Origin of the sequence: Fulvimarina manganoxydans, from assembly GCF_900176465.1 — a bacterium.
Taxonomy (GTDB): domain Bacteria; phylum Pseudomonadota; class Alphaproteobacteria; order Rhizobiales; family Rhizobiaceae; genus Fulvimarina; species Fulvimarina manganoxydans.
The window spans coordinates 1-54,709 of sequence record NZ_FWXR01000027.1 but is presented as its reverse complement, the minus strand read 5'-3'; the positions used below and the strand labels follow the sequence as shown (position 1 = coordinate 54,709).

At 62.4% G+C, this 54,709-nt stretch carries 60 protein-coding genes, 1 tRNA gene and 1 pseudogene (1 of these 62 cut by a window edge); 48 read left to right on the top strand and 14 right to left on the bottom strand.

The window, feature by feature from the left end:
• A protein-coding gene (hemE, locus tag B9A15_RS20315) for a uroporphyrinogen decarboxylase (protein ID WP_084412474.1) crosses the window boundary here: on the bottom strand, positions 1 to 883 show its 5' portion. 140 nt of this gene lie to the left of the window's left edge; the window shows 883 of its 1,023 coding nt (coding positions 1-883); it begins with the start codon at positions 881 to 883; the stop codon falls past the left edge of the window.
• Positions 884 to 1,493: 610 nt separating this feature from the next.
• On the opposite strand from hemE, the gene B9A15_RS20310 reads away from it, so the two are divergent.
• From B9A15_RS20310 to B9A15_RS20285, 5 genes are all read left to right on the top strand, one after another.
• Positions 1,494 to 2,093, top strand: a complete 600-nt coding sequence (locus B9A15_RS20310; protein ID WP_084412472.1) for a Maf-like protein — start codon at positions 1,494 to 1,496, stop codon at positions 2,091 to 2,093.
• Positions 2,086 to 3,075, top strand: a complete 990-nt coding sequence (locus tag B9A15_RS20305; protein ID WP_084412470.1) for a shikimate dehydrogenase — start codon at positions 2,086 to 2,088, stop codon at positions 3,073 to 3,075. The genes B9A15_RS20310 and B9A15_RS20305 overlap by 8 nt, the downstream gene beginning before the upstream one ends.
• Complete coding sequence (locus tag B9A15_RS20300) at positions 3,072 to 3,506, top strand: hypothetical protein (RefSeq protein ID WP_084412468.1); 435 nt, start codon at positions 3,072 to 3,074, stop codon at positions 3,504 to 3,506. Before B9A15_RS20305 ends, B9A15_RS20300 begins: the two co-directional genes overlap by 4 nt.
• Positions 3,503 to 4,105, top strand: a complete 603-nt coding sequence (gene coaE, locus B9A15_RS20295; protein ID WP_084412466.1) for a dephospho-CoA kinase — start codon at positions 3,503 to 3,505, stop codon at positions 4,103 to 4,105. The genes B9A15_RS20300 and coaE overlap by 4 nt, the downstream gene beginning before the upstream one ends.
• An 890-nt stretch (positions 4,106 to 4,995) precedes the next feature.
• Positions 4,996 to 5,071 (top strand) — tRNA-Glu (locus B9A15_RS20285).
• A gap of 43 nt (positions 5,072 to 5,114) precedes the next feature.
• On the opposite strand, the gene B9A15_RS20280 is transcribed toward B9A15_RS20285, so the two are convergent.
• The 9 genes and pseudogenes from B9A15_RS20280 to B9A15_RS20235 all read right to left on the bottom strand — a co-directional run bounded on the left by B9A15_RS20280 (position 5,115) and on the right by B9A15_RS20235 (position 11,180).
• Positions 5,115 to 6,185 (bottom strand): tyrosine-type recombinase/integrase, encoded by a 1,071-nt coding sequence (locus tag B9A15_RS20280; RefSeq protein WP_084412462.1) that lies wholly within the window; start codon positions 6,183 to 6,185, stop codon positions 5,115 to 5,117.
• 11 nt (positions 6,186 to 6,196) lie between these two features.
• On the bottom strand, positions 6,197 to 6,460 hold the full coding sequence (locus B9A15_RS20275; protein ID WP_084412482.1) for a helix-turn-helix transcriptional regulator: 264 nt from the start codon (positions 6,458 to 6,460) through the stop codon (positions 6,197 to 6,199).
• A gap of 465 nt (positions 6,461 to 6,925) precedes the next feature.
• Positions 6,926 to 7,189 (bottom strand): annotated as a pseudogene (locus B9A15_RS23500) (DUF2312 domain-containing protein); the annotation flags it as partial.
• Positions 7,189 to 8,067 (bottom strand): ParB N-terminal domain-containing protein, encoded by an 879-nt coding sequence (locus B9A15_RS20260; RefSeq protein WP_084412456.1) that lies wholly within the window; start codon positions 8,065 to 8,067, stop codon positions 7,189 to 7,191. The pseudogene B9A15_RS23500 and the gene B9A15_RS20260, both read right to left, overlap by 1 nt.
• Positions 8,067 to 8,750, bottom strand: coding sequence for a hypothetical protein (locus B9A15_RS20255; protein ID WP_084412454.1), 684 nt, complete (start codon positions 8,748 to 8,750; stop codon positions 8,067 to 8,069). The genes B9A15_RS20260 and B9A15_RS20255 overlap by 1 nt, the downstream gene beginning before the upstream one ends.
• A complete protein-coding gene (locus tag B9A15_RS20250) occupies positions 8,747 to 9,154 on the bottom strand; it encodes a hypothetical protein (RefSeq protein WP_084412452.1) in 408 nt (135 codons plus the stop codon). Before B9A15_RS20250 ends, B9A15_RS20255 begins: the two co-directional genes overlap by 4 nt.
• Entirely contained in the window at positions 9,151 to 9,501 is a 351-nt protein-coding gene (locus B9A15_RS20245; protein WP_084412451.1) for a hypothetical protein, read from the bottom strand. Before B9A15_RS20245 ends, B9A15_RS20250 begins: the two co-directional genes overlap by 4 nt.
• A gap of 26 nt (positions 9,502 to 9,527) precedes the next feature.
• Positions 9,528 to 9,740, bottom strand: coding sequence for a hypothetical protein (locus B9A15_RS20240; RefSeq protein ID WP_084412449.1), 213 nt, complete (start codon positions 9,738 to 9,740; stop codon positions 9,528 to 9,530).
• Between the two features lie 720 nt (positions 9,741 to 10,460).
• Positions 10,461 to 11,180 (bottom strand): LexA family transcriptional regulator, encoded by a 720-nt coding sequence (locus B9A15_RS20235; protein ID WP_170923380.1) that lies wholly within the window; start codon positions 11,178 to 11,180, stop codon positions 10,461 to 10,463.
• Between the two features lie 2 nt (positions 11,181 to 11,182).
• Between B9A15_RS20235 and B9A15_RS23905 the strand changes: the two genes are divergently transcribed.
• Entirely contained in the window at positions 11,183 to 11,485 is a 303-nt protein-coding gene (locus B9A15_RS23905) for a helix-turn-helix domain-containing protein (protein ID WP_084412480.1), read from the top strand.
• A gap of 277 nt (positions 11,486 to 11,762) precedes the next feature.
• On the opposite strand, the gene B9A15_RS20225 is transcribed toward B9A15_RS23905, so the two are convergent.
• Entirely contained in the window at positions 11,763 to 12,071 is a 309-nt protein-coding gene (locus B9A15_RS20225) for a hypothetical protein (protein ID WP_084412445.1), read from the bottom strand.
• Between the two features lie 71 nt (positions 12,072 to 12,142).
• On the opposite strand from B9A15_RS20225, the gene B9A15_RS20220 reads away from it, so the two are divergent.
• The 5 genes from B9A15_RS20220 (at position 12,143) to B9A15_RS20205 (ending at position 16,017) form a co-directional block, all read left to right on the top strand.
• Positions 12,143 to 12,574 carry a phage regulatory CII family protein gene (locus B9A15_RS20220; RefSeq protein WP_084412443.1) on the top strand — a complete coding sequence of 144 codons (432 nt, stop codon included), beginning with the start codon at positions 12,143 to 12,145 and terminating at the stop codon, positions 12,572 to 12,574.
• Positions 12,571 to 12,723, top strand: coding sequence for a hypothetical protein (locus tag B9A15_RS23070; protein WP_170923379.1), 153 nt, complete (start codon positions 12,571 to 12,573; stop codon positions 12,721 to 12,723). Before B9A15_RS20220 ends, B9A15_RS23070 begins: the two co-directional genes overlap by 4 nt.
• Before the next feature lie 140 nt (positions 12,724 to 12,863).
• Entirely contained in the window at positions 12,864 to 13,184 is a 321-nt protein-coding gene (locus tag B9A15_RS20215) for a hypothetical protein (protein WP_084412441.1), read from the top strand.
• Positions 13,181 to 14,458, top strand: a complete 1,278-nt coding sequence (locus B9A15_RS20210; RefSeq protein WP_084412439.1) for a DUF7146 domain-containing protein — start codon at positions 13,181 to 13,183, stop codon at positions 14,456 to 14,458. The genes B9A15_RS20215 and B9A15_RS20210 overlap by 4 nt, the downstream gene beginning before the upstream one ends.
• The gene (locus B9A15_RS20205; RefSeq protein ID WP_084412437.1) at positions 14,446 to 16,017 is read left to right on the top strand and encodes a DNA primase family protein; all 1,572 of its coding nucleotides are present in this window, start codon (positions 14,446 to 14,448) and stop codon (positions 16,015 to 16,017) included. Before B9A15_RS20210 ends, B9A15_RS20205 begins: the two co-directional genes overlap by 13 nt.
• Before the next feature lie 8 nt (positions 16,018 to 16,025).
• Here B9A15_RS20205 and B9A15_RS20200 read toward each other — a convergent pair whose 3' ends face one another.
• A complete protein-coding gene (locus B9A15_RS20200) occupies positions 16,026 to 16,841 on the bottom strand; it encodes a WYL domain-containing protein (protein WP_084412435.1) in 816 nt (271 codons plus the stop codon).
• A gap of 345 nt (positions 16,842 to 17,186) precedes the next feature.
• Between B9A15_RS20200 and B9A15_RS20195 the strand changes: the two genes are divergently transcribed.
• From B9A15_RS20195 to B9A15_RS20020, 35 genes are all read left to right on the top strand, one after another.
• Positions 17,187 to 17,579 carry a hypothetical protein gene (locus B9A15_RS20195; RefSeq protein WP_084412432.1) on the top strand — a complete coding sequence of 131 codons (393 nt, stop codon included), beginning with the start codon at positions 17,187 to 17,189 and terminating at the stop codon, positions 17,577 to 17,579.
• The gene (locus tag B9A15_RS20190; protein ID WP_084412430.1) at positions 17,576 to 18,331 is read left to right on the top strand and encodes a BRO-N domain-containing protein; all 756 of its coding nucleotides are present in this window, start codon (positions 17,576 to 17,578) and stop codon (positions 18,329 to 18,331) included. The genes B9A15_RS20195 and B9A15_RS20190 overlap by 4 nt, the downstream gene beginning before the upstream one ends.
• A gap of 580 nt (positions 18,332 to 18,911) precedes the next feature.
• Complete coding sequence (locus B9A15_RS20180; RefSeq protein WP_139798513.1) at positions 18,912 to 19,805, top strand: hypothetical protein; 894 nt, start codon at positions 18,912 to 18,914, stop codon at positions 19,803 to 19,805.
• Positions 19,806 to 19,899: 94 nt separating this feature from the next.
• Positions 19,900 to 20,481 (top strand): hypothetical protein, encoded by a 582-nt coding sequence (locus B9A15_RS20175; RefSeq protein WP_084412423.1) that lies wholly within the window; start codon positions 19,900 to 19,902, stop codon positions 20,479 to 20,481.
• Between the two features lie 179 nt (positions 20,482 to 20,660).
• Complete coding sequence (locus B9A15_RS20170; protein WP_084412422.1) at positions 20,661 to 21,311, top strand: hypothetical protein; 651 nt, start codon at positions 20,661 to 20,663, stop codon at positions 21,309 to 21,311.
• A gap of 9 nt (positions 21,312 to 21,320) precedes the next feature.
• Positions 21,321 to 23,414 carry a phage terminase large subunit family protein gene (locus tag B9A15_RS20165; protein WP_084412420.1) on the top strand — a complete coding sequence of 698 codons (2,094 nt, stop codon included), beginning with the start codon at positions 21,321 to 21,323 and terminating at the stop codon, positions 23,412 to 23,414.
• Positions 23,415 to 23,439: 25 nt separating this feature from the next.
• Positions 23,440 to 25,086: a phage portal protein gene (locus B9A15_RS20160; protein ID WP_170923378.1), complete on the top strand. Its 1,647-nt coding sequence runs from the start codon at positions 23,440 to 23,442 to the stop codon at positions 25,084 to 25,086.
• A complete protein-coding gene (locus tag B9A15_RS20155) occupies positions 25,083 to 26,414 on the top strand; it encodes a S49 family peptidase (protein WP_084412416.1) in 1,332 nt (443 codons plus the stop codon). Before B9A15_RS20160 ends, B9A15_RS20155 begins: the two co-directional genes overlap by 4 nt.
• Positions 26,415 to 26,429: 15 nt before the next feature.
• Entirely contained in the window at positions 26,430 to 26,804 is a 375-nt protein-coding gene (locus tag B9A15_RS20150; RefSeq protein WP_084412414.1) for a head decoration protein, read from the top strand.
• 24 nt (positions 26,805 to 26,828) lie between these two features.
• The gene (locus tag B9A15_RS20145) at positions 26,829 to 27,857 is read left to right on the top strand and encodes a major capsid protein (RefSeq protein WP_084412412.1); all 1,029 of its coding nucleotides are present in this window, start codon (positions 26,829 to 26,831) and stop codon (positions 27,855 to 27,857) included.
• A gap of 2 nt (positions 27,858 to 27,859) precedes the next feature.
• Positions 27,860 to 28,090 (top strand): hypothetical protein, encoded by a 231-nt coding sequence (locus B9A15_RS20140; protein WP_084412410.1) that lies wholly within the window; start codon positions 27,860 to 27,862, stop codon positions 28,088 to 28,090.
• 4 nt (positions 28,091 to 28,094) lie between these two features.
• On the top strand, positions 28,095 to 28,349 hold the full coding sequence (locus tag B9A15_RS20135) for a gpW family head-tail joining protein (RefSeq protein WP_084412408.1): 255 nt from the start codon (positions 28,095 to 28,097) through the stop codon (positions 28,347 to 28,349).
• A gap of 8 nt (positions 28,350 to 28,357) precedes the next feature.
• Complete coding sequence (locus B9A15_RS20130; protein ID WP_084412406.1) at positions 28,358 to 28,750, top strand: hypothetical protein; 393 nt, start codon at positions 28,358 to 28,360, stop codon at positions 28,748 to 28,750.
• Positions 28,747 to 29,577, top strand: a complete 831-nt coding sequence (locus tag B9A15_RS20125) for a hypothetical protein (RefSeq protein WP_084412404.1) — start codon at positions 28,747 to 28,749, stop codon at positions 29,575 to 29,577. The genes B9A15_RS20130 and B9A15_RS20125 overlap by 4 nt, the downstream gene beginning before the upstream one ends.
• Positions 29,574 to 30,131, top strand: coding sequence for a hypothetical protein (locus tag B9A15_RS20120; RefSeq protein WP_084412402.1), 558 nt, complete (start codon positions 29,574 to 29,576; stop codon positions 30,129 to 30,131). The genes B9A15_RS20125 and B9A15_RS20120 overlap by 4 nt, the downstream gene beginning before the upstream one ends.
• Before the next feature lie 18 nt (positions 30,132 to 30,149).
• Positions 30,150 to 30,518, top strand: a complete 369-nt coding sequence (locus B9A15_RS20115; protein ID WP_084412400.1) for a hypothetical protein — start codon at positions 30,150 to 30,152, stop codon at positions 30,516 to 30,518.
• The gene (locus B9A15_RS20110; protein ID WP_084412398.1) at positions 30,518 to 30,916 is read left to right on the top strand and encodes a GPW/gp25 family protein; all 399 of its coding nucleotides are present in this window, start codon (positions 30,518 to 30,520) and stop codon (positions 30,914 to 30,916) included. The genes B9A15_RS20115 and B9A15_RS20110 overlap by 1 nt, the downstream gene beginning before the upstream one ends.
• Positions 30,913 to 31,836, top strand: a complete 924-nt coding sequence (locus tag B9A15_RS20105; protein WP_084412396.1) for a baseplate J/gp47 family protein — start codon at positions 30,913 to 30,915, stop codon at positions 31,834 to 31,836. The genes B9A15_RS20110 and B9A15_RS20105 overlap by 4 nt, the downstream gene beginning before the upstream one ends.
• Entirely contained in the window at positions 31,833 to 32,495 is a 663-nt protein-coding gene (locus tag B9A15_RS20100; RefSeq protein WP_084412394.1) for a phage tail protein I, read from the top strand. Before B9A15_RS20105 ends, B9A15_RS20100 begins: the two co-directional genes overlap by 4 nt.
• Positions 32,496 to 32,504: 9 nt before the next feature.
• Complete coding sequence (locus B9A15_RS20095) at positions 32,505 to 34,811, top strand: hypothetical protein (RefSeq protein WP_084412392.1); 2,307 nt, start codon at positions 32,505 to 32,507, stop codon at positions 34,809 to 34,811.
• Positions 34,812 to 34,819: 8 nt separating this feature from the next.
• The gene (locus B9A15_RS20090; RefSeq protein ID WP_084412390.1) at positions 34,820 to 35,008 is read left to right on the top strand and encodes a hypothetical protein; all 189 of its coding nucleotides are present in this window, start codon (positions 34,820 to 34,822) and stop codon (positions 35,006 to 35,008) included.
• On the top strand, positions 34,971 to 36,446 hold the full coding sequence (locus B9A15_RS20085) for a discoidin domain-containing protein (protein WP_084412388.1): 1,476 nt from the start codon (positions 34,971 to 34,973) through the stop codon (positions 36,444 to 36,446). Before B9A15_RS20090 ends, B9A15_RS20085 begins: the two co-directional genes overlap by 38 nt.
• Before the next feature lie 2 nt (positions 36,447 to 36,448).
• Entirely contained in the window at positions 36,449 to 36,721 is a 273-nt protein-coding gene (locus tag B9A15_RS20080) for a hypothetical protein (protein ID WP_084412386.1), read from the top strand.
• Positions 36,718 to 36,954: a hypothetical protein gene (locus B9A15_RS20075; RefSeq protein WP_084412384.1), complete on the top strand. Its 237-nt coding sequence runs from the start codon at positions 36,718 to 36,720 to the stop codon at positions 36,952 to 36,954. Before B9A15_RS20080 ends, B9A15_RS20075 begins: the two co-directional genes overlap by 4 nt.
• 136 nt (positions 36,955 to 37,090) lie before the next feature.
• Positions 37,091 to 38,320, top strand: a complete 1,230-nt coding sequence (locus B9A15_RS20070) for a phage tail sheath protein (RefSeq protein ID WP_084412382.1) — start codon at positions 37,091 to 37,093, stop codon at positions 38,318 to 38,320.
• A gap of 57 nt (positions 38,321 to 38,377) precedes the next feature.
• A complete protein-coding gene (locus tag B9A15_RS20065) occupies positions 38,378 to 38,896 on the top strand; it encodes a phage major tail tube protein (protein WP_084412380.1) in 519 nt (172 codons plus the stop codon).
• A gap of 6 nt (positions 38,897 to 38,902) precedes the next feature.
• The gene (locus B9A15_RS20060) at positions 38,903 to 39,367 is read left to right on the top strand and encodes a hypothetical protein (protein ID WP_084412378.1); all 465 of its coding nucleotides are present in this window, start codon (positions 38,903 to 38,905) and stop codon (positions 39,365 to 39,367) included.
• A 6-nt stretch (positions 39,368 to 39,373) separates the two neighbouring features.
• A complete protein-coding gene (locus tag B9A15_RS20055; protein ID WP_084412376.1) occupies positions 39,374 to 41,761 on the top strand; it encodes a phage tail tape measure protein in 2,388 nt (795 codons plus the stop codon).
• Positions 41,761 to 42,204 (top strand): phage tail protein, encoded by a 444-nt coding sequence (locus tag B9A15_RS20050; RefSeq protein ID WP_084412374.1) that lies wholly within the window; start codon positions 41,761 to 41,763, stop codon positions 42,202 to 42,204. The genes B9A15_RS20055 and B9A15_RS20050 overlap by 1 nt, the downstream gene beginning before the upstream one ends.
• Before the next feature lie 5 nt (positions 42,205 to 42,209).
• Positions 42,210 to 42,440: a tail protein X gene (locus tag B9A15_RS20045; RefSeq protein WP_084412372.1), complete on the top strand. Its 231-nt coding sequence runs from the start codon at positions 42,210 to 42,212 to the stop codon at positions 42,438 to 42,440.
• 3 nt (positions 42,441 to 42,443) lie between these two features.
• Positions 42,444 to 43,463 (top strand): phage late control D family protein, encoded by a 1,020-nt coding sequence (locus B9A15_RS20040; protein ID WP_084412370.1) that lies wholly within the window; start codon positions 42,444 to 42,446, stop codon positions 43,461 to 43,463.
• Positions 43,464 to 43,548: 85 nt separating this feature from the next.
• On the top strand, positions 43,549 to 44,256 hold the full coding sequence (locus tag B9A15_RS20035) for an NlpC/P60 family protein (RefSeq protein ID WP_084412368.1): 708 nt from the start codon (positions 43,549 to 43,551) through the stop codon (positions 44,254 to 44,256).
• A 5-nt stretch (positions 44,257 to 44,261) separates the two neighbouring features.
• On the top strand, positions 44,262 to 44,630 hold the full coding sequence (locus tag B9A15_RS20030; RefSeq protein WP_084412366.1) for a pilus assembly FimT family protein: 369 nt from the start codon (positions 44,262 to 44,264) through the stop codon (positions 44,628 to 44,630).
• The gene (locus tag B9A15_RS20025; RefSeq protein ID WP_084412364.1) at positions 44,627 to 45,067 is read left to right on the top strand and encodes a hypothetical protein; all 441 of its coding nucleotides are present in this window, start codon (positions 44,627 to 44,629) and stop codon (positions 45,065 to 45,067) included. The genes B9A15_RS20030 and B9A15_RS20025 overlap by 4 nt, the downstream gene beginning before the upstream one ends.
• Positions 45,048 to 45,371: a hypothetical protein gene (locus tag B9A15_RS20020; RefSeq protein WP_084412362.1), complete on the top strand. Its 324-nt coding sequence runs from the start codon at positions 45,048 to 45,050 to the stop codon at positions 45,369 to 45,371. Before B9A15_RS20025 ends, B9A15_RS20020 begins: the two co-directional genes overlap by 20 nt.
• A 141-nt stretch (positions 45,372 to 45,512) precedes the next feature.
• Here the strand turns inward: B9A15_RS20020 and B9A15_RS20015 are convergent, their stop codons facing one another.
• Positions 45,513 to 48,320 carry a DUF4214 domain-containing protein gene (locus tag B9A15_RS20015; RefSeq protein ID WP_084412360.1) on the bottom strand — a complete coding sequence of 936 codons (2,808 nt, stop codon included), beginning with the start codon at positions 48,318 to 48,320 and terminating at the stop codon, positions 45,513 to 45,515.
• Between the two features lie 274 nt (positions 48,321 to 48,594).
• Here B9A15_RS20015 and B9A15_RS23280 point away from each other — a divergent pair, with 274 nt between their 5' ends.
• Positions 48,595 to 49,233, top strand: coding sequence for a helix-turn-helix domain-containing protein (locus B9A15_RS23280; RefSeq protein WP_210190554.1), 639 nt, complete (start codon positions 48,595 to 48,597; stop codon positions 49,231 to 49,233).
• A gap of 249 nt (positions 49,234 to 49,482) precedes the next feature.
• Positions 49,483 to 52,410, top strand: a complete 2,928-nt coding sequence (locus B9A15_RS20005; protein ID WP_170923377.1) for an Ig-like domain-containing protein — start codon at positions 49,483 to 49,485, stop codon at positions 52,408 to 52,410.
• Positions 52,411 to 53,567: 1,157 nt separating this feature from the next.
• Here the strand turns inward: B9A15_RS20005 and B9A15_RS20000 are convergent.
• A complete protein-coding gene (locus B9A15_RS20000; RefSeq protein ID WP_084412356.1) occupies positions 53,568 to 54,347 on the bottom strand; it encodes a 3-hydroxybutyrate dehydrogenase in 780 nt (259 codons plus the stop codon).
• Positions 54,348 to 54,709 lie beyond the last annotated feature (362 nt).

The window sequence follows — 54,709 nt, the reverse complement described above, 5'->3', positions numbered from 1 at the left end:
TCCCGCCCGCAATCAGCCTCAAGGGATCGAGATTGCCCTGAACGGCGCCTTGCGCTTGAAGCTCTTTGGCGAAGGAGAGCGGCACCTGCCAGTCGAGGCCGACCGCATTGACGCCGGTCTTTTCCCGATAGGTCTTCAGCAGCGGACCGGCGCCCTTGGCAAAGCCGATGATCTTGGCGTCGGGAATGGCGGCGCGAACCCGGTCGACGATGCGCTTGACCGGGCCGATCGCATAGGCCTCGAAGCTCGCCTCGTCGAGGACGCCGGCCCAGGAATCGAAAATCTGGACGCAATCGGCGCCTGCCTGCAACTGACGGATCAGATAATCCGCGCTCATCTCGGCGAGGATCGCCAGAAGCCTCTCCATGGCCTCCGGATGCCGATAGCCGAAGAGCCGAGCCGGCGCCTGATCCGGCGTTCCGTGACCGGCGATCATATAGGTGGCGACCGTCCAGGGCGCCCCGCAGAACCCGATCAGCGTCGTCTCGTCGGGCAGAGCGTCCCGCAGGCGACCGACAGTGGCGATGACCGGGGCAAGATGGGTCTCGGCCCGGTTCGGCTCCAGGCGGTCAATCTCGTCCACCCGAATAGGGGTCAGTTGCGGTCCCTCGCCTTTGACGAAGGTAAGACCCCGATCCAGCGCGTCGGGAATGACGAGAATGTCGGAGAAGAGGATCGCCGCGTCGAAGCCGAAGCGGCGAATGGGTTGGAGAGTGACCTCGGTTGCCAGATCGGGATTGTAGCAGAGATCGAGAAAACCACCGGCCTGTTCGCGCGTCGCGCGATATTCAGGGAGATAGCGCCCGGCCTGGCGCATCAGCCAGGTCGGCGGCGGGAAGACGGTCTCGCCATTCAGCACCCGGACGAGCTTGCGATCGGCCATGCGTGGTCTCTCCCAACAAAGAATCCCTTATTGAAAGGAATCTTGATTCTTCTTCGAGTCGGTGGATTGCCGGAATCCCCAAACGCTATTGCGTCCTCGGGTCCGCCAAAGCTCTCCCCAGCCTCGTAGCGGCCAATTTCGAACCTGTCGAGAAAAGCGGGAAGATTTGCAGCGAATCGCCTTGGGCCTCAGCGTCAAGTCGGCCCTCTCGGCCGATGCTTTAAGGCGGCCGATCTTGTGGACAGCGGAGGACAATCGATCGTTTCCCACAAATTCCCGCATCGCTCCCGCACAGGGCCGCCATCGTCCGACTCTGTGGATGGAAAGACGGTTATCCCGGCACAGTCCCGCTTCGCCTCGATCTTGTTCCGCCCCATCCCGAACTTTGAACAGGGCGCGAAGAATCGTGGGAGTTGCAAGCGCCCGCTCTTGCTTTCGTCTGGCGAATCGAGTCCGCTCGTCATCTAAGGTGGTCTTCACACCCGACCCGCGTTAAGAGCCATATCGGACCGGCGATCCGCCTTGCTGGGGAGGAAAAGGGCTGCTGCTCTCGATCCCTTCCCCTCGCGGTGCGCCGGCAGGGCAAACCAGGACGGACGGGCCGCACGCAATGTCCAAAGGGATCGTACTCGCTTCCGCGAGTGTTCACCGCCGAGAGCTTCTGAAGAATGCCGGCATCGACTTCACCTGCGAGCCGAGCGAGCTCGACGAGCGGGCGATCGAGGCGCCTTTGAAGGATTCCGGTGTCTCGCCCGACGAGATCGCGCAGATCCTCGCCGAGGCCAAGGCGGTGGATGTCTCGGAGCGCCATCCGAATGAGATCGTCATCGGCGCTGACCAGACCTTGTCGCTGGGCGACGAGACCTTTCATAAGCCGGCCAATATGGAGGAGGCGCGCCGTCGTCTCCTGGCACTCTCCGGCAAGACCCATCATTTGAATAGCGCCGTCGTCCTCGTCGAGCGCGGTGAGGTGACGTGGCGCCATACCTCCGTCGCCGCCTTGACCATGCGCCCGCTCGATCCGGGTTTTATCGGCCGTCATCTCGCTCATGTCGGCTCGAAGGCGCTGACCAGCGTCGGCGCCTATCAGATCGAGAAGGAGGGCATTCAGTTGATGGAGGCGATCGATGGCGACTATTTCACCATTATCGGTCTGCCGCTTTTGCCGCTTCTGAAGGAGCTGCGCCGGCGAGGCGAGATCGATGGCTGATCAGAAGACGATCGCCGAGCGCGACGCCGAATGGGAGCCCAAACCCTATGTCAGCGGCGAGGCGCGGCCGCGCGGGGAAGGGTCGGTCTTCGACCCCAACGCAAAACGGGCGAGCGAAACGGGGCCAAGAGCCTTCGTCACCGGCTGGCCGGTCTGGCATTCGCGCTCGCCGCTCATCCACGGCAATTGGCTGAAGACCTATGGCCTTGCCGGCTCCTATAACCGGGTGGGTGTGCCGCCGGAAGAGATCGATGATTTTCTGAGAGGCCTGAAAGCCACAGGCTATGTGGGCGGCAATGTCACGATCCCCCATAAGGAGCGGGCTTTCGCCCTCGTTGACCAGCGCGACGCCGCGGCCGCGGCGATCGGTGCCGTCAACACGCTCTGGTTTGAAGGTGAGAGGCTGGTCGGCGGCAATACGGATGCTTTCGGTTTTGCCAAGAATCTCGATGAGCACTTGTCCGGTTGGGCCGATGCGGAGCATGCGGTCGTTCTCGGCGCAGGGGGCGCGGCACGCGCGGTGATCTTCGCGCTCATCGATCGCGGCGTCGCCCATGTCTCGGTGGTCAATCGGACGCTCTCCCGGGCCGAGGCCCTGGCGGAGATGTTCGGATCGGCCGTCTCTGCCCATTCGGAGGCGGAGCGCGAGGCGCTCCTGTCCAATGCCGATCTTCTGGTGAACACCGCGCCCGTTCCCGAACGGGACCCGGACGAGGACAAGGTACCGCCGATGTTTCACGTGAAACCATCGGTTAACCTGTCGATGATGCGCAGCGATTCGCTCGTCACCGATATCGTCTATTCGCCCTTGATGACACCGACCCTCAATGGCGCCGAGGCCGCTGGGCTTCGCTTCTGCGACGGGCTTGGCATGCTGCTGCACCAAGCGGTTCCGGGCTTCGAACGCTGGTTCGGCCAGCGGCCGGAGGTGACCGAGACGCTTCGGGCGCTCATCCTCAAAGATCTGGGACTGGCCGAATGAGTGCGATCAGCCCGGGTGAGGCGCAAAGGCCGGGTCGCCCGCCGCTTCTCGGCGGGATCGAAGCCCTGTTCTCCGCTTATGCCAAGGCGCTGGATGACGAGGACTCAGCCGCGCTTGCCGCCTGTTTCGCAACCCCCATCACCATCTGGCATGACGGGCGCGCCAGCGCCTATGCCAATCGCGACAGTCTCACCAGCCATCTCGGAACGCTGATCCGCGCCAATGAGAAGGCGCGGATCGAACGTTCTTGCTGGACAGCCTATGATTGGATCATCTCCGGCCACACCGCTTTCGTCGCCATTGGCTGGCGCCAGGAACGCGGCGGCCGCGTCATCGTCGAATCGGTCTGCCGCTACGCTCTTCGCTTCGATGAAGGGCCGGGCCGTTGGGCAATCACCTTCGTGATCAACGAGGACCTGCGCGAGCAATGATCCGTTTGGGTCTCACGGGATCGATCGGCATGGGCAAGTCGACGACGGCTGAAATGTTCGTCGCTGAAGGCATTCCCATCCATTCCGCCGATGCCGCCGTCCATCGCCTTTATGCGGGCCGGGCCGCACCCTTGATCGAGGACGCCTTTCCCGGCGTCGTGGAAAACGGTGTCGTCGACCGGGCGCGTCTGAGCGAGCGCGTGCTTGGCGACAAGACAGCGCTGAAGCGACTTGAGGCGATCATCCATCCTCTCGTGCGGGAGGAGGAGGAGCGCTTCGTCGCCGAGGCCGAAGCCGGCGGTTCATGGCTCGTCGTTCTGGATATTCCGCTTCTTTATGAGACAGGTGCAGAGGCGCGCTGCGACAAGGTACTAGTCGTCACGGCGGCGCCCGACATTCAGCAGGCGCGTGTGCTTGCTCGCCCTGGGATGACGGCTGAGAAGTTCGAAGCCATTTTGAGAAGCCAGGTGCCGGATGCCGAAAAGCGGCGCCGCGCCGATTTTCTGGTCGAGACGGGCAGCGGGATCGAGCCGGCGCGAATGCGGGTGCGCCAGATCATCGCCGAGCTGCAGGATGGGTCTTCAGTCTTAAGCGTCTGAATGTCTGGGGGAATGGGCTGATCACGGCACCCAAACCGACTGCGCTCACGGTCTCAGGCTCCCTGACTTTGCGTAAGGCTTGAGCCTGACGATTTTTTTGGCACTCGCGCCCTTGTCATGCCGCAATCAGACGCCCATACTTCTTGCATGTTCAACGAAGCGAAAGGAGGTGATCCGATGTCGAGTGATTGTCTAAAGCCGGTTGGGTCTTCGAATCGGACGGTCAACGAGGAGCAGCCTTCTCGCTTCGCCTGACGATTTACGGCCGGGCATCGCCCTCGAGCTAAAGGCGCGCATGAAGCGCGACGAACCGCTCGAAGATGGTCGATGGCCCACTGGCTTGAGGATCACGGGGCCGCCTCCGAAAGGAGGCGGCCTTTCGTGTTTTTAGGGTGGGGTCTTGGATGAAACGGGTCTCAATCGGTCCCTTCCCTTCCGCCGGCTTCATGTTGCCGAGCCGATCGTCCGATGGGCAAAGGACTGGGCCACGCGGCAGAATCCGCAAAGATTCGCCGACAGCCGGAGCCGAAACCGCGCTCGAGCCCAAGCCAAACCGCTTTGGCGAGGCACTCCCATGGTCTTTCAATCAGACCGCCGGACGAATGGATTGACCCCTTGCGTCAATCCACCTCCGGCGGGGGCTCAGACCCCGCTCGGGCTGCCAGCGGACATTCGAAAGCGATGCTTTCATATATCCGCTGGTATCAGACGGCTGGACGGTCACGCCGCATGGCCTACCGGCCTCGAATTACGTGGTCCGTCAGCCTGTTATCGCTGGTAACGGGGCCTGGTGTTTACCGCCCCGACAAATCATTCCATCTTTTGTGACGGATTGAAGAAAGCCCCTTGCGTCCGCCAGCGCCAACCTCTATACGAGCCCTCGTCGGAACGCTCCCATCGTCTAGCGGTCTAGGACGTCGCCCTCTCACGGCGAAAACAGGGGTTCGAGTCCCCTTGGGAGTACCACTTTCCTTATTTCACAGGCGTTTGAGGCCCGGTTAGCCACAGGTTAGCCAATTCGGTTAGCCACGGCCTTGTAAGCGTCGATCACGAGCCGAATTTGTTCGGCGTCGCGGCTGTAAAGTTCCGCGTGTTCGATGTCCTCATGGCCGAGCGCCGCCATGATCTGGCGTGTCGTGCCGCCGCCTTCGGCGATCAGGCGTCCGAGCGTTTTTCTCAATCCATGGATCGTGCGGCCTGGCTCCAAGCCGGCGGCCTTCGTCCAGTCGGCCATGCGGCCGGTCAGGCTCTTGTCGGAAAACGGCTTGCCATATGCTGTGAGCAGGACATGCGGGCCTTTCCGCTCGGTCGCGTTCAGCACTTCCGTCAGCTCCGGCGCCTCCGGGACGAAGAGAGCCGCATCCGTTTTGTGCTGGCGCAGATTGAATCCTGGAACCGCCATGCCGCCATGCTTGCGCGTCGTGCGTTGCGACCAGCGCAGATTCACCACGTCCAGACGGCGGTTCCCAAGCCATAGGGCCAGGCAGAAGACCAGGCGCGGGGTCGTTCCTGGCGACCAATGCAAGCGAAAGGCATCGAGGTCGGCATCCGACCACGCTTTGTGGCCTTCTGTCTCCGGCTTCTTCATGACCGCGAGTGTCGGATCAACCTCGATCCACTCCGCGTCGAGTGCCGCGCGGATCATCTTTCGAATGACGACAAGCATGCGCCACGCGGCATGAGGCGTCTCGGCGCGATCGCCCAATAGCTGGGCGATGTGGCGGCGCCTGACATCCGTGATCGGGACGTCGCCCCATAGGAGATCGAGCTCGGGCCCGACCTTCAAAGCCAGAAACCGATCCGCAATGCGCTCCGTGCCCTCGCGCGTGATCGGCCGTGCCGTCTTCCATGCCGGGGTTCGACGATGGAGTGCCCATGCCTCGGAGAACGTCTTCTTCGGCTCGGCCGCTGGTTTGATCGATTGCCCATTCAGCGCCTTATAGAAGGCTTCGTCGAACGCCCCCTCCCCCGGGCTTCCCGGTAAGGAGATCGTCTTGCCGTTTCGACGAAAGCGCCAGCGCTCGCGGCCGTGGCGGTCGAGAAAGCTCGTGCAGAAGGGATAGTCCGGATGGGTGGCCATAGGCTCATTCTTCATCTGTGGCGGCCCTGGGCAAGATCTATCAGATTGGCGGCGGGCGCTTCGTCGAGATCGGCAAAGGCCGCGTCGAGCAAATAGCGATCCCAGACCACCCGGCTGCCCACCCGCTTTGGCTTCGGCATCTCACCGACTGACACCATGTCTTCGAACTTGCGGACGGAAACGCCGATCCAACGAGCGGCTTCCATCTTGGATAGGCCGCGTGGCGCATAGGCGATCGGATCGGGCCGAAGGTTTCGAGCTTTGGGTTCTGGCATCACGACACCCGCATTGGCATGAGGACGATGGCTCGGCTTCTGCCGCATGTCTGAGTGGCCGCGCGCATTGCGGGGCCACGGCAGGTGAACCTCAACGAAGTGATTTGGAGGGTCATCATGATGGCCGCCTTTGGGATCGTTTGGCCTGATGCTCCGCCTTCATCGCCTCCGAGACGTCTCGGCAGGCGTTCAGGATTTTGCGGCCTTCGCGCGGATAGCCGTTCGCCAAGAGCGTCCGACCAGCTTTCGCGGAGCGCTTGAGGGCCCAGACCACTGCGATCGACGATCTTGCGTCATGAATGAGCTGAGCGAATGAGCGCGTCATGAGAAGGTCGGGCCTTCCGCCCGGGTCCGGCGTAGGGCTTCGTCTTCATTGCTTTCAGCAGCGGCGTGGCGACGGCCACCCTCGCGCGGCGCGCGGCCCTTACGCTGGATCGGAAGCTCGCCGTCGTCGAAGGGCAAGTCGGGATTCATGCCGAGCGCCGACAGATAGAGGTCAAGGATCGCCTCCTGCTCCTGGCGTTCGTTCTGATCCTGCCTGCGGAGAGAAACGACCTTGCGCAGCACCTTGGTGTCGAAGCCGTTGCCCTTCGCTTCGGCATAGACATCCTTGATGTCGTCCGCGATCGTCTTCTTGTCTTCCTCGAGCCGTTCGATGCGCTCGACGAACGACCGAAGCTGATTTCCGGCAAGAAGCTGATTTCCGGCAATATGGCTGACGTCAGACATCAGGCAGCCTTCGGCGCAGGCAGCGCCATCCGCTCGGGCATCGCCTTGTCGAGCGCGTCGCCGATCAGACTTTCCAGAATTTCGATCTTCGAGACGAAGGGCTGGCCCGCCCGACGGCGCTGGGCAACCATGTTTTCTGCCTCGCTTTCCAGCGCCCAGACATCCATGGCGGCAAGTGACGCCTTCAATCCGTCCGAGTTCCTGAGGCACCGGGGCCGGCTCGCGATCGCCTCGAAAAGCGGCTTGAAATAGGCAAAGCTCCAGAGTTCCACGGTATCGCCGGTGCCTTCGGCCTCGCGTAGAACCGTCAGCGTCTTCTGCGTTCGTTCGGCGCCATGTGTTGCGATCGCCTTGCGCAGATAGGTGATCGAATAGATCTGTCCGGCTTGCTTGTCGGCGGCGGGCGTCGCGTTCCGGCCGATCTTGCAGCCGGCGGCGCTGGCAATCTCGTCGAGTTCGATCGCCCATGTTTCCCGGGCCGTCAGGGCGGCCTTGTAGATTTGCCACGCCGTAACACGAGTGACGAGGCCGTTGATGGCCGCAAAAGCAGCGGCCTGACGTGTCCGGTCCATCGGAGTGACCTGGCAGGGCACCTGGCTGAAGCCGCAGGCTGCCGCCGCATGGGTGCGGTGCTGCCCGTCGATGATCGCAAAGCGGCCCCCTTCGATTGGGGCGACATGAACCGTCGAGAATTTCGACCAGTCGAACCGTTCGGCAATCCGGCGGATCGCCTTCATGTTGTCGGCCCGCAATTCGCGCTGATAGCTCTCGTCGACCACCAGCAGCTCGATGTCGATCCATTGCAGCATTGGCGCTGGCCCGGGCTCGATGGATGGCGGGCGCGGGAGATCGCGCGAAATTGGTCGAAGCTCGGACATCACGCGGCTCCTTCGGAGAGGGTTCGGCCCGCCGCCTTTGCGGCGTCCGGGCAAAGAGCGGTCAGAGCCGCAGCGAAGCGCTCTTCGGCAATGGCCGGCGGCCAGGGTCGGATGCGGCCTTGGCGCAGGCGCAAGGGTGGTGAGGCCTCGACCCGCTCGTTCCAGGGCCGCGGCGCCGGGCGCATCAGATCCCGCTTTTCGGTGGCGAGCGCGCGCAGGTCATAGCTCTTGACCAGGGCTGCGATGCGCGAGGTCGGCTCGTCGAGGCCGGCGGCCTTCCAGATCGCGGCGTCGAGCCGGGCCTTCACCCGCGCTTCCGCGTCCTGAAACACGGCTACGACAACGGCCGCTGCCGCCTGGGAGGCAAAGCGCGCGGCGCAGCGTATGCGCGCCTCGTGGGCGACCGCCTCCGCCATGGGCCTCGGCCGATCGCCGATCAAGGCTTCGTGCCCATCATGGAGGAGGCAATGGGCGGCGAGCTCGCCGTCGCCTGTCTCGTCGAGCGCGCTTTCGGCCATGAGGACCGAATGCTGGGCGACGGAATAGGCGATGTCGGTCTGGCCGGCGAAGCGGGCGATCAGCGAGAGGCCATGGCCGATCTCGGTGAACAGATGCTCGGCTGTGAAGACCGGCTTCTCATAGACGAGCGCGCGGCCGGTGACGGTCTGGGCCCATGCGGTCATTGCGCACCGCCTTCGGCCTTGGTCGATGGCGCATGATGCCGGTCAAGCACGCGTTGGGCTTCGGCCTCAGTCTCGTGTTCGCTGAACTGCCAACCGCCGTCATCGGGCACGATGGCAAGCCACTTTTCATAGACGACAAGGCCTCCTTCGACGCAGACCGGCGCCTCGCAAAAGTCTTTGCCGCATGCTCTCACGAGTCTTTCCAGATCGTGATCCGAGGCTTCCGGCTCGTTCTTGACCCAGACCCATTGCGGGCTGGTTTGGGGCGCCGTGTAGACCGGCACCGTGAAGACCTCCTTCTGCCAGGCCTCACACCGGTCCTCAGCGCGAATGAAGACGGGTGGCTCAACCCCGAGGAGATCAGGGCGCTTGATATAGCCGACAGGCTTTTGTGCTTCGCTCATCGGCTCATCTCCTGGCCCCGCTCGGCGCTCTCGGCGGCCATGCCGAAGGCGATGCGTCGGGCCTCGGCGCCGTGTTTCTCGATCTCGGCCATGGTGAAGCCGCGAAGGGCAAGATCGGCGTCGGAACAGGATTCGGCTCCCCCTTGCGCGATCTCGATCATGTGGCCGGCCATCGCCTCGGCGAGATCGTTGGGCCGGAACTGGGGGGCCGGAAACACGCCGGCTTGGAACAAGGACTTGCGCCGGGCAGCGTCGCGCTTGGCGGTCATCTCGCCGAACAGGCGGGCTTCACGGCGGGCCTGAGCGAGGGTGAGAGGCGTCTGCCCCTCATGCTTCGAGATCTGCATGATGGTCTCCATCGAAAAGGACAATGTCAGGACAGGGAGGCGCCAGCGGCGATGCCGAGAAGAACGCAGCCGGCGCAGGCAAGGCCGAAAACCGCGAGGAAGATGCCGAAGTCGAACTCGCGCTGTTCGGCCAGCGGCGAGCGCATCGGATCGTCGCGGCGCTGATGCCAGACGCGGTCAAATCCGCCTTCGCGCGCAATCCTCCGCGTGTGGGCCGGGCCGAAGCCCACGCGGACCACGCCTGCCGGCCTCGGTCGCGAATTGCGCTTATAAATGAGATGCCGGCCCGCGTGTGCAGACACGGACCGGCCCGCAACATCCTCACAAGACATGGAGGCGAGGACATTGAGGAACGGAGAGACTGGAGTGGGAAGAGCCGGAATGCTTGGCTCAGCGGGTTCGATAAACGATGGCATCAAGCTCTCCTCATGAGGCACGAACAGGCCTCTCGCGTCTGAGAAGATGAATTTGCCATCAGGCAACCTAAGTGTCAATTGGCAAATTGCCGAACGGCAAAATGCGACGGCTCGATGTCCGTCTGCCTAACGTCTCATCGTGGTCACGGCCGAATTGGCCTCAAACTTTTCCCCACTGTTGTCCCCAAGCGGTTTGCATGCCCCGGTGTATCTGACTCGACTTCGGCGAGCACTTCTGGAATCGATAGGGAAACAGAACGAGAACTTGCGGGTTGCGTATGAGCGAGGGTGCCGGATTGAAAGCTGACGAAGAGCGCCCGCTATCAGAGCTCAACTGCGTAACGGTGACGTGCCATGATTGCGGCCGGACCAATGTTGTGTTTCCGAACGATCGGCAAAAGCCAACCAGGCCAATGACAGCCGCTCGATATATATCAGCAATCACTTGCCCAACTTGCCGGCGTTCTGGCGAGGATGGGAAGGATTTAGCATTGGCGGCGCAATGGGTTTCGGAGCAAAGCGAAGAGGCAAGAGAAGCTATGGCTACACGTCTAGCGTCGCCACGATCTTATGCACGGCTATGACCTCGTCGCGCGGGAAGCGAAGCTCGAATTTATCTGCGTCCGATGCATCTTCTGAAACGCCTTCGCGTGTATTGAACTGACGCAGCACCAAGCCGCTCGACGTCATCGAGACGAACTGTTTGACATAAGCCCCTGGATCATCGCCTTCGAACTGGCCGGCAACCTGTGCGATAACGAAGTTGCCTTGTCGAACGGGGATATGCGGGTTCACAAAGACCGCTTCGCCGGGAAAGTATCGTGGCTCCATGCTCGATCCTGATACGAACACGCCGTAGGCATCCTTGACGTTCTCAAGTGACGGCGGGCAGAGCACGTCCATGACCTTCTGGCCGTTGAGGACAAAGCGACCGTCCTTCCCTCCCGCCACCTGCCCGTAGATCCCGATGGTCGCTCGCGGAAATTCCACTGGCACGAATGGCGAAGCATTCGGCAGCGGTCGAGGAGGGCGACTGGCGCGGGACGCAGGCAGCGAGACAGCTTCGCCGCCTTCCAAGAAATCCGAGATTTCGCTGAGATCAACGTCCAGAGCGCTTGCGATCTTCAATGCGCTCTCAAGACGCAGGCCCCGCTTACCCTTCTCAATGCGCGAGAGCTGGCCCGCCGAGATGTCCGTCATCTCTGCCAATTTTTCGAGGGTGATGCCGCGTTCGTCTCGCAGTCGACGGATGTGGTTAGTCATGAATGACTTATTCGCCAATTGGCAAAAATTCGCCATGGCCGGGTGGCAAATTGTCAGTTGACAAATTTATTGCCACTCGGCAAATATGCAGCATGACCCTCGCTGATTTCCTCCGAACCAATGAGATGAGCCCCGCAGCCTTCGCGGCCGAGCTCGGAGTTCCGGCATCGACAATCACAAGGATCATCCGTGGAGAGCGCACGCCTCGCCTGGATACAATCCAGAAGATTGTCGCAGCAACGTCTGGCGCCGTTACGATTAATGACTTTGTCCGAGCGTCATCGACTGAAGGAGCCGTCGCATGAGCGGGCGGCTTGGAGCGCAACAGGCGCAAAATCGGGCGATTGTTGTTGGCGGGCGTGATCATGGCTCGAAGCCTCGCCGCCCCGCGACAGTCTGTCATGTGATGCCGGCTAAGGATCGATCGCGAAGCGAGGGCGGCGATCAGTCGGGTGGCTCATCCGGCGGGAGGGCCAAGCGATGAGCGAGTGCGTCTTGAACGCCAGCCTTGTGAGATCGCTGACGCGATCGGCCGGATCGATCCAGGTGCGACGGCGCCTCGTCCCGCTTGCTGCCTATCAGTCAGGTTTCGTCTGGCAAGGGGGGCAAGTCGGGGATGATGACATCGCCCTGCTTGTTCAGCCACTCGGCCGCCAGGCCCGCCCTCAGAATTGTTGCAGCCAAGTCTCTGGCAAGGACCGGATTGATCCGAAGATCAGTGATATCGCCGTTTCCGCACATCATCCTCAACAGCAGGGCGTTTGGGTGAACAGCGATGTCGAAGGATCGCACGTGCGCAAACCGCTCGAAGGCATTGTCTGGAATTCGCGGTGGCTTTCGCTTGGCCGCATCTCGCCATGCCTGCATTTGATCTTCGGTGAAGGGCTTCATCGCTTAGTCCTCCGAATTTGGTGCCGGCTAGCTTTCACCGGTCAGCGCCTAACACGCAAGAGCCGCAGCCGATGAGCGAGCTTTCTCCCGACGATCGCGCTTTGAAGGTGATGACGAGCGCGCTGATCGACGCTTGCGGCGGGGCCTGCGCCGCCGCGCAGCTGCTCGGCAAGGCCCAGAGCCTCGTCTCCGGCTATGCCGTGATGAGCGAGCCGAAGCGCTTCATGCCGCTGTCGGATGTCGCGACCCTCGAGCGCCATTGCGGCCAGCCAATCGTCTCGCGCTGGCTCGTCGATCGACATACCGCGCCGCCAAAGCCTGAAGCTCTTGCCCTCAACGATGTGGGCCGGCTGACGATCGAGACCGGCGATGTCGCTCGTGTCGTTCTTCAGGCGCTGGAAGATGGACGCGTCGATTCCGCCGAGCGCCAGGCGATCCGCCGCGAGCTGGGCGAATTGGTGCGCGCGGCGAGCCTTATCCTCGAAAAGGTAAGCCAGCCATGAGCCGCCCCGCCGACCTTTGGCGCGTCCTCGAAGAGACGCTGACCGACATCGACCTTCTCGCCCGCTTCGCTGTGGAAGGCACACGCTATCGCCGCCGGACGGTTGCAGCTGTGACGGGCACGCCGGACCCGATCGAGGGGTGGCGGTGATGATCCTGTTCTCACGCCAGTCGCGGGGCGGCTGGAAAAACTGGGGCCTGGAAACCGGCAGGGTCGACGCGGCGGCGTGACGCCGCCCCGCTCTTGTCTCGCGCCGTTTCCGTAAGCCCTTTTGCCCATGGAGATGTCCCATGACGAAGCATAGTTCGGCCGGGATCATCCCGGCCTCGGTGGAGGTCTTTGCCCAGATCAAACTGATCGCGCGGGCGGGCAGCCGCATCAATATCGCCTGCGCCTATGGCGAATATGAGCGCTTCACGCGTGGGCGGGGCGGCAAGCCGATCTCGGCGGCGAGTTTTGGCGCGGGGCTGACGGCAGTCGCGCGGGGCGCCGGCGGGATGCGCGACGACGATGTCGTCACGAATCTGGCGTGGCTCGAAAACCGGCACAGCCTTCTGACCTCGAAAGGGGCCGGGCCCAAAGGGGATCGGCCCAAGGGAGATCGGCAATGAGCGCGGCGACCGATCTCTTCATCGAAACCGCTCGGGGCGCCTCGATCGCCAGTGTGGTGCCGGCGCTGGGGCTGACCGGCCTGAAGCGGATCGGCACCGGCGAAGAGGCGGGCCCCTGCCCGATCGCCGGCGGCCGAGACGGCTTTGCGATCAACACGGCCAAAAACAGCTGGGTCTGCCGGAAATGCGGCGATGGCGGGCGTGACGCGATCGGCCTCGCCGCCCATGTGGCCGGGCTCGATGTCAAACGCCGGGCGGATTTCCTCGAAGCATGTTCGATGGTGACCGGCGAGGCCGTGCCCGAGGACGAAGCCTTGAGCGACGAACGCCGGGCGGAGCTGGCGAAGGCGCGGGAGGAGCGCCAGGCGGCGGCGGAGCGGGAGGTGGCCCGGCGGGAGGCTGAGCAGAACCGGTTTCGGGAGCGCGAGTGGGCGCGCTGTGTCGGCGATTGGAAGGCGGCCGGGCCGCTGACCGGATCACCGGCGGCGGCGTATCTCACCGCACGCGGCCTCGCGCTCCCCGACCCGGTTTATGCCCGTTGCCACCCGAATCTTCCCTATTGGTTCGGCCAGGGCAAGGCCGCCCAGGTGTTGCATCGAGGACCTGCGCTTCTTGTTATGTTCGTCAGGCCGGCGGGTGATGCATGGCAGCCGATTGGCTTGCATCGAACCTGGATCGACCTTTCCAACGGCCCAAAATTTCGGCCCTTCATCATCGATCCAGAAACCGGCGAGGCGCTGGCCACAAAGAAGATGCGCGGGACAAAGGCCGGGGGTCTCCTGCCGATCGCCGGGCGCTATTCGACCGCCATTCGCATGGTCGGCGGAGAAGGGATCGAATCCGTCATCGGTTTCGCCATGCGCGAGGCCGATGAAACCGGCGTCTTCCGGGATGACACGTTTTATTTTGCAGCGGGAGACCTCGGCAATCTGGCCGGGCGCTCGGTCGATCGCATGCGCCATCCGTCGCTGGTCAAGCCTGACCGGAAGGGCCGCAAGCGTCCTGTCTTCGTCCCGGGCGAGGAGCCGGACCTATCGAGCCCAGCCGCACCAATCCCAGATCATGTCGATGAGCTAGTCCTCCTGGGCGATGGTGATTCCGAACCGGTCTTCACCCGCTCGGCGATGGTTCGGGCCTGCCATCGTCACGCGCAAGATGGGCGCACGGTGCGCGCTGTCATCGCCGATCGCGGTTTCGATTGGGCCGAAAACGGCGCTGATCCGGCTTGGCCGCTGCCGGTGCCCACGGGCGAGGTTCACTCATGCCCGAGGTGATCGAATTCACAGGCGGTCGGCGCCCGGTGTCGGGCAAGCCCGGCAAGGAAGCCGATAAGCGCGAAGTGCAATTGGCGCTCAAGCCTTTGACGGATCTCGGCAATGTCGAGCGTTTTGTTGCCCGATATGGCGAGACGTTTCGCTGGTGTCTGGAACTTGGCTGGCTGGCCTGGGACGGTCGGCGCTGGGTGATCGAGGACGCCGAAACCCGAGCCATGCTTGCCATTTATGACACCGTGCGCGCAATCCAGACGGAGGGCTTCGCGCTGGCCGCATCACCGGAGGATTTTGAAGTCCAGCCGGCCACGCGCGGCAAAGAGGCGGTCTTCCTGTCGGAAAAGGTGAAGCAGTGGGGCCGGTCGTCGGAATCGAAGGGCCATATCGAGGCGCTGGTGAAGCTCTCCTGCCGCAAGCTCTCCATTCGGCCGGACATGCTGGACGCCGACCCGATGCTGTTCAACGTCCGCAATGGCACGCTGGTCTTTCGTCGGCCGGAAGACTGTCCGGACGGGGAAGACCTTGTCACGATCAAGCCGCATGATGCTGGTGATCTGATCACCAAGCTCGCACCGGTGGATTTCGATCCGGACGCAGGTCGGCCCGTCTTCGACGGCTTTTTCGAGCGCGTACAGCCCGACGCGGCACATCGGCGGTATCTCGCTCAATGGTGTGGCTATAGCGCGCTCGGAAATGCCGACGAACACAAGATCGCATTCTTCTACGGCAAGGGCCGGAACGGCAAATCGACCTTCACCGACGCTGTCTCCTTCGTCTTCGGCGATTACTCCGACACGGTGCCGATCGAGACGTTTCTCGATCAGGGCGCCAAGCGAAAGGGCGGCGACGCGACGCCCGAATTGGCTGACCTGCGCCGCGTGCGGATGCTGCTCACATCGGAGCCGGAAAAGGGCGCCAAACTCGCCGAAGCGAAGATCAAGCTCGTGACCGGCGGCGAGGTGGTGAAGGTCCGGCATCTGAACAAGGACTTTTTCCGCCTCAAGCCGGAATTCACGGTCACCATGGCCGGCAATTACCGGCCGGAGATCACCGGGTCCGACGATGGCATCAAGGCGCGCGTCGATCTCGTTCCCTGGTCTGTCCATATCCCGCGCGAGGAGCGCGACAAGCGTCTCGCCAAGAAGCTTGAGGCCGAGGCCTCGGGCATCCTCAATTTCGTGCTCGATGGCGTTCGCGACTATCTGGAGAACGGGCTCGTCACGCCCGCCTCGATCCTGGAAGCGACGGAGCAGTATTTCGCCGACTCCGATCCCCTTGGCCGGTTCCTGGAACTCTGCGTCCGATCACATGACGGCAGCCGGGTCCAGTCCTCCGAACTCCACCGCCTGCATTCGGCCTGGGCGAAGGCGGCCGGTGAAAACGAATGGTCGAATAAAGGCTTCACCAAGGCGATGAAGGAGCGCGGCTGGCGCTCGAAACAGTCGAACAATGTCTATTGGCTGGACATGGTGACGGTGAAGACCGTCGGTGACTTCATCGATGCGGATGGCAATGTTCGCAAGGGCGAGGGCGACGAATATGAGCCGGGGTATGCGGGATGAGTTTCTTTTCAGTACCGGCTACGCAAATATTGGCCAAGGTCCTTGATTGGACGGTTCGTCTTCAGATTTCTTGCTGCCTGGATACGGTCACTGCGAAAAGTGCGATCGGCACCTCGCAGGGAGCAGTCTGCTTTGATGTAGACCCAAGACTCAGAACGCACGAGATGGATGCTTTTCGGTCTGATCGTTCGCTCTGTAACAACGCCGTCCTCGTCTGCGTATTGGATCCAGAATTCCAGATCATCGCCGATGGAGCGATTGTAGACTTCATCCCACGATTCTGCATTGTAGGGCTTTCTGGCCGGGTCTTCGACCAAGTTCATCTGACGGCCGCGCCAGGGCTCACCAGGCGTCGGATTCCAATTCTCACGATTGGCCTTGGCAATACCTTCACGAACCAAGCTGATATCACGAAGCACTGCCTCTGCGTTCCGGCCAGCGGTCGAGCGAACTGCTCGCGCCCACGATCTGTCGACGAATTCGCCAGCTTCGTATCGAGCCAGCTTGCCGATAAGACGCTCAGTAAGCTCGCCCGCTCCGTGGTCTATCCGCTTCAAGTCACTCTCGGCGTGCTTCGGGTTTCTAGCCGTTCGAACCAATCGTGCGGCGTCTTCCGCAAACACCTGAAGGGCATCACAGTCGCGATCAATCTCGCGTTGCAGCCTCTCGGCGTCACTGAGCATTCCTTGTCGCGGAAAACCCTGGTTCGTGTGGTCGAAATAGGAACGCGAGGCTTTGGCCTTTTCTCGGCGGTCGTGGCGCCAGAAAAATATTCCGCCAAGCAAGATCATAATGATCAGCCAGAAAATGTTCGTCTCGCCCATGTTTGCCCCTCGTCGCGGGATGGAAGGCCACCACAGGATGTTGCTTTCGTCCAGTCCTTGACGCTCGCCATCTTCGAGCGCATTCTCACCGGGTCCGATCGAAAACGGGTCGGATGCGGGGTGGTAGCCGCTTCAGTGATCGTGGCGCGCAAGACGCGCCGGACGCTCGTCCGAGCGCGTTTTTTCACGCCCGGACTCTGCGTCCCGGCGTCCTATGGTCAGGCGCGTCGGGGGGCCGAAAGGCTCGCCGGTTCCCACGGTCACCGGTCTACCAATCCGGCGTCGCCTGGCCACCCGTTTGGTAGCGAGCGGTCAGGTCCAACACAGATCGTGGAGACCACCGCTATGGCTTTGCCCAGCGAACGGGCCGTCGCGCCCTCAAGCGACCTTCTTTTCACCCGTGATTTCATCCTGCATCTGATCGAGCGATCGGATGTCACACGCCTGAGGAATGGCCATTTCCGGCTGGTCCTGCCGGTGACCGGCGAGGATCTGGACCGGCTCGCCGCCCTTGGCGCGGCCTGTGAGGATTTCGAAGAGGACGATCACAGCGAAGAGGGCGATCCGGCCGAGGCCGATGGCAGCGACGAGCCGGAGCTCGGCTGGTTGATCCGCTCCGGCCTGGCCGGCTCGGGCTGCGAGGAACCGTGCCGCCATGACCATTTCCGGCGCTATCGGGATGAATTCGACTTTGACGGTGTCTGCGCCGAGCCAGAGTTGGTGGGAGGCGCAGAATGACCGGGCTTCAAACTTTCGATTTCGAGGGCGATCCGGTGCGGGTCGAATTCGATGGTGACGATCCGCTGTTCAACGGTCGGGATTGTTGTCGATGCCTGTCCATTGAGAAGCCGGAGAATGCTTTCGCACGTATTCCAGCTGACGAAAAGGGTGCCCGCAGTACGGGTACCCCTGGCGGTGAACAGATGATGGTCTGGCTTCGCGAGCCGGGCCTCTATCGGCTGATCTTCGAAAGCCGGAAGGCGGAAGCTGAGCGGTTCAAGCGCTGGGTCTTTCATGATGTCCTGCCTTCGATCCGCAGGACCGGGGCCTATGGGCGTGAAGACCTTCCGTTGGCCGATCTCGCCCAGCTCTCGCGCATCTGCGACACGGTGCGCCGGACCCATGGGATCGCGGCCGCGCGCAAGATATGGGCCGATCGCGGCGGGCCGGAGTTGCCGGTCGGCGCCGGCGAACGGCCCGTGCCGCAACCATCCTCCGACCATCAGGCGCGGCTGATCCCGATCGTCGCCGATTTCCTGGCCGATTGCTGCGAAGCGGAGGCGACCGCGCGGGTGCAGGCGCGCCCGCTCTATCAGGCCTTCTGCCGCTGGGCCGCGATCACCGGCCAACCCACCATGACGGAAAATATGTTCGGCCGCACAATGGTGCTGATCGGCCATGAGCGAAAGCAAAGCAACAGCAACCATTGGCTCGGTCTGAGGCTGAAGACCGAAGTGATGAGGAAGTTGGAACGGAGTGGAGAGGCGTGATGCTGATGAAAAATGTCGAAGCCGATGCGCCGGTGATGTCGAAGGAACCGACTTGCCAGGACTGCCGACACTGGGACGTGGTGAACGAGGATTTCGCGGAAGGCAAGAGTAACCAACGATGCCTTCAGGAGGCGGACCTTCCGAAAAATATCAGACCACGCCCCGCTTTCGGTCTCTGTCGCCATTCGCCGCCGGCAGCCTCGCGATCGCCTTGGCCTGTGACCTGTATGAACGACTGGTGTGGTGCGTTCGACGAACTCCCTGACGAAGACGGTTCGACCTATGCCGAAGCGTGAGCCGTTCGACCCCGCGCCCCTCTCGCAGAGGGGTTCGGGCTTTGCCCAAACCGCACTCCACCCTCCCGAAACCGGGAGAGTGATGGGAGGGTCAGCGAGGACTGGAAGCCTTGCCCAGCAGGGCGTTGGGAGGGTTTGGGAGGAACGGGAGCGTTTTTTGCGGCGACCCACATATACATGCGGGGGCGCGCCTGGGCGCGCATGGAGATCAGTCAATTATAAGCTCCCAACCCTCCCATCCTCCCAATCCAATTCAATAAACTACTGAAAAGGCTGGAAAAGACATGAAAACGGTGCGGGAAGGTGTGGGACGATACGCTGAAATAGCGGGAAGATCGGCCTCGATCGAAGCCTGGTTGGCCTGGGCGTTCCGGGAAGAGCTGCCGAAGGCGGGATCGGGGAAGGTGGCTGGCTTCGGATCGGGTTGGAGCATGTTCGACAATCTCGCCAAACTCGGCGTCGAGATCGATCACATGAACGGCTTCTGGTGTACGATCGACCACTCGGCCGAATGCGATCCGCATCCCCATGCCGTGATCATCGGCCAGGCGGTGAAGCGGATGGCCGATGTGAGCTTCGAGGCGCCGGACGGCTATGATCTGCTCGCCGATATCCGGCTCAGCCATGGCTCGGCCTTGACCGACGAAGAGCGCGAAGACGCTATGGCGCGGGGCATTGCCATGGCGCGGCTCGGCGAAAACCGGGTGCCGGGCGCCTTGATCCGCCTCGCCATGCTCGGAACCGTGCCGGATTTCGCCGCCGAAGAGCGATATGTCCGGCGTGATGTCACCGGGCCGAACGGTAAGCCGCGCTGGTTTCGGCGCGTTCTTCGGCAAGACGGCGAAGGGCGCCCGACGCATGAGGTCGAGATCGATGGCTATGATCGGATCAAGGGGCGGCCCTATCGCGGAGCCTATCGCAAGACGGTGGTTGCGCCGGATCTGGCGATCCTGGTCGCTGACCGGGCCGACTATCAGGCTTGGGTTCTGTCGCTGAACGTGCTTGCCGCCGAAGTTGGCGCGGCGATCGGCGAAGAGATCGGGCGCAGCGATCGACCGCTCTGGCCCTGGGAGAGCGGGATCGCTGGCGAGACTTTCGAAGCGGAAAACCCCGGCAATGCGCGCCTGCGGTCTCCTGAGGGCGAAGGCGAGGCAAAGTTATCCACAAGGGCGGCTTGACCTGCGGCAGGAATTTGGTGGATACCAAGCACAGATGAAAAGATCGAGCGCCTCGGGTCACCCACCCGGGGCGTTTTTGTTTGGGAGATCACCCATGACCGTCGTGATCCGCTGGGATGACCGCTCGGGTCTTGAGCGGATGATGCGGGGCTTTCGCGGCCTGAGCGATGCAAAGCTCAACAGTGCTTTTGCGCAGGCGCTGAACCATACGGGCGGCAAGGCGCGCAGGAAGGTGCGCCAAAATCTCACCAAACAGACCGGCCTTCGTCGAAAGACGATCGTTGCGGCGGTCAAGGAGCAAAAGGCTCGCTCGTCGAACCTTCGGCACGTTCTGGCCTCGCAAGGTGGGAACATCCGAGTGACGTTCTTCTCGCCGAAGGAGAGCGAGGCGGGCGTGATCGCCAAGCCTTTCGGGCGAGCAACGCTCTATCCGGGTTCCTTCATGCGCGGCGGCGCCTGGCCCGATCGTGTCGATACCACACGGTTCGGCGGTCATGTGATGTACCGGGAGACGAGCGGGAAATGGCCCGTGGCGTCGGCCCGCTCGGGCGTCGTGATCCCGGACGAAATGGTCAAGGGTGCGACGGCCGCGGCCTGGGAAGGCATGATGAACAGCGATCTGGAGCGGCGCGTGCTCTACGACGTCAACCGCGCCTCGGGCGGCCTCTTCCGCTGAGGCGACCCGGCGGGTGGCTCGGGGCCACCCCCGGCATAGGGACCGTTTGCGCCAAACCCCCACGCGCGGCACGGGGGAGCCCTGGAAAATCGCCAGTGGGTGGGTCGGAAAGCGGTACACGGACGCACAGTTGATGCACGTGTGGGCGCACGGATGGGGCTTTGAGGGTTGAGAGAGCGATGAGCGAAGAGTGGGTGTCGATCACGGAGGCGGCGGCGCGGCTGTCGGCCGCTGGCGACATCGTCGATCGCTCGACCCTCTCCCGGTATGTCTCGCAGCATGCGGAGGCTTTGGAGACGCGGCGCGAGGGGCGCAGCAATCTCGTTGAGTTCGGCGCCCTGGCGCAGCATCGCTCCGAGAATGTCCGTCTGAGGCCGATCGTGACGGGCACTGCGACGCCGGCGCCGGTCGCCCGGAACGCGCCGCCGAGCGGCCAGCGGCGGTTCGCCGGGACGCAATCCGATGGTGTCGCCCGGAAGGCTCTCGCCGATGCCGAGCTGCGCGAGATGGAGCTCGCGGCCAAGCGCCGGCAACTGACGCCGACGGCCGAGGTCGACCGGGCGGGCCGCGAGGCGGTCGCTCTGATGACGAGCGCCTTCGAGCGGGCGATCGAGACGGAGGCGGCGGAGGTCTCGCTGCGCTTCGGTTGGGACGAGCGTCAGGCGCGCGTTGCCTTCAAGAAATTCGCGCGTCAGGGCCTCACGGTCTTCCATCGCGAGATGCTCGACCGGCTCGATCAGATGCGCCGTGCCGCTGATAATGGGGCCGCTGACGTGTCGGAGACTGCCGGCCATGACGGCGGTGCCCCGTCCGAGCTGCGGCTTCAATAGACCGTCGGCATGGATGCCCGCCTCGCCTTTCCCGATCTCGCCGCCGGCGAGACGGTTCTCTTTGGCGGTCTGGCCTCGGCAAGCCGACCGGTCGAAGAGCTGACCATTTCGGAATGGGCGGATCGCTATCGCGTTGTCTCGGCCGAATCCGGGTCGCCTTGGCCGGGACCATTCCGAACCGACCGGGTGCCGTATCTGCGCGAGCCACAGGACTGCCTTCATCCGGACCATCCGGCCCGGCGCGTGACGGCGCGATGGGCGGCCCAGCTCGGCAAGTCGACGGCGATCGAAAACTGGTTCGGCTTCATCGTCGACCAAGCGCCCGGCTCGATGATGATCGTTCTGCCGACGCTGGAGGAGGCGACGAAGTTCAATCGGGTGAAGCTGCAGCCGACGATCGACGCCTCGCCGCGCATCCGGCACAAGGTGGTTCCGGTCTCCTCGCGCGACGAGCAGGGCTCGACGACGAGCTTCAAGCGCTATGCCGGCGGCTTCTGTCAGGTGGTCAATGCAGGCTCGTCGAAGGGCCTGCAGATGGTCTCGATCAAATATCTCGCCATGGATGAGGTCACCGGCTATCCGGCCGATGTCGACGGGCGCGGCAGCCCTCGGGATCAGGCGCGCTCGCGCCAGAAGATGTATGGCGATCTCGCCAAGGAGTGGGAAGGATCGACGCCGGGACTTCTCGGCGACTGCGCGATCACGGCCGATTTTGAGGCGGGTGATCGGCGGTTCTATTATGTGCCCTGCCCCCATTGCGGGACTTATCAGCCGCTGACCTTTGACCAGATGCGGCCCTCAAGTGAGGCTGGACCTGTTCATATCCGGTGCCTGTCCTGCGATGGAATGATCCTCGACGGGCACAAGGCCGAGCTTCTCGCTGGCGGCGTCTGGATCGCGACCCGCGTCGGCGAGGGTGAAGAGGCGGTGCCCGACCGGCTCGATGCGGAGGCAATTCAGCGCTGGCGCTGCCCCCCATGCGAGGGCCGGTGCCGCGATTGGCAGCCGAGCTATCATCTCTGGGCGGCCTATGCGCCGAAGGAGCGGTTCGCGGACATTCTCGCCCGCGCCGAAGACGCCGAGCAGGACGCCTCGAAAATGCGGGTGTTCTGCCAGCAGGATCTGGCCGAGCCCTATGATCCGGGCGGTCTGGCGCTGGATTGGGAATCTCTGGTCCAGGCCGCGCGCGCTCGGCCCTATGAAGCGCGCATCGTGCCCGCCGATGCCGGCCTGCTGGTCTCGGCGGCCGACGTTCAAGGCTATGGCATCAAGTGGCTGGTCATGGCGATCGGTCCGCGCGGCCAGCGCTTCGTCATCGATGCCCGCGTCTTCGAGGGCGAGCCCGATCGCAGCGACGAGCCCTGGATCGCGCTCGCCGACGCGCTGCAGGAAACCTATCGGACGCCGAATGGCGGCGAGATCGGGCTCGATCTGTCCGGCGTCGATTCCGGCTTTGCGACCGATCGGGTCTATCGGTTCTGCGCCGGTCGCCCGGCGGTGTTGCCGCTTGACGGGCGCCATCAGCCGGGCCTCGCCTGGCTCGGAACGCCGGTCAAGCGCGAGGTGAAGGACGAGCGGGGGCGTGTTCAGGCGCGGGTGCTGCTCTATCCGGTCGGAAACTACGATGTGAAGACGGAGGTCGTCGGCGGCCTGTCGAACTTCATGACGGGGCCGGACGGCGCCGGGCAGTTCCCGAGGAACACGCTGCATCTGACGCCTTCGATCGTCGACGAGGATTTCGCCAAGGAGCTGACGGCCGAGCGCCTCGTCGATCCGGAAGAGACAATCCAGTCGGCCCGCGGGCGCAAAAGCCGGCTGATCAGTCCGCGCGCGGTTCGCGAATGGAAGAAACTGCCAGGCCGCAAGAACGACTGGTTCGATTGTTCGGTCTATGCGACGGCGCTTGGCTGGCATCTGGAGCGCCAGCGCCGCCTGACGGGCGAGCGTTGGGCCGATCTTCTTGTCGCCGTTCATGGCAGCGAAAGCGCGCCCGATCTCTTTTCGCCGCCGGTGGACCCGTTCCGGCCGACGGCCAAGTCGCAGACGAATGTCACCGGTCCGAGCCTTGCCGATCTTTCGGCGGCGCTCAACCGCAGAGACTGACACCATCTTAAATCGAAGGATCGGCATGGGCCTCATGCAAGCGATTGGAAGCCGGGTCAGGGGCGCTCTGACGGTCGGTGAGGGCGGACTGCGTCCTCAACCGGCTGCCGGCTATCTGCGCGGTCTGCCCGAGGCGCAGATCCTTGCGATCCCGACGCCGATCCTGCGCGACGCCAAGGAGGATGTTCGCATCGCCTGGGGCCGGGCGGCGGCTCGCGCGGTCGATGCGCTCCACAACAATGGCTGGATTGCCGGTGTCACCGAGCAGATGATCTCGTTGATGATCGGCGACGGTCTCAAGCCAAATCTGAAGCCCGACTTCTCATGGGCCGGATGGGACGAGGCGCAGTCGGCGGCCTGGGCGCGGCGGGCGGAGCGGCGCTTCCAGGCCTGGGCGTCGAACCGTTGGGCCTGCGATGCCGGGGGACGCTACACGCTGGCGCAGATCCAGGCGGCCTCCGTCCGCTCCTGGTTCGGTGCCGGCGAGGCAGTGGCCGAGCTTCCCTCGATCGAGCGACCGGGGATCGAATGGCGCACGAAGCTTCGGCTCCTGCCGGCCCATTGGCTGAGCCAGAAGTCCAGTGAATTGGAGCGGCTCGATCATGGGGTGTTCATTGACGGTCATGGCGCACCGGCAGGCTACCTCTTCGAGGTGAAATCCCGCTTCGGGATGCGGACCGAACTTCGCAAGGCCGCCCGCGATGGCTATGGGCGCCCGATCATCGCTCATGTCTTCGACGGCACGGCGGGACAGGTGCGGGGCATCACGCCCTTCGCGCCGATCCTGAAAGTGCTTCGGGATTATGATCAACTGTCGAACGCGACCCTCACGGCGACGATGATCCATGCGATCTTCGCCGCCACCGTCGAGAGCGACTATCCGACGAGCGAGGTTCTCGACGCCCTGTCGCCGGCGCCGACCGCCACCGGCCAGCTGGAAGGGCCCGGCGGCTTCATGGCCTTCATGGCCCAGAAGCTCGGCTGGCATCAGAATGTCGATATCGATCTCGGGCGGGGATCGGGTGTTGCTCATCTTCTGCCCGGCGAAAAGCTGATGCTTCATTCGTCGAAGTCGCCAAACGCCAATTACGAGCCCTTCGCGAATTTTCTCCTGCGCGAAATCGCGCGCTGCGCGGGTGCGATGTTCGAGGACCTGACCGGCGACTTTCGCGGAGCGACCTATTCCTCGGTCCGCGCCGGCATCGCCAAGCAATGGCCGCTGGTTCTCTATCGCCGCAAGCATGTGCCGGTGCCGATCTCCGATGCCGCCCTCGAAGCCTTCCTCGAGGAGGAAATCGACAATGGCTATCTCGAAATTCCTGGCGGCATCGAAGCTTTTCTTGCGCACAAGGCGGCGATCTGCCGGGCGACATGGCGAGGACCGGCCAAGCCTGTCGCCGACGAGCTGAAGGCCGCCAAGGCCCATGAGATGTACCGCTTGATGGGCACCATGACCGACGAACAGATCTGCGCCGATCTCGGCGAGGACTGGGAGGATGTCTATCAGCAGCGCGCCTATGAGAAGGCGCGGCGCGAGGACCTCACCATTCATGGCGGCGTCACCAATGGAGGGGCGGACATCGACCAGATGCTCGATCCGGAGCCGGCGGCCATCCTTCCGCAGGCAGGCGCATCACAAAGAGGCCCGGCGCCAAGAGGAGGGTCTCAATGACAGTTCTGGCTCATATCGCGGATCGCGTTCTGAACCGCCCGCTCTTGATCACGCCGGACAAGGCGCAGGTCATCCTGTCGGTCCTATCGGGTCGCATCGGCCTTTCGTCGCCGGAGGCCAGCCGGTTCGAGGGCGACCCGTATCGGCGGGATGCGAACGGCCAGCCGATCAGCATCAATCCTTACCGGGTCTCGGGCGGCGTCGCGATCGTCACGATCACCGGCTCGCTGGTCAATCGCGGGGCCTGGATCGGCGCTTCGTCGGGGCTCACCTCTTATGAGGGCATACAGCATCAGCTGAAGACGGCGGCGTCCGATCCGGCCGTTCATTCGGTGATCCTCGACATGGCGTCGCCTGGAGGCGAGGCGACCGGAGCGATGGAGACCGCTTCTATGGTCCGCGATCTGGCGAAGACCAAGCGAACCGTAGCTGTCGTCAATGGCATGGCCTGTTCGGCAGCCTATGCGATCGCGTCGGGCGCCAGCGAGATCGTGTCGAGCGAGACGAGCATATCGGGCTCGATCGGCGTGGTGCTTCTTCACGCCGATATTTCCCGCCAGCTCGCCGAGGAAGGCGTGACGCCAACCCTGATCTTTGCCGGGGCTCACAAAGTCGATGGCAATCCCTTCGAGCCTTTGCCCGAATCCGTTCGATCCGACCTGCAGGCCGAGGTCGACGCCTTCTATGGCGCCTTCACGAGCGCCGTTGGCAAGGGCCGCGGTTCACGACTGACCGCGAAAGCGGCCGCTGCGACCGAGGCCCGCATCTTTGTCGGTCCGGCAGCGGTCGCGGCAGGCATCGCCGATCGGGTCGGAACCTTCGAAGCGGTCCTCGCCGATCTTCAGCGGGCCTCATCGGCTCGATCCAGTCAGCCAAGTTCAAGGAGAAGAAAAATGGAGAATGAGACAGGCGTGCCCGCCGCTCATCAAGGCCCATCCCAGGGCGAGCATGCGGCGAAGGTCGCCACGGCGCGAGACGAGGGCCGCAAGGCCGGTCGTAGCGAAGGCATCGCCGACGTCGCGGCCGTTCTCGGCGCCGAAGGCATTGCCGGCAACGCCGCCCGCATGTCGGCCGCCGTCGAGTTTCTGGCCGAAGGCCTCTCGGCCGAGAAGGCGACGGCCTTTGCGACCAAGCACATTGCCGATGCTGGCCCGGCCGCGGGCGTCGCTCACCAGGGCAACGGGCGCCCAACGCTCCCCGGGGCGCATCTCACCGAGCGGGCGAGCATCCCCGACAGCCTGGCCGCTGCCGGTATCGGCGCTGGCGAGAGGCAGAAATCGACGGCCGCTCTCTCCGAGGCTGTCGCGCGCACCAACAAGCGGCGCTGACGAAAGGACCGACCCATGACCGTTTTGACCGAAGACCGTTTTGCGGGCGCTGCCCATTACATCGTGTCCGAGGCGACCGGCTACCGCTCGCGGGGGACCGGCGTCGTTGCGTCCGGTGCCGGTGCGCTGAAAGCCGGTGCCGTGCTCGGGCAGGTCACGGCGACGAAGAAGTTCGTCGCTTTCGCGCCCGCTGCCTCGGACGGATCCCAGACCGCCGCGGCGATCCTCTTCGAGGGCTGTGACGCGACCTCTGCCGACGTCACCCGGACGCTGACCCTCCGAGACACGGAGGTTCATGCCGAGGTCCTGCATTTCGCCGAGGGCGTCACCGACGCCCAGAAGACTGCCGCCGTCGCGTCCCTCGCGAGCCACGGCATCATTGCCCGCTGACCTCACTTTAGGAGCCGACACCTCATGGCCCTCGTCACTAATATCTTCGCCCAGAATGCCTGGGGCGTCGTCGAATTCCACGAGGACATCGTGGAAAAGATCGAATTCAAGCCGCAGATGCTCGGCTCCCTCGGTCTCTTCGAACCGATCTATTCGCGCTCTCGCACCATCGCGATTGCCAAGAAGGATGGCACGATGTCGCTCATCCCGACCTCTCAGCTGGGCGAGCCACCCGCCGAGCTCGTCCCGAAGGGCGCCAAGGTTCAGAAGTTCGACACGGTGCGGCTCGCCAAGGGGTCGACCGTCTTTGCCGCAGAGCTCGCCGCGGTGACTGCGTTGCCTTTCGAGCTGCAGACCCGTGAAGTGGCGCAGGAGATCAGCGATCGAACCGGCTCGATCATGGACGATCTCGAACTCACCTGGGAGCATATGCGCTTCGGGGCGATCCAGGGGAAGGTGCTCGACGCCGATGGATCGACCGTCATTCTCGACTGGTTCGACTTCTGGGGCGTCGCCGAGCCCGCGGAGGTCAATTTCGCGCTCGACACCGAGACGACGGATGTTCGCAAGAAATGCCGCGACATCAAGCGCGCCATGGCCGTCGCCTCCAAGGGCAATTGGACCCCGTCCGCCCGCGTCGGGGCGCTGTGCGGATCGAGCTTCTATGACAGTCTCGTCAATCACAAGCAGATCAAGGAGACCAAACTCGGCACCGAGCGGGCGGTGACGCTCGAAGGGATCGAGGGCTTTTCCGCGATCGAGATCGAGGGGATCGTCTTCATCGACTATCGCGGGACCGACGATGGCTCGACGATCGCGATCGGCACCGACAAGGCACGGTTCTTTCCGATCGGCATGCGCGGTGCCTTCAAGGTCGCCTATTCGCCAGCGAACGAGTTCAAGCCTTATCTCAATCAGCGCGGCCGGGAATATTACGGCCTCTTGCTGGCCGATCCGTCGGGCCGGGAGGCATGGGACCGGGTGGAGCTCTATTCCTATCCGATGTTCGTCTGCACCCTGCCTGAGACTCTCCTTCGTGCGAGGAAATCCTGACGATGGGCAAGGTTGTTCTCACCGAACCTCGCATACATGAGGGCCGGCTTCTTCGCCCCGGTCAGTCGATCGAGACCAGCGATCACGAGCCTGTAGTTCGCGACCTCGATGAGATGACGAAGGACGAGCTGATTGCGGAAGCCGCGCGCCGCGGCGTCGAGGTGAAATCCTCCGACACCAAGGCCGAGATCATGGCCGCGCTGACGGCCGCTCTCGGCCAGGGCGACGCTTGACGCCATGGGCCAGCCTCTCGACGGTGTCGATCTCGACGATCCTTGCGCGCTTCTAAAGGCGCTCAAGGCCGCGCGGCTTCGGCTTGCGACCGGTGCTCTGACAGTCTCGGTCAAATCGGGTGACGAAGAGGTGTCCTTTTCGAAGGCTGATCCGACGCGACTCGACCGTGCGATCGCAGAAGCCGAAAGGGCCTGCCATATCGCATCGGGACAAGCACCTCAGCGCCGACGGTTCCTGACCGCCGGTTTCCTTCGATAAGGCGTTTGATGAGCGACGAGACCTCATCTTCGCCAATCGTCGGTTTTCGCACGCTGTTGACGAAGACCGTCGATGGCGTGCTCAGCGAGAAGGTCCTCTTCTCCTTTTTCGAGAATGGCGACGTTGATCCCGCCCGGCCGCAGCAGACGGTCGTCGGGCGCCTCAAGCTCGCGCCAGCGCGTTCCGTCAATCCCGCAGCCCGAAACACGATGAACTGGCAGATCGAAATGACCGCCGGAACGGCTGAACTGGCGATCTCGATGCTCGACTATCCTGATCTCGTCGTGAAGGAGCGGGACATGGTGAAACCGTTGGAGCGACCCGGTGCCAAATGGTGGTCGGTCGCCTCCGCCGATCCGCGCGGCGGGGCGCGGCTCGTTATCCAGCTGGTGCAGGAATGAGCCTCGTCCGGCACGCCATCCGCGTTGCGGCCGTCGAGGCCCTGCGCGGTGCGACAATCGTCGGTGACAATGTCCTCGACAGCCAGAACGGCGCGATCGACTTCGACGCCGACAATCAGCCGAAGACGCTTCAGAAGAAGCCGTTCATCGCGATCTACACCTATGATGGGTCCGCCGAGCGTGGCCCTGGTGCAAGCGGGTTTCGCGATCTCGGCTCGCCGCAACAGTTGATGCTCGGGATCGAGATCGGCCATGCCGCCGGCATGTTGGTCGAAGATCCTTCAACTGGGAAGAAGGTCCTCGAAACGGGCCTTCCCTATACCGATCGAAATGTCGAATTTTATCTCGATCTCCTGGCCGCGCAGGCGATGGGGGCTCTTTCAAACCCCGATAATTCATGGGCAGAGATCTGGCGCGGCATGGTTCTGTCGGTCGAGAAGCGGGATACGCTTGCGGTGCGCTCGGTCGGTGGCCAGCGTCTCGCCGGTCACCAGATCATGCTGACGCTCACCATCATGCGTGATCCAGCGCCCGGTGTGCCGCTTGGGACCGGTCATGTCTATGAGACATTCCTCGCTGCTCTTGAAGCGAGCCCGGTCGAAAGCAACCGGACGCAGGCCGCCCTTCTGCGCGGCTTTCTCGGTGATGCGGATTCCCGCGACTGGCATCGCCTGCAGCGCCGACAGGGTTTGACGGCCGACGAGCTGATGGCGCTTGGCCATGGCCCGCTCGCGCAGGACCAGACGCGTGAGACGCCGCCCTTCGTTACCGGCACCCTCGATCTCGGCGACGGGCGCGAAGTGACGACCACGAGTGAGCCTGAATGACGGAGGCGGATTTCGCGGCGCTTCTGGCACGCATCTCGCACCTCGAAACGCTGATCGGGCAGATGGTCCAGCGCGGCCCGGTGGTCGAACGTGATGCCAAGCGCGGCTATCGCATCCAGCTCGGAAAGGATCTGGACGGCAACCCGGTCCTGTCGCCCTGGCAGCCGCATCCCGAAAGCGGCAAGACATCGATCCCGATGCATCTCGGGCAGAATGTCGGCATCCTGAACCCGACCGGCGATCCGCGCCAAGGCTATCCGCTGCGGGTCGGCTATTCGGACAGGCAGCCGAGCCCGAGCGATGACATGGACGAGAATGTCCTCATCAACGATGCCGGCGTGCGAATGGTTGCTGCGGGTGGCCGGCTCTCGATCACCTGCGAGGACGGCCTCTTCGTAATCTGCGGGGATGTCACCCATCACATCACGACCGAGGGCGTGACCACCGTTGGCGGATCGATGTCTCACGACGGCCTCGATGTCGGATCGAGCCACAAGCATACGAAAGTGATGCCCGGCGGCGGAATATCCGGCGTGCCCACCCCCAAAGCCTGACCTTCAGGAGATCATCTCATGGCGAAAGCACCCTTGAAGCCGGACGCAGCCGCGCCCGAGCCGTCGACCGCGCTTGTCTCGCAGCCGGTGGCCGTGACCAACGACGCGACTTCATCGGCGGCGCCAGTCGCCGACCCGAACGAAGTCGTCGAGTTCGATGTGCGTCCTGGTGTCGAGTCCATCATGGGCAAGCGCCTGAAAAACGCGACGACTGTTTCCATGACGCGCCATGCGGCTCAGCATCTTCTTCGCGTCGGTCAGATCGCCGAGAAGGGGAAGCACCCGGCCAATTGGGCGCAGGTCCAGGCGCGGCTTGACGCTGAAGCGGCCGAAGCGAAGGCCAAGGCCGACAGGGACAAGGCGGCTGCGGATCGCGCAGGCGCCTGATGGCCGATTTCGACCGGCGCACCGGCGAGATGATCGACAATTACCGGTCGGCGCTTCAATCGGTGGAAGTGATCTTCACGACCTATCTTGGCGAGGAAGTCATGCTGCGCGAGTTCGGCGCCGGTCTGATCGAGCTTTTGGGCCGTCGCATGACGCCGTTGCTCTTCATGGTCTTTAAGACATTGCTCATGACCGCGATCGACGCCTGGGAGCTTCGCTTTCAGGTGCGGCATATCTCAATCAACGGTGATGTCGACACAATCCGACTTGGCGAAGCGCGTTTCATGATCGAGGTCGGTTGGCGGCCCGGCGCATATGACACGCCGCCGGACTTTACGGTGGCCGGCGTCAGGACCTTTGGGCTCGACTTTTACGATCGGGGAGTTTCGGCCCGATGACATCCGCTCCCTCGATCGTTGATGTTTCCCGACTTCCTCCGCCCGATGCCATCGAGATCGTCTCGGCCGAGGCGATGATCGAAGCTTTTCTCGATCGCTTCGCGGTCGAATGGGAGGCGGAACGCGCGATCGACCCGACATTGCCAGAATGGACGGTCGCGAAAGTCGCGGCCAACCCCATTCGGCGGGTTGGCGGCCGGGCGTGGCAGTACACGCGGGTTCTCGACAGATACCGCGTCAATGACGCCATCCGGTCAGTCTTCGTCGCATTTGCCAAGGGCAGCAACCTCGACGCTGTCGCCGCCAATCAGAACGTCCAGCGGCTCTTGGTGCGGGCAGCAACGGCCGACACGCCGGCAGTCTATGAGACCGACGAGCGGCTTCTGCTCCGCTATCTGTTCTCGTTCGATCGAGCGAGCGCAGGCTCTGAAGGCGCCTATCTCTACGCGGCCTATTCCACAGTGCCGGCAATCGGCCACGCAGCGGTCGTTGGCTTCAACACACATGGCCGGCGCGGCGACACGGACGTCGTGGTGATGGGTGAGGCTGGCGCGCTGGTCTCGGATGCAGAGCGGGCTGCAATCTCGGCGGCCGTGCGCGCGCCTCATATCAAGCCGGAGGCGGTCTCGGTCGCGGTGCTCAAGGCTCTGCGCGTCGAGTATCGGGCGCATGTGCGTGTCGAGCTGCCGCAAGGCCCCGACGCCGACCTCGTGCGTCAGCAAATCGCCGATCGCATCAAGGCGGCGACCGATGCCCGCACGCTGATTGCCGGCGAGGTGCCGGACGGACTGATCCAGGGTGCCGCCTACGGGCCGAATGTCCTGTCCGTCGCCGATCTCAATCCGATCGTGATCGCGCCGGATGCCTATTCGGTGCCGGTCTGCACCGAAATCACGGTCGAGGTCGTTGTGCGCTCATGACCACTGTCGATCAGATCCTTGCCCAAAACGCCGCGCCCTTCGAACGGGCGATGGCGCGGGCCATGTCGGACGACCTTCCCATTCCGATGGAAGAGGTCATGGACCCCTATCGGACACCGGAGCGGTTCCTGCCGTTTCTGGCCGGGCATTATTCGGTCGATCTCTGGTTCGACGATTGGACCGTCGAGAAAAAGCGCGAGATGGTTGCGCAGGCGAAGGGCTCGTCGACGGTCTATCCCGGCACCCGGCTGGCCGACTTTAAAGGCACCCGGGAAGGCGCCCGACGCTATCTCGAATTCGTGGATGCCGAGGTGCTCGACGTGGTCGCCCACCCGACGCGCTTCGTCGCCGGCCTGTCCGCCGCTGGCATCACGCCCGTCGGCCACCCTCCTTTTCGCGCCCGGTATCTCGTCAAGGTGACGCTTGTGAAGCCGTTCAACGCCTTCGTGGCCGGGCGCTCGGCGGCGGGAATGGCGGCCGGGCGAAATGTCGATCTGACGCCAATCAACCGGGCCAAGACGGCGCTGAAAGTCTCGAAAGCGCCCGAGACCGAATATCTCGTTTCCTTCGCATGGCGCCGCCCGGCGACCTTTGGCGACGGTCTGACCTTCGGCGACGAGCGACCCTTCGGGGCTTACGTCGACCGCACGCACCTTTGAGGACAGCTGATGAAGCTCGTTGATTTCGAACAGGCCGAGATCATTCAGCCGAAAGACTGGACGGCGATCTCCCAGGAGGCGCGGGACCATTTTGATGCGATCCATCAAGGCGCGTGGGGGTGGCCCGTCCATTGGGCCCGCATCACGGTTTCGAAGAAGGCCGGCGACAGCACGACGGTCGTTGTGTCCGATGGCGAGTTTCATACCGGCAAGCCCGTCTATCGGATCGGCGACAATGTCGAGCTGAACTTGCAGGAATATTTCGGAGCCTTTGCTGGGGGCGACGAAAGCTGGCTGGCCCTGATCCTTCGCGGCACCGAAGAGACGATCGAAGTGCAGCGTCCGTTTGAAACCAGCGATCAGCCGCTGATCGAGAGCAAGCCCGTTCAGCGCGGCACGGTCAAATATCACACCCGTAAGGCGGAGGTGATCGTCCAGCCTGGCACGATCGGCCCGGCACCTCAGCCGAGGCCGACGATCGCCGAGACCAATTGTTGCGTCGCGTTCGTCCGTGTAACCGCGACCGGCGTGCAAGACATCGTCGTCAATCAGGCCGCTCGCGTCAAAACCGTCTTCGAGATCGAAGGGCGGCTGACCGTGGTCGAGGGCAAGGTCGAGACGCTTTATCAGGCGACCCAGGCGATCGTCACGGATCTCGCCACTGTCGCGGCGGCTGTCGAGCGCATGCCCGATCCGCGCCTGATCGATCAGTTCGCGCGTGATATCTCCCGCACGCGTCAGGAGCTGCAGTTCCCCGACGAGGCGCGGAATTACTGGTTTGATCAGGCTCTGGTCAAAGACCTCTGGGACCTGCAGCACCCGGACAGTCTCGTACGCGTCCAGGAAGGTTTGCGCTTTCCCTATGCGGCTGTGCGCAACTCCCAGCTTTTCATCGCTCAACCGGACAATCCCGATATCGTCGTGATCGGCGGCAAATATGTCCTGCCGGCCTATGACGAGGTGATGCGGATCGAGAGCCCGCTCGGCTCGGGGCGGGTGGACATCTCCAACACCGTCCACACGATCCAGACCGCCCACACCGGCACGACCTCGACGACGTCGATCCGCTATGGCCCGACCGTGAAGGTCTGCGAAAACACCTCTGGCTGGAACACGGCCGATCTCGCCGATCGCCGCGCCGGCGAAATCTTCGCGGTCTCCGGCAAGGAATATCAGTCGCTCGGCAAGACGGATAATCCGTGGAACAACACCGAGCTCGGCCGCAATGGACACGCGCAGTATGCCGTCCAGAATGTCATCCGCGACACGATCGTCTCGACCTATACCTATTACACGACCGAGACATACGGTCTGAACGGCGCGCTCTACGCCCAGACCTTCCTCAGTTCGCAGATGATGGTCGCCACCCGGATCGACCTCTATCTGACGCGCGTGGGCTCGACCGGCGACATCACGCTCGCCCTTTGCGAAGTCCTACCGGACGGCACGCCGCATTATGACCGGATCATCACCCAGTCCGTGGTCGAGCAAGCCGATCTGCGCGTAAACCAATGGGTGCCCTTCGTCTTCGATCGCCCGACGCTTCTGGAGCCGGGCAAGCGCTACGCCTGGTTCACGGTGACGACAGGCAATCATCAGGTCGCGGCGAACAGCGGCAACACCTTCACCGGCGGCACAAAGTTCCAGTGCTCCGACGGCATCTTTAGCCAAGGCTCGACCACGGAAGACTTCAGCTTCCGCCTCTACGCCGCCAAATTCCGAAAAAGCCGCGTCACAATCCAGATGGAGCCGATCGAGCTCGAAAACGGCATGACGGAAATCCAGCTCGTCTATGAAGGCTGGGAGCCGGCTGGCACGTCGCGGCCGTGGGACATCAAGCCGATCGGCGCCGACGAATGGGTGCCGATGGACGGGCGCGACCCGAACCCGCTCACCAATCTGCCGCCCTTCTGCAATCTCAGATGCACGCTCGTCGGAACGCAGGACGTCGCGCCGATGCTGGTAATGGACACCTATTCCCGCGTTCAGACCGGCCGGTGTCGATCGGACGTGCGCGCCATCTCCGACGAGATCGCCTTCGGCTACGCGACCTCGACCATCCGGGTCGTAATGAATGTCGACGCCTTCGACCCGAACCTCCACGATTATGATCCGAAGATCATGGTGGGCGGCGTGACGATCAACCCGACGGCGGTGACGCTGACGCCGGACCCGACCAAGCCGAGCCGGTCGCAATATGCCGCTAACTTTTCGCTCGGGGCGCCGGCAACCTCCGCGCGTCTGCGCGTCGAGGGCACGTCCACCAGTGTGGTGGCGCAGGCCTTCGTCCAGGACATCCAGCTCAACGCCTATTGAGGTCCGACATGACCGAACGACCCGAAACCAATCTCTATGAGCCGGAAGTCCGATATCGCGTGCGTCTCTCGCGTCCGGTTCGGTTCGGCGCCTTCCGCTATCTGCCGCGTGATGATCTCCGCATTCTCGGCAGCGCGTTGAACGCCATGATCGAGGAGAATGGCGCTGATGTCGTCACCTCTGCCGACAAGTTCTGACGGCTACGCAGTCACGGTCAGTTTCACGATCTCGCCCGAGGTCTGGAACGCCGTCATCCCGCTGTTCCATGATCGGCTCGTTGCGATCGAGGACTTCATCTCCGCCGGCTACACGGCCGCGCAGCAAGCCGGGACCGCGATGGCGCAGGCCATCATTCAACAGTCGGTCACGCCGCAGATTGCGCAGATCAACGCGACGATCTCGGGTTTCGAAGATCAGCTGGCGCTCGCTGAGGACCGGCTCGCCGCACTGAACAATGGCGGCGTGGTCGCGGCCAATGTCACGATCATGCCCGTGGAAGGGCTCGATGCGACCAACGCGCAGGATGCGATTGCCGCACTTGCAGGGTTCAAGGCCAAGTTTCCGGCCTTCGCAGAAGCCAACGGCGAGAAATTCGTCCGGTTCAGCTTGGACGGCAGCGGCTTCGAAAGCGCCTTCGTTTCATTCGATCCGGTTTACGACGCTATCGGCGGTCTCTCAGATCAGATCGATGGGATGGCGGCCGAAGTGGACAGCGCCGCATCGTCCGCGCGGCTGAACGCGCTCTATATCGCGGAGTTGCGCGGCGACCGGCTCAATATGGTCGACGGGATCGTTGATCCTTACACCGACACAAGCGATGTCAGCGGTGCCTCATCGAATCACCTCCACAACGCCCAGAAAAAACAGTTTGAATATGTCAATGTGAATTTATCGACCCTCGGTCTCCCAATATCGGGGGGTGATAAAGGTGCGAGCACCGCGAAGGGTAAAGCCTTTGATGGAGACGCTGCTACATATTGGGCGTCATCTCAGTCCGGCAGCCCCGTAAACGGAAATGCGTATATCGGTCGCGACTTCGGCGCCGCGACCGTTGTCAAAAAAATCATTATTAAGAATGCCTCGGCGACGAATAATGCCGTTTACAGCGCCGCCGCCCAGTACTCTGATGACGGCGCCAATTGGGTTTCCTATTCCAATCAGGGTTTCTCCCAAACAGGCGGCAATACCCAGGTCTTCGATGTGAGCGCAGCGGGCGCTCATAGATACTGGAGGGTTTTGGCAACCAGCACCTCGGCGAACGGCTCTGAATGGTGGGTGGCAGAGATGACGTTTGAGGGGGCCCCGGCGCCGATGACCCTCATTTCCTCGGTCTTCAGCTCCGTGACTCAAAGCCCTTCTGTGGCTCGCGTCGCCGTCCAGCTCGCGCCGCCTCTTTCGTCGTCGCCGGTCGTCCCGAATGTCGATCTCATTTCGTCCGTAAGCCGGGACGGCGGCGTCACATTCAGCGTCGCCGCGTTGGAGCAGATAGCTGTCCTGACGGACGGCACGAAGATCTATGAGGGCTTTGCGGATCTGACGGGTCAACCAGCCGGTGCCAGCATGGTCTACAAACACGTCACGGCTAACGCCAAGGACGCGCCAATCTCCGGCACCATTATGCAGTGGAGGGGCTAACCATGGGTGCCCGTCGATTTAAGCCGGACATGCCGGCGATCTCGCTCGAAGTCTCCGCCGTCCAGGCGAAAACAGCCCTCTACAATGCCGGCCTGTATGATCAGGTCGAGGCCGTGCTGGGCGGGTCCGAATACGCCATGGTCCGCATCTGGTGGTCCTCGGCGCAAAGCTGGCGGCGCGATCATCCGTATATCGCCGGCATGGCCGTCGAGCTGGATTTGACCGACGAGGATGTCGACGCGCTCTTCGAGGCGGCCGCAGGTGTGCCGACGTGATCGACCATTGCACCCTCTGGCCCGAAGGCTCCTGGGGCGCGTGCTGCGCGGCTCATGATCTTGCCTATGCCGATCCGGCGATCGGCCGCCTCTCGGCCGACTGGGCGCTCGCCCAATGCGTCGCGGCGACGACCGGCGGGCCGCTGATGGCTGCGATCATGTTCGGTGGTCTGACCCTGTTCGGCTGGTGGTGGCGCCGGCGGGCCCATCGCAGCAAGCCGCCGAAGGCCTGACCGAACCACATTTCTGAATTTCCGTAAGGCTCGGCATTCGCCCGGGCCTTTTTCTTTGCCCGGCTTTGCGCGGGGCCGCCGATCCTGAAAAGCCCTTCGGCAAGGCGATCACTTCCCGACAGATTGGAGAGGGGCAATGACCACGCCTTATATCGGCGCCTCGTTCTCGCGCACCAATGACGAGCCGATCCCGGTTCTCGGCGCCGACTTTTCGCAAACGATCATCTTCGATGCCGATGACACGGTCGACGCGACGCTGTTCCCGGCCGACGAGCCAGTGCGCGTCTCGACGTCGGACCCGGAGGTCCAGGCCAAATGGGGCACGGGCGCGGTTCGCGATCATATCCGCGGCATCAATGCCCAGCTCGAAAATCTCAATGCCGGGGCCGATGTCACGGTCTATCGCGTGACGCCCGGCGCCGACTCCGCCGCGACGGCCGCCAAGATCGCCACAGCCCTCGGCCAGATCGGCTATGTGCCGGACGAGGTCGACGCGACCCCGCGCATTGTCGTCGCCGGCATGACGGATTTCCGGCCTGACGAGGAAGCAGCCTCGCCGGTGCTGGCCGCGCTGGCCCCCGCGCTGGAACAGGTGCTTGCCGTCGCGCCGGTGGACGTCTCCGACGATTCCCGCGCCGCATCGACCGCCGACCGCGAGTTCATTTCGTCGACGCGCATCTTGCCGATCGGCGTCAAGGCCGTGGTGTATGAGGGCGAGGACCTGGTGACGCGGCCCATGGCAAGCCGCGCCGCCGGTCTCTTCATCCGGGTCGACAATGCCAATCAAAGCAAGCCTTTCGAGCCGATCGCCAATCGGCAGATCCAGGGCTTGGCCAAGCTCTCTCGCAATATCCGCTTCTCGATCCTCGACGGCTCGACCGAAGGCCAGCAAATGCTGAAAGCGCAGGTCGCGATCGCCGTGAAGGGCAAGGTCAATGTGGATGGCTCGCTCGCCTCGGGCGGTTTCACCTTCATCGGCGCGGATGCCGCGACCGACGACACGACCTATCAACAGATCCATCAGACGCGCGGTGCCGACTATATCACCATCAAATGGATCGACATCACCAAGCGGTTCCTGGGGCAGCGGATCACCGCCGGCATGGCCGAGAACTACATGCTCACGATCCTCAATATGCTGAAGGGCCATAAGGCCGCTGACGACATCCTCGGATACAACCGGGATATCTTCATCAAGGATCAGAACCAGCCGGACAATATTCGGCTTGGGTCCATCAAGCTCGATCCGCGCATCGAATATGCGCCGATGTTCAAGCGCGTCCATGCCGACTTCCACCCCTACCGCCCGGCGGTCGAAGGTCTCATCGACGACATCGTTCAGAAGCTCAGCCAAGTCAGCGCGTAAGACCCTCGCGGCTTTCGCGGCCGCAATGTTCTTCCCCATTCATAGAAGGTTCGCACCATGCCGCAGCGCCCTTTGCTCGTGCTCGAAGGCGTCGACATCCGCCGTGTCTCTCAGACCGGCCAGTCCCGCGCCAATATCATCAACAAGATGACGGTCCCGCCGCTCAAGAAGAAGACGGTCTCCCATGATGGCGGCGGCGCGAATCTGGAGGTCAATTACGCGTTGCGCCGGATCGAGGCCTTGGAGCCGGCCTTTGCGAGTCCCTTCGACATTTCGCTCTTCGACGGCTTTGGCGAGGTCGATCAGTGGATCATGGCCGGCGTCTATCGCGACACCGACAATGGCCACCGCATGCTGCCATTCCGGGCGATCGTCACGGGCGTCCTCAATGCCTGGGAGCCTTCCGAGACCGACCCCGCCGAAATGCAGGACTGCAACTGGATGTTCGCGGAGGTGACGGATTACCAAGCGACGCTGGATGGGCAGGAATTCATCTATGTCTCGCTGCGCGAACGGGCGACCCGCTATCTCGGCAAGGATATTTTCGGCGATTTCAACGCGGCGCTCGGGATCTAAGCGCCGATGAAGCCGACCATCATGCCGGACGAAGGCCAGCTGACACGCGAGGAATTCCTCGCGCTCGGCACGAAGATCATCGCAGGCCGGGGGAGGCCTTCCCCCTCGCCCAAAGCCGCACGTTCGGCGGAGCCGGGCGATGGTGGCCCGCCGGCAAAACCCGCTCAAGGCGGGTCGTCTTTGCTGCCTTCGCCGCGGATCGAGGCCCGCCTCGACGATGACGAGCCCGTGGCAAAGCTCCGCCTCGTGACACCCGTCACCATCGCCGGCACTCACCATGTCTGGATCGCGTTTCGCGAGCCGACCTTCGCGGCGATCGGCGCTCTGCTCGCCGGTCACATGTCCCGGCCCGCCCTGGCGGCGGCCATGACCGGCCTGCCGGACGGGTTCCTGGGCTATCTCCGATACACCGATGCCGAGCGGGTCATGAGCCTCGTCCATGCGCTCGCGCCCGATCTGCCGACAGGATAAGCGACGATGGCACGTCCAATGAAAGCCGAGATGACCGCGTCCCTGCACGACGATGTCAGCGGCAAGGCCGGCATCATCCAGCGCTCGCTGCATGGGCTCAGCCGGGCGGGCAACGCCTCCACGCGCATGATGGAAAGCGGCGTGCGGGCAACGGGCCGGCTTGGCAGCGCCATGGGGCTCGCCGCCATGCAGGCCGCCGGCGTCGGCGTGCCGCTCGCCGCCGGGCTTGCCGTGCAGACGGCCGTCACCCAGGCGGCCGATTTCGAGAGCGCCCTGACCGGCATTCAGAAAAAAGCCGGGCTGACCCAAGCCGCGACGACGGCGCTCGGCGAAGAGATCAAGGATCTGGCATCCGGCGGCGAGGTCGCCGTCGGCATCGACGAGATTGCGGCGGCCTATGAGCGGGGCGCCGCGGCCGGGCTTCCCATCGACACCTTACGTGAATTTGCCCTCCAATCGGTCAAGGCGGCCGACGCCTTCGAGATGAGCGCGGAGGAAACCGGCAATTTCGCCTCCAAGCTTCAAACCGCGCTTGGCATGAGTTCTCGTGAGGTCCGGCAAGTCCTCGATCTCACCAACAGTCTGGCCGATGCCGGCATCAGCGACGAACGCGACATCGTCTCCTTCATGGATCGCGCCGGCGCGACCATGAAAACGCTCGGCATGGCGAAGGAAGAGACGCTGGCGCTCGGCGCGACGCTTCTCAATATCGGCATGCCGGCGGAAGTGGCCTCGACCGGCATGAGCAATCTCGCGGGCCGGATGCTGACCGTCAACGAGCTGACGGGCAAGAGCAAGAAGACCTTCGAGAAATATATGGGTTCGACGGAGAATTTCGCCGAACTCGTCGAGAAGGACGCCAATGGCGCGCTCCTCTCCATGCTCGACACCCTCAAGGATCTCGATAAGACCGACCGCATGTCGTTCCTGTCGTCCTTTGTCGGGCGCGAATGGGCCGACGAGATGCTGCGCCTCGTCGAGGCGACGGATGAATATCGCCGCAATCTGAGCCTTGCCAATGACGAGCGCCAATGGGGCGGTTCCCTCGACGCTTCCTATCAGCTGAAGCTCGATAATTTCTGGTCGCAATGGCAGATCGCCAAGAACGCGCTTGCCGAGATCGCCATCGATGCCGGCACGGCCGGAATGCCGCTTTTGAAAAGCGGGCTCGAAGAGGTGCGCGCCCTGGTCGACGAGATCCAGCTCGGTATGGGCCGTTTCGAGGCGACGCTTGATATTGAAGGGCTCGACAAGGCCAAGAATGCCGTCTCCGACCTGATCGGAGCCGTCACCGGCCTGATGAACCTCAATGGCGAGGATTCGGCCATCGTGCGATTTTTCGAGCGCATCGCCCACGCGGCCAATGCGGTCTCGGAAGGGATCGGCATCGTCCAGGATGTGGCGCAAGGTTTGGGCCTTGCCGAGGACGACGGCGAGACAAAACTCGACCGCCACGATCGGCGCGAAGCGTTTCTCGACGGCATCGTCGATGCGAGTCCGGCGGGCCCGGTCATCAAGCCGGCGATCGACGTCATCAAGGGCGTCGACGATGTGGTGTCGGGCGTCCGCTCGGAGGAAGAAGACGCGACGATCCGAGCCGATATGGAGCGCCGCCGGGCCCAAATGGCGGGTGTCAGCGGACAGACGCCCGCCGATTTGGAAGCCCAGCGCCAGGACTATTGGCGGCGCCGGAATATACGCATGGGGCAGTCCGGCGCCGTCGCGCCTGATGCCGGCAACATCCGTTTGCCAGACCTCTCTTATCCGACGGCCGTTCCATCCGGTCTCACTGGTCCGACCATTCCGGTTCCGGCACCGCGTCCGCAATCTGCCGCTTCGCCATCGCCGGCAAGCCCATCAGCCGGCGCCGCGCTGGCGGAGATCCGAGAGATCGACCAGCTGCTCGGTCAACTTTATGAGAAAAAGCGCGCAGTTGAGGACGGCTTCCGCTTGGCGCTCGATCCGAGCGCGGTTTCGGTGATGCGGCAGATCGGCGACGAGATGGAGCGGCTGACGGCACGCAGGGCCGAACTCGACGCCATGGCCCACGCGCCGGCGCCGACTCCACCGGCAAGCGAGGCGGCGGTTCCCATCCCGCAGCCCCGACCTGATATCGCGGCCTCGATCGCCAGCGAGGTCGATCAGGCGCGGGCAGCGGCCCAGCAGGGTGGGCAGGACATAGCCAGTGCGCTTTCGGTGCGAGCCCGGCCCGAGGTCGATCCATCGGCCATCCGCGCCGCCATTGCCGACGCAAGAACGCTCAATGCCGAACTCACCCGAACCAGCTCGCTGGCGGCGAGCGCGGCGCGGGCAGCGGCTGAGGCCCGCAATGCGGCCTCCGCCTCTCGGGCCGACATGTCCGGTCTTCACGCCAACACGTCACGGCCCGGCTGATGCTCTACCAGATCGGACTTCTATCCATCCGCACCAATGGCTTTTCGGCCGAGCGCGTGCGCCGCTCGGCGCGGGCCGATTTCGCGGTGAAGCCGGTGGTTGGCGGGCGCAAGCCGCGCGAGGCGATCGGCATCGGCGATGACAGCCTGACCCTGTCCGGCAAGCTCTTGCCCTTCAAACTGGGTGGTCTGACCGAGCTCGATATCGCCCATGGCATGATGGCCTCGCAGATCCCGCAGCCGGTCTTGCGCGGCGACGGCCGGGTGCTCGGCTATCATGTCCTCGAGGAGATCGAGGAGGACCATCAGAACATCGAGCCGAACGGCGTCGGCTTCGAACTCGATTATACGATCAAGACGCAAAGGGTGCCGCCCCCAATCACGGTGGATGCTGCGGCGATCGTAGGCGGTCTCGTCTCGCTCTTCCGCGTGCTTCGAGGCTGACTGCCATGGCTGATACGATCACGGTGCGCAGCGAGGGCCTCCTTCTCGACGAAATCCTCGCCGAGCGCTTCGGCCCCGTCAGAACGAGGACACTGAAGCTGGTCGAGGCGACGCTTGCCATCAATCCGGGGCTCGCCGCCCATGTGGTCCTGCCACTGGGCACGCGCTTCACCCTGCCCGATCTGCCGGCAGCAACGCCCGCCGCCCGCGTCATCAATCTCTTTGCGGACAGTTGAACGATGGCCTGGAAGGACTGGGACATCACGATGGGCGGGACCTCGCGCATCCGCCAGATGGCCGATTATCTTCTCTCGATCGAATGGACGGACAATCCGGGTGTGTCGTCCGACACATGCCGGCTGAGCTTCGACGATTCCTTCGGCCAACTCGCGCTTCCACCCAAGCGCTCCGTTGCGACGGTCGCCTATCAGGGCGTTGAGATCTATTCGGGCGTCGTCGATTCGACGCCTTGGCGGATGACGCGCGGCGGCGGCCGGGTGCTCGATGTCTCGCTGAAGGCCTTCGACACCCGTGGCAAGGCGGTCGAGACCCAGAACTGGCATCTGGACGACGCGCCCTTGAAGGCGGTGCTCGAAAAGGCCGCGTCTCTCGCCGGCGTCACGATCACGGTCGATCCGGCCTTTGCCACGATCGAGCGTGAATATTGGAACCCGCTCGGCGAGAGCTTCGTCGCCTTTGCCGAAAAGCTCCGGCATGAATTCGGCGCCACCTTCAAGATGCGCGGCGGGACGAATGCGGTGTTCGCCGCGCGGGGCACGGGGCTGTCGCCCTTCGGCCAGGCCCTTCCGACCGTCATCGGCCGTGTGCCGGCGCCAAGCGAAGAGACAAGTGGGAATATTCATTCGATCGACATCGATCCGACGCGGGGGCGCCCGCGCTCTCGGCAGAAGCGCGTCACCTGGTTCGATCCGAAGACCGGAGAGTTCAAGGACAAGCGTGTCACAGTCTTGCTCGAAGACACCGGCGATGCGATCGACACCCAGCGCTGGCCGGCGGCCGACGAGGGCCAAAGCGAGACTATGGCGAACGGCCAGAAGACCGACGCCGAACAGGATGCGGGCGTCGGCTCGGTGACGATGGAGTTCACCCCCGACGCCTTCGTCGAGGGCCGCTTTTTTCTAAAGGGCGCCCGCCCCGGCATCGACGGGCTCTATCGCATCGCCTCGGTATCCTCACGCGCCAATCGCGGCGGCGGTGGCACCACGACCCTGCAGCTCGCCCAGCCGAACCCCGGCTGACCCACCGACACGTCTAACAGCAACCCAGAACGCAACCCGCGAGGGCTCGGCAAACTGCCGGGCCCTTTTTCTTTGGAGAGACGACATGTCGAAAGAGATCGTCATGGCGGTCCAGACCCGCCTGAAGGACCTCAATTATTACGCCGGCGCGATCGATGGGGACGCCGGCGCAAGGACGGAGGCCGCCCTCACCGACTTCAAGCGGGCGCAGGGCCTCACCCCGCGCCCCTATCCCTGCATCCAGACGCTGCATCTCCTCTATGACGAGGACGCCAAGCCGCGCGCGAAGCCGATCATCGTTGCCAGCGGCGAGCCCGCCTGGATGGTCGAGGCGCGGTCCGTCAAAGGGCTCCACGAGGCAAACAGCTACGGCGAGTTGTCGGCCTGGCTGCGCTCGGATGGCTCGACCCTCGGCGATCCGCGCAAGCTCCCCTGGTGCGGCGACTTCGTCCAGACCGCGATCGCGCTGACGCTTCCGGGCGAGGCGATCCCCGCCAATCCCTATCTCGCCCGCAACTGGCTGAAATTCGGCCAGGAGACCGAACCCCGCCTCGGCGCCGTCCTCGTCTTCTGGCGCGGCTCGCGATCCGGCATTTCGGGCCATGTGGGCTTCTATGTCGGCGAGGACGCCGAGACCTATCACGTCCTCGGCGGCAACCAGTCGAATGCTGTGACGGTCACGCGGCTATCGAAATCGCGCCTTCTCGGCGCCCGCTGGCCGGTGACCGACAGCTCCACCACACATTCGCAACAGCTGGCCGCCACGGGCGAGATCAGCACCAACGAGGCTTAAGACCCATGGAACAGGTTCTCGACGCTCTCCTGCCGCTTCTGGCAACCATCCTCACCGGCATCGCGATCCCGGCGCTCGTCGCCTGGCTGCGGGCGAACAATGTGGTCAAAGACGAGGCCCAGGCGCGGCTTCTTCAATCCGCCCTCGCCAATGCGGCCGAGACCGCGCTGGCGCGCGTGGGTGGCCGTAGTGGCGATCCCTCGCTTTCCATGGCGGCGCGCGAAGCCGCGCTGGACTATGTCAAACAGTCGGTGCCCGGCACGGTAAGAAAGCTCGGCCTTGAGGATCGCGACATCGTCGATCTCATTATGCCGCATTTAAGCCGCGCCGCGACCGGCAAGACGCCCCCGCGCCCCGATGGGTCGGCGCAATGATCATTCTCGCCCGCATTCGCGAGCATTTTCCCATTCGCCGGCTCGAATGGCTCTGCGCCGGGATCATCGGCTGTCTCGGACTTCGGCTTCTCGATCCGGCCGAGACCTTCGCCCAGCCGGCCTTTCACGAGCTGGCGGGCTGGATGGCGGAAGGAAGCTGGGGCACGCTTCTCTTCATCGTCGGCGTCGCCCGCTTTTTCGTCCTCGCCTATAATGGGGCCTGGAAGCCTTCGCCGGAATTGCGGGGCGTCTTTTCCATCTTCGGCATGGTGGTTTTTTCGGTCTTCGCCCTCGGCATCGAGACGGCGGGCGTCGCCTCGACCGGCTCGATCACCTATGCCTTTCTCGCGCTGGGCGAGGCCTCAAATATCTGGACTGCGGCAACGGATGCTCGTGTCCCCTATCAGGAGCGTCCCGATGGAAAGCCTTCTCGCTGAGCTTCCCGAATGGGCACGATCGCTGTTTTACATCTCCGTCGCGATCGGCGGGGCGATCCTCTTTCTCCATGGTCGGAGTCGTCGGCAGGAAACGGTGGATGGAGCGGAGCCGACTGCCCCGAATCTTCGTCTAGACGCTGCTCTTCTCGATCGTCGCCAAATCGAGATCGCACGCGAGGAGCTCAGCGATCACGCTGAGGCCTTGCGGGAGCAGGCCGAAGCGATCCGGGAGCACACGCGGGCGCTGCATTCGCTGGAAAAGGAGATCGAGGAGCATCGGCGGGAGATCAGCCGGCTGCGATAGTGAACTGAGATCGCAGATATACTGAGGGTAGCCTTCCATACTTCTCAATATCAATTGCGTATAAACAATACGAAAACGGCGGAGACCTTCCGGTCTCCGCCGCTATTATCGCTTCGCGTCCGGCATTAAGCCAGATATAGCTTATGCGAAGTTGTCGTGCGTCAGCGCACCAACTTCAATGCCATTCAGCGTGCCGATCAGCTGGATGTCAGCCGCTTCGACGTCAGTGTTTGCACCATTTGCTGCTGCATCGAAATAGTACACATATGCGTTGCCATTGTCATAGGCTACGATGTGTCCGGTATCGCTCGCCGTAGCCGTCAGCCCCGAAATGGTGGAGCCCTGGTTGGCGATCGCCTTCAGAAGCTCAGAACCATTCGTCGCGTTGGCGAGGTTGGCACCGTTATTGGCGGCGTCAAAGTTAAACTCGAACACGTCCTTCGTTGCGTCCAGCGTATAACCATTCGCCGTGCCAGTGTACTCCTGATAGTCCGTTGCCGGGACCTCATCGGTGCCGCCGCTCAAAGCGAACGTTGCGGCCGCGACGTCAAGAACATCGCCACCAGCGCCAGCCTGGAAGCCGGTGATGGTATCACGATCGGCCGAAGCCGTCTGACCGAAGCGGATGATGTCCTGGCCGCCGGCGGACAGATCGATCGAATCCTGGCCTGCGCCGGAGTTGATGATGTCGTTGCCCTTGCCGCCAATGATCGCATCATTGCCAGACGTGGTGGTAACATTCAGCTTACCCGTGAAGTCGCCCGCCTTGAACTGGACACCGCCGGCAGTTGGGTTGACCGACTGAACGGTGAGTACCAGGTCGTTCGCGCCGGTGACGTTTACGACACCATTGGTGTTGACGAGCAAGCCGGAGGCTGCAGTGCCAGCGCCTGTCGGCGTGCCACTAGCAAGGGTGTTGGTTGCCGCGGCGGTCAGTCCGCTGGAAGTGATGTTCACCGTTTCAAACTGACCAGCGTTCAGGCCATAACCGGCCATTCCTGTGCCTGTCGCTCCACCGGTCAACGAAGCCCCGGTCAATACGACGTTTGCAACATCAGCCGGACCGTTGGAAGCAGGCGTAAGTTCAACGGCGTCGCCACCATTGCCAGAGGTGTTACCTGCGCCACCGACGATCGTAGAAGCGAAGCGGAAAGAATCCGCGGTCTCAATGCCGGTGATTACAAGTGCATCAGCACCATCGTTGGTCGCAGCTGCGCCATCAATACCAGTGCTGTTTGCTGTGAAAGCAAACTCGTTGATAGTGGTAAAGTCGTTTGCTTTCAGGGCACGGAAATCAGTTGCAGCCGCTTCTAGAACCTCGATGCCAGCTGCCTTCGTATTCACCGTCGTGCGGAGAGTGGCGGCACCGGTTCCAGTGAAATCGGTGGTTGTTCCCACCGCCAGTGTGTCCTTACCCTCACCACCGTCCACCGAAACGGTGTTCGTAGCGTTCAGGACCCCGCCGTTCAGCACCACACGGTCAGCAACCGCGCTACCCTTGAAAGAGAAGGCAGTAGACGTGCTCGTTGCTGCATTGATGTTGATGCCACCAGTACCGGTGAGGCCCGAAGCGTCGACAGTGGCCAGCGAGGTCGCAGAACCTGCATCAGCGATGGTCAAACCGTAGCCGGCAGCATTAGCTGCTACGTCGCCAGAAGCATTAAGAGCACGCAGGCCGTTGGCGCCAGTGCCAGCGTTGATCGTAATGTTCGAAGCAGCGCCGGATGCGACGACGTTCGCAACTTCGAAGGTATTGTCGATAGCGGCGAAAGTACCATTGTTGAGAGTAAAATTGGCCGCCGTAGCCGCGGTGCCCGCACCCTTCACGGCAAGCGAGAATGCATCGGACGTGCCAGTACGATCGGTGTCGCCCTTATAGTTCACGCCGAACGTGCCCTGAGCACCGTCGAGACCAGCAGTCGTGCCAGCATCAACAGCTACAGCGCGTGTCGCTGAACCAGCGGCAGAATTTACCGACCAGACCTGCTGCTCGCCAGTGATCGTGCCGAAGTTCAGTGCGTAGAAATTCGCCGCCGTCGTATCAAGATTCGTGATATTAAAAACTTCGACGTTCGAAATCTGCGGAGCAACAGACGTACCACCACCCGCATTGTCGACAACACGGACGTTGAGCGTGTCAGTACCGCCCTTGCCATCGATGATGTCAGCCGTTGTCAGCGTCGTTGTCCCGCCAGCAGCATCGGAAACGGCATTGTAGACGTCGTTTCCGGCAGTACCGTTCGTGTCGACCGCGGGAGCTGTCGCGCCGGGGCCGTCAGCGTTCGCCGTCAGCGTGATCTGCCCGCCGGGCGTAGTCGTTCCACCACCAACGGCATCGACATCAGCCTGGTTGACCTGACCGTCATCATTGGCGTCGAGCAGGCTCTGCTCATAGTCCTGGTTGCCGTTGGCAGCCTTGTTCAGGAACAGATTGACGTACGGACCGAAGTCATTGATCGTCTCGGACGACTGCGCGAATGCGGAGAGCGTCGAAGCAATCGTCTTGCCGACATAAAACTCAATGTCAGCATCGGTCGGGTCGCGCTGGAAGGTGTTCTGGTAGAGATCGTTAAGGAACTCTTCCGTCACGATGCCGTCTTCTGCAGCGGTCGGATAAAGCGTCGCGAACTCGCTTGACTGGGCGAAACCGGCATTGATCGTCGTCAAAACGTCGAAGGTGCTCATGCCGTCGGATGCCTGGGCGCGGAGGAAATCCGTCCAGAAGTCGAGGCCCTGGGCATCCGGCACGCGGCCGAAGGTCGCCTGATAAAGTCGGACGATCGGCGCGACGAAGTCGTTGGCTTCCGAAGAGTTCACCAGAAGGTCGATCTGGGTCTGCTCGTTCTGCGCCGTTTGGCTGTTGGCAACGAAGGACGCCAGCTCGGCGTCGGTCGGGGCGCGCTGCAGGACAGCGTTATAAATTGCGATGGTTTCTTGTGCGGTAGCCATGAGGTCCTCTCAAAAGTGGCTTGCCATTTCCCCGGGTCTTGCCGAGGCATGTCGAGCAGCGGGGAAAATGAAGCGTCCCCCACGCTGTCCGGGAAGCCGTATAGCCTGATTAAAAATGGCGGTAAAGATGCTATGAGAGAAAAAATGTGTTCTGGACATGCGTTGTGTGAACGTGCTACATGCTGAGGCAATGAAACAACAATCGGACCATGGCGAGCGGCTGCCGGGGGGCGATGACAGGGGCCTAGACATGTATACGAACCCGCAAAGAGCGGTGACTGACGAAAGCAAGGAACTGCGTAAGCAGGCGGGCGCCTGGATGCGGTCTGTGCGGGAGCGGCAGGGTCTGACGCAGCATGACGTCGGCACCTTTGCCGGTTACCGCTATTATACCCAGTATTCGGCGATCGAGCAGGGTGTCGGCCGTGTTGCGCCGGATCGCTATGCCGTGATTTCCGCCGCGCTGGGTGTGGATCCAAGCTTCTTTGCGCGCAAGCTTATGTGTTTCTATGATCCGCTGACCTTCGATGTGCTCTTTACCGAAGCGGACATCGACGACGACGGGACCCATTTGCGGGAGCCGATGGGCGCGGTGCGGGATCTTCCGGCCTATACGTCGGATGGTTTGAAGACCCTTCGCAAAGAGGCCGGGCAGTTCATCCAGAGCGTGCGCGAGGAGGCCGGTCTCACCCAGGTCGATATGGCTGACCGGATGGGCTATAAGTTCTACACGCGTGTCTCGCAGATCGAGCGCGGCGTCGGCCGTGTTCCGCCCGAAGACTTCGTCACGTTTACCAAGGCGCTAGGGGTCGATCCTAAGCCTTTTGTTCGCCGGCTTCTCCAGGCCTATGATCCGATCGTCTACCACTTGGCGTTCGAGCAGCCGGTCTCGCGTGAAAGCGTTGCCGGCTAACGCTTTTCCTCGTTCATGTCTTTTCTCGAAAGCCCGCGCTTCGGCGTGGGCTTTTTTGTTTCTGCCAGTCTTGTCGTGGCTTTTCCGCATCGCCGAGCGCGGGAAACACGAGAGTCACCTTCTTGCATTTTCGGCGTTAACGTTTTGCTAACTTTAGGTATTGCGAGCGCATTCAATTCGTGAGTATGTCTCCCAACGTCAAATTGCGCATCTAGCAACCTTGCTAGTCGCTCGTTGGAGTGGTGTCTCGTGGATCAGCAATTCATTATCGAACTCTACAATCGCATTCTCTTCCGCGAGCCCACGCAAGGCGAAATCGATGCCGCGGTCATTGTACTGGGTGAATCTGGCGAGAACGCGCTTGAGGAATCGCTGTCTTCCTCGGATGAAGCGGTGACACTGGAAACAGTTGTTCTTCCCATTATTGGGCTCTATCAAGCATTTCTTGTTCGGACGCCCGATGTCGCCGGTCTGCGCTTCTGGAGCGAAGCAATTAGTGCTGGCGAAAAATCGTTCGCCGACCTCATCGATACGTTTACCAATTCGAGTGAGTTCCCAGTCGTCAATCCGGGAATCGGAACCGATCCGACATCGGACGAGATCGTCAATCTTTTCTATTCAAACATTCTCGGTCGCGCGCCGGACAATGCTGGCTTCGCGTTCTGGAAGGCTGCGCTCGATAGCGGCTCAATTGACGCTGGCTTCTTCGCCCGGAGCTTCCTCGCTTCGAACGAATCGGACTCCACCGTTGGGGCCGCGCTGCGAACCTATCTCGCCGACCTGGTGGATGGTGTCATTAATGATCCAGAAAACCGGGACTCGCTGCTGGTCGTGAATGACGGCGGCGGCGATGATGTCGAAGATGATGAGGGGCCGGTTGGAGGAAATCCAGATTCCACAGCCGATGAGGGCGACGACCTCGCGCTAAGTCTGCCTGACGATCTGATCAATGCAGGTGAAAGCAAGTCGGTGAAATTTGATCTTGATGGGCTTGACAGCGACTTGCAGTCGGCTGTCGTGACCTTCACAGATCAGAATGGCGCAACTGTTGAAGTGGACGGTCTCAGGACCAGTGTCGCTGACATCAGTGCTCTGTCTGACGGTGAAATTACCGTTTCGGTTCGCGTCTTCGATGGTTTCAATGCAGCGATCGCCTCGGGTGGGACGATTGTTCTTGACAAAACTCCCCCTATCGCTCCGACGCTTACGGTTTCTGATACGGGCCCTGTTCAAGGCGTGACGAACGCGGCTTCTCCGATCGTGCTGACGGACAATGAGTCGGATGCGTCTGTCGAGTATAGCGTCAATGATGGTGTGTTCTCGGCTACGCTGCCGACCTTCGTCGACGGGACCGAGTACACGGTCGTGGCTCGTCAGACGGACCAGGCCGGAAACGTCTCGGCAAATAGTGATGCGGTGACGTTCATTTACGACACGTCTGCGCCCACGGTTGCAGTTTCCGATAACGGTGATGGTCTTCTGAAAGCCGGCGAGGAGACGACGCTAACCTTCACGTTCAGCGAGACGCCTTATGGTTTCGAGGCGAGCGACATCGTCGTCCCGGCAGTTGCCGGCGAGATCGTCGCTGACTCTCTGAGTGCTCCGACCACCAATTCAGATGGGACCGTGGTGTACACCGCTGTCTTCAGGGCAGCTGCAGACACCTATGATGCTGCGGCGACGATCTCTGTGGCGGACGCAGCCTACACCGACCGCGCCGGCAATGACGGTACCGGTGGCAGTGTGAACGTGGATGTGGATGCGGTGGCGCCTATCGCTCCGACGCTTACGGTTTCGGATACGGGCCCTGTTCAAGGCGTGACGAATGCGGCTTCTCCGATCGTGCTGACGGACAATGAGTCGGATGCGTCTGTCGAGTATAGCGTCAATGATGGTGTGTTCTCGGCTACGCTGCCGACCTTCGTCGACGGGACCGAGTACACGGTCGTGGCTCGTCAGACGGACCAGGCCGGAAACGTCTCGGCAAATAGTGATGCGGTGACGTTCATTTACGACACGTCTGCGCCCACGGTTGCAGTTTCCGATAACGGTGATGGTCTTCTGAAAGCCGGCGAGGAGACGACGCTAACCTTCACGTTCAGCGAGACGCCTTATGGTTTCGAGGCGAGCGACATCGTCGTCCCGGCAGTTGCCGGCGAGATCGTCGCTGACTCTCTGAGTGCTCCGACCACCAATTCAGATGGGACCGTGGTGTACACCGCTGTCTTCAGGGCAGCTGCAGACACCTATGATGCTGCGGCGACGATCTCTGTAGCGGACGCAGCCTACACCGACCGCGCCGGCAATGACGGTACCGGTGGCAGTGTGAACGTGGATGTGGATGCGGCGGCGCCACTGTTAACTATTGCCGCTGCGAATGACGTAATTACAGCTGGTGGACAGACAGTCATTAGTTTCATATTCAATGAAAGCCCTGTCGATTTCGCTCGCGAAGATATCACAGTCACTGATGGAAGAGGGTCGTTGGGCGCGTTAAGCGAAGTCATGCAAACAGCGGATGGGTTTGTTTATACCGCAACATTCACGGCAGATGATACGGCGCAGCGTGGAGATGTCCGCTTCGGCGTTATTGGATCCGCGTATACTGATCAAGCGGGCAACGCAGGTAATTCCGCATCCGCTGCAGTTACAGTTTCCGCTCGAACGCTTGAGCAAATAATGAGCGATGACGGATATCTGAAATTTGACGGAAACGGTCACTATTATAAAGCACTGAATACCGTTAGCTCCTTCCAAGATGCGCTTTCCGCTGCGTCGAGTGCCGGAGCCGCTCTTGTTACCGTAACTGCAGACGGAGAGAACGATTTCGTCAAGGATATATTGGTCAGTTCGCAAAACGCATTTGCATGGTTGGCTGGTAAGCAAAATCCAAATGAAGGTGCGTGGAAGTGGGTCGACGGACTTGAATCGGGTAAACAATTCGCGAAAAGTGATGGAGTTAGTAAAAACGACTCCTATACAAAATGGGACGATGGTGAGCCGAGCAACGGAGTAGGGACCGAATATGGTCCCGAGAATTATCTCGGTATGTGGGGAGATTACGGCAAGGCAGGGCTTTGGAACGACTTCTCCAATACCTATGGGCCAGGACTTGTGATCGCGGAAGTCGACAACCTACAAGCTTATGCCAATTTTCATGGGTATGACGTGATATAAAAATTTAATTGGTCCGGCGGACTGAATTGCCGGTCAGTGTGATGTTTGGACTGCTAGCCCGAGGCTATTCCGAAATAGCCTCGGGCTTTTGCGTCAGAGCGATATTTAACTATAGAGGCAGTCGTGAACGTTTAACGCTATCCAACTTTGTTGATCGCGGCGTATCCGGCGAGTTTTCCGGTCTTTTCAGACGAGAGAGGAAAACGCTCGGTGCCATGTCGATAATATTGACGCGAAGCCGGTCTGGCGTTCGAGATCTTCGTCGACTCTAGACATCGGCGCGACTGGAGCGAAGAAGAGAAGGCGGCGATCGTCGCCGGAAGCTAGTCTGGCCCGGAGAGCGTTTGGGCCGTTGCTCGCCCTCATGGGGTGAGCCATTCGCAGCTTGCGACTCGCTGCGCACTCCATTAAAGGCGGACGAGCGTGTTAGTCTTTGAATTAGTTTAGAATACAACCTCAAGATAGAAAAGCATCATCGTAAACTACATTGAATTTTTGAAAGCGCCTCGTCTGCAGACATGTTCCGGACAAGGTAGCACAGCTTCATCACCCAACCCGGAACCCATTCCCATCAGATGGGCGAACCAGTTGCTGTTCGATGCAAAGCTATACGTGCCACTGCAAAAAGTTAGCCATCTGAAGTGCCTTGAGATGCGCTGTTCATGCACTCCCCTTGGGAGTACCACTTTCCTTATATTCCCCAGACATTTCAGGCGCGGTTGGCCATTTGGGCTAGCCATGGCCTTGTAAGCGTCGGCGACCGTCAGTTCAGTCTTCCCTTCGGTGGGTCAGGGCCCGGGTTCTCTGCCCAGAGCATCCTCGCCTATTGGGCTTGGCGACAAGGCTGTGATCCACGACGCACCAGCCGGCAAAGCGTCTCGGTCTGCTCCTGGTTCTCTCGGCATCCGATCATAGAAGCTGTGTGAACGGCATCGGTCCTTTCACTCTTTGAGCGCCAGCCTGACGACGCCTCGAACGGGTTGGCGAGGCTTTAGTCTCCCGGCGCGCAGGCAATAGAGGCGGCCCTTGCCTCTTCTTTCGCCTGGAGCGCCGGGTGAAAAAGTGGAATCCGGTCTTTGGCGACCCGGCGCGGCGTCACGGAACGCGAGGGCATCCGGGGATCAATCGGGATCGCCAGATGCTCTAAAGCTGCGATCTCAGCCCATATACCAGCCATGGCTGGCGACGATCGACTGGCCTGTCAGGGCGTTCGTCTTGAAGGCGGCGAGGAAGACGGCGACATCGGCGATGTCCTGGACGGTCGTGAATTCGGTATCCACCGTCTCGCCAAGCATGATCTTTTCGACGACCTCCTGTTCCGAAATTCCGAGACTTTCGGCCTGTTCGGGGATCTGCTTCTCGACGAGCGGCGTCTTCACGAAGCCCGGGCAGATGACGTTGGATCGCACGCCATGTTTGGCGCCTTCTTTGGCCATCACGCGGGACAGGCCGAGAATGCCGTGCTTGGCCGAGACATAGGCGGTCTTAAGGGCCGAGGCCTCGTGGCTATGGACTGAGCCCATATAGATCAGCGAGCCGGATTTGCGTGGATACATGTGCTTCACGCAGGCCTTGGTCAGAAGGAAGGCACCGCCGAGATGGATGTCGACGACCTTCTTGAACTGCTCATATGGAAAATCCTCGATCGGATGAACGATCTGGATGCCTGCGTTGGAGACCATCGTGTCGATCCGGCCGAAGCGCTCGGCCACGGCGTCGACGCCGGCATTGACCACCGCCTCGTCCATGACGTTCATCTCCACCGCCATAGCCGCTCCGCCCGCTGCCTCGATCTCGGAGACGACGTCGTTCGCGCCCTGCATATTGATGTCCGCGATCGCGACTTTCGCGCCTTCCCTGGCAAAGGCATGGGCGATCTCCTTGCCGATGCCCGACGAGGCCCCGGTGACGATGGCGACATTGTCCTGAAGCTGCATGATGACACTCCTTTTCGTCCCTCGGCGCGCCGGTCCCGGCGCGGCGTTTGGGGCCCCTGCCATGGAGGCTAGATCGTTTCATACGGAACGGTGGCAAGACCGCTCACGTTGCAGTGCGTCATAAATTTCATTGAATGGTAAGGTTTGGGACGGGGATCGAGATCGCGCCCGACATGAAAAAGCGCCCCCATGGGTCTCCCCATGCGAGCGCTGGCTGTTCGTTTGGTCGAGATTTTTAACGGCGCCCTTTCGGACGATCAGAACTCAGCCCAATCCTCGTCTTTGCGGGCAAGGGCGTTGGCGCCGCTGACGGCGGGTGCGGCGCGTTTGGGCGCGGTGCCTTTGGCAAGACGGTCCTGCAT

Coding starts and splice junctions, on each gene's coding strand:
- B9A15_RS20310 (WP_084412472.1), top strand. CDS start 1,494: ATGTCCAAAGGGATCGTACTCGCTTCCGCGAGTGTTCACCGCCGAGAG.
- B9A15_RS20305 (WP_084412470.1), top strand. CDS start 2,086: ATGGCTGATCAGAAGACGATCGCCGAGCGCGACGCCGAATGGGAGCCC.
- B9A15_RS20300 (WP_084412468.1), top strand. CDS start 3,072: ATGAGTGCGATCAGCCCGGGTGAGGCGCAAAGGCCGGGTCGCCCGCCG.
- coaE (WP_084412466.1), top strand. CDS start 3,503: ATGATCCGTTTGGGTCTCACGGGATCGATCGGCATGGGCAAGTCGACG.
- B9A15_RS20280 (WP_084412462.1), bottom strand. CDS start 6,185: ATGGCCACCCATCCGGACTATCCCTTCTGCACGAGCTTTCTCGACCGC.
- B9A15_RS20275 (WP_084412482.1), bottom strand. CDS start 6,460: ATGCCAGAACCCAAAGCTCGAAACCTTCGGCCCGATCCGATCGCCTAT.
- B9A15_RS20260 (WP_084412456.1), bottom strand. CDS start 8,067: ATGTCCGAGCTTCGACCAATTTCGCGCGATCTCCCGCGCCCGCCATCC.
- B9A15_RS20255 (WP_084412454.1), bottom strand. CDS start 8,750: ATGACCGCATGGGCCCAGACCGTCACCGGCCGCGCGCTCGTCTATGAG.
- B9A15_RS20250 (WP_084412452.1), bottom strand. CDS start 9,154: ATGAGCGAAGCACAAAAGCCTGTCGGCTATATCAAGCGCCCTGATCTC.
- B9A15_RS20245 (WP_084412451.1), bottom strand. CDS start 9,501: ATGCAGATCTCGAAGCATGAGGGGCAGACGCCTCTCACCCTCGCTCAG.
- B9A15_RS20235 (WP_170923380.1), bottom strand. CDS start 11,180: ATGACTAACCACATCCGTCGACTGCGAGACGAACGCGGCATCACCCTC.
- B9A15_RS23905 (WP_084412480.1), top strand. CDS start 11,183: ATGACTTATTCGCCAATTGGCAAAAATTCGCCATGGCCGGGTGGCAAA.
- B9A15_RS20225 (WP_084412445.1), bottom strand. CDS start 12,071: ATGAAGCCCTTCACCGAAGATCAAATGCAGGCATGGCGAGATGCGGCC.
- B9A15_RS20220 (WP_084412443.1), top strand. CDS start 12,143: ATGAGCGAGCTTTCTCCCGACGATCGCGCTTTGAAGGTGATGACGAGC.
- B9A15_RS23070 (WP_170923379.1), top strand. CDS start 12,571: ATGAGCCGCCCCGCCGACCTTTGGCGCGTCCTCGAAGAGACGCTGACC.
- B9A15_RS20215 (WP_084412441.1), top strand. CDS start 12,864: ATGACGAAGCATAGTTCGGCCGGGATCATCCCGGCCTCGGTGGAGGTC.
- B9A15_RS20210 (WP_084412439.1), top strand. CDS start 13,181: ATGAGCGCGGCGACCGATCTCTTCATCGAAACCGCTCGGGGCGCCTCG.
- B9A15_RS20205 (WP_084412437.1), top strand. CDS start 14,446: ATGCCCGAGGTGATCGAATTCACAGGCGGTCGGCGCCCGGTGTCGGGC.
- B9A15_RS20200 (WP_084412435.1), bottom strand. CDS start 16,841: ATGGGCGAGACGAACATTTTCTGGCTGATCATTATGATCTTGCTTGGC.
- B9A15_RS20195 (WP_084412432.1), top strand. CDS start 17,187: ATGGCTTTGCCCAGCGAACGGGCCGTCGCGCCCTCAAGCGACCTTCTT.
- B9A15_RS20190 (WP_084412430.1), top strand. CDS start 17,576: ATGACCGGGCTTCAAACTTTCGATTTCGAGGGCGATCCGGTGCGGGTC.
- B9A15_RS20180 (WP_139798513.1), top strand. CDS start 18,912: ATGAAAACGGTGCGGGAAGGTGTGGGACGATACGCTGAAATAGCGGGA.
- B9A15_RS20175 (WP_084412423.1), top strand. CDS start 19,900: ATGACCGTCGTGATCCGCTGGGATGACCGCTCGGGTCTTGAGCGGATG.
- B9A15_RS20170 (WP_084412422.1), top strand. CDS start 20,661: ATGAGCGAAGAGTGGGTGTCGATCACGGAGGCGGCGGCGCGGCTGTCG.
- B9A15_RS20165 (WP_084412420.1), top strand. CDS start 21,321: ATGGATGCCCGCCTCGCCTTTCCCGATCTCGCCGCCGGCGAGACGGTT.
- B9A15_RS20160 (WP_170923378.1), top strand. CDS start 23,440: ATGGGCCTCATGCAAGCGATTGGAAGCCGGGTCAGGGGCGCTCTGACG.
- B9A15_RS20155 (WP_084412416.1), top strand. CDS start 25,083: ATGACAGTTCTGGCTCATATCGCGGATCGCGTTCTGAACCGCCCGCTC.
- B9A15_RS20150 (WP_084412414.1), top strand. CDS start 26,430: ATGACCGTTTTGACCGAAGACCGTTTTGCGGGCGCTGCCCATTACATC.
- B9A15_RS20145 (WP_084412412.1), top strand. CDS start 26,829: ATGGCCCTCGTCACTAATATCTTCGCCCAGAATGCCTGGGGCGTCGTC.
- B9A15_RS20140 (WP_084412410.1), top strand. CDS start 27,860: ATGGGCAAGGTTGTTCTCACCGAACCTCGCATACATGAGGGCCGGCTT.
- B9A15_RS20135 (WP_084412408.1), top strand. CDS start 28,095: ATGGGCCAGCCTCTCGACGGTGTCGATCTCGACGATCCTTGCGCGCTT.
- B9A15_RS20130 (WP_084412406.1), top strand. CDS start 28,358: ATGAGCGACGAGACCTCATCTTCGCCAATCGTCGGTTTTCGCACGCTG.
- B9A15_RS20125 (WP_084412404.1), top strand. CDS start 28,747: ATGAGCCTCGTCCGGCACGCCATCCGCGTTGCGGCCGTCGAGGCCCTG.
- B9A15_RS20120 (WP_084412402.1), top strand. CDS start 29,574: ATGACGGAGGCGGATTTCGCGGCGCTTCTGGCACGCATCTCGCACCTC.
- B9A15_RS20115 (WP_084412400.1), top strand. CDS start 30,150: ATGGCGAAAGCACCCTTGAAGCCGGACGCAGCCGCGCCCGAGCCGTCG.
- B9A15_RS20110 (WP_084412398.1), top strand. CDS start 30,518: ATGGCCGATTTCGACCGGCGCACCGGCGAGATGATCGACAATTACCGG.
- B9A15_RS20105 (WP_084412396.1), top strand. CDS start 30,913: ATGACATCCGCTCCCTCGATCGTTGATGTTTCCCGACTTCCTCCGCCC.
- B9A15_RS20100 (WP_084412394.1), top strand. CDS start 31,833: ATGACCACTGTCGATCAGATCCTTGCCCAAAACGCCGCGCCCTTCGAA.
- B9A15_RS20095 (WP_084412392.1), top strand. CDS start 32,505: ATGAAGCTCGTTGATTTCGAACAGGCCGAGATCATTCAGCCGAAAGAC.
- B9A15_RS20090 (WP_084412390.1), top strand. CDS start 34,820: ATGACCGAACGACCCGAAACCAATCTCTATGAGCCGGAAGTCCGATAT.
- B9A15_RS20085 (WP_084412388.1), top strand. CDS start 34,971: ATGGCGCTGATGTCGTCACCTCTGCCGACAAGTTCTGACGGCTACGCA.
- B9A15_RS20080 (WP_084412386.1), top strand. CDS start 36,449: ATGGGTGCCCGTCGATTTAAGCCGGACATGCCGGCGATCTCGCTCGAA.
- B9A15_RS20070 (WP_084412382.1), top strand. CDS start 37,091: ATGACCACGCCTTATATCGGCGCCTCGTTCTCGCGCACCAATGACGAG.
- B9A15_RS20065 (WP_084412380.1), top strand. CDS start 38,378: ATGCCGCAGCGCCCTTTGCTCGTGCTCGAAGGCGTCGACATCCGCCGT.
- B9A15_RS20060 (WP_084412378.1), top strand. CDS start 38,903: ATGAAGCCGACCATCATGCCGGACGAAGGCCAGCTGACACGCGAGGAA.
- B9A15_RS20055 (WP_084412376.1), top strand. CDS start 39,374: ATGGCACGTCCAATGAAAGCCGAGATGACCGCGTCCCTGCACGACGAT.
- B9A15_RS20050 (WP_084412374.1), top strand. CDS start 41,761: ATGCTCTACCAGATCGGACTTCTATCCATCCGCACCAATGGCTTTTCG.
- B9A15_RS20045 (WP_084412372.1), top strand. CDS start 42,210: ATGGCTGATACGATCACGGTGCGCAGCGAGGGCCTCCTTCTCGACGAA.
- B9A15_RS20040 (WP_084412370.1), top strand. CDS start 42,444: ATGGCCTGGAAGGACTGGGACATCACGATGGGCGGGACCTCGCGCATC.
- B9A15_RS20035 (WP_084412368.1), top strand. CDS start 43,549: ATGTCGAAAGAGATCGTCATGGCGGTCCAGACCCGCCTGAAGGACCTC.
- B9A15_RS20030 (WP_084412366.1), top strand. CDS start 44,262: ATGGAACAGGTTCTCGACGCTCTCCTGCCGCTTCTGGCAACCATCCTC.
- B9A15_RS20025 (WP_084412364.1), top strand. CDS start 44,627: ATGATCATTCTCGCCCGCATTCGCGAGCATTTTCCCATTCGCCGGCTC.
- B9A15_RS20020 (WP_084412362.1), top strand. CDS start 45,048: ATGGAAAGCCTTCTCGCTGAGCTTCCCGAATGGGCACGATCGCTGTTT.
- B9A15_RS20015 (WP_084412360.1), bottom strand. CDS start 48,320: ATGGCTACCGCACAAGAAACCATCGCAATTTATAACGCTGTCCTGCAG.
- B9A15_RS20000 (WP_084412356.1), bottom strand. CDS start 54,347: ATGCAGCTTCAGGACAATGTCGCCATCGTCACCGGGGCCTCGTCGGGC.